Annotated in this window: 45 protein-coding genes, 1 tRNA gene and 1 pseudogene (1 of these 47 cut by a window edge); 26 read left to right on the top strand and 21 right to left on the bottom strand. The window is 65.1% G+C overall.

Annotation, left to right across the window (positions count from 1 at the left end; genetic code table 11):
- Positions 1–729 (top strand): methyl-accepting chemotaxis protein (locus tag JQ635_RS30055; protein ID WP_246583853.1); only part of this gene is annotated, 729 nt, incomplete at its 5' end.
- A gap of 385 nt (positions 730–1,114) precedes the next feature.
- On the top strand, positions 1,115–3,148 hold the full coding sequence (locus JQ635_RS30050) for a methyl-accepting chemotaxis protein (RefSeq protein ID WP_211413415.1): 2,034 nt from the start codon (positions 1,115–1,117) through the stop codon (positions 3,146–3,148).
- Between the two features lie 257 nt (positions 3,149–3,405).
- On the opposite strand, the gene JQ635_RS30045 is transcribed toward JQ635_RS30050, so the two are convergent.
- On the bottom strand, positions 3,406–3,762 hold the full coding sequence (locus tag JQ635_RS30045; RefSeq protein WP_211413414.1) for a DUF3175 domain-containing protein: 357 nt from the start codon (positions 3,760–3,762) through the stop codon (positions 3,406–3,408).
- A gap of 181 nt (positions 3,763–3,943) precedes the next feature.
- On the opposite strand from JQ635_RS30045, the gene JQ635_RS30040 reads away from it, so the two are divergent.
- The 3 genes from JQ635_RS30040 (at position 3,944) to JQ635_RS30030 (ending at position 7,957) form a co-directional block, all read left to right on the top strand.
- The gene (locus tag JQ635_RS30040) at positions 3,944–5,431 is read left to right on the top strand and encodes an MFS transporter (RefSeq protein ID WP_211413413.1); all 1,488 of its coding nucleotides are present in this window, start codon (positions 3,944–3,946) and stop codon (positions 5,429–5,431) included.
- A gap of 4 nt (positions 5,432–5,435) precedes the next feature.
- On the top strand, positions 5,436–6,254 hold the full coding sequence (gene otsB, locus JQ635_RS30035) for a trehalose-phosphatase (RefSeq protein WP_211413412.1): 819 nt from the start codon (positions 5,436–5,438) through the stop codon (positions 6,252–6,254).
- Between the two features lie 239 nt (positions 6,255–6,493).
- Complete coding sequence (locus JQ635_RS30030; RefSeq protein WP_211413411.1) at positions 6,494–7,957, top strand: trehalose-6-phosphate synthase; 1,464 nt, start codon at positions 6,494–6,496, stop codon at positions 7,955–7,957.
- 186 nt (positions 7,958–8,143) lie between these two features.
- On the opposite strand, the gene JQ635_RS30025 is transcribed toward JQ635_RS30030, so the two are convergent.
- Positions 8,144–8,488 (bottom strand): hypothetical protein, encoded by a 345-nt coding sequence (locus JQ635_RS30025; protein WP_211413423.1) that lies wholly within the window; start codon positions 8,486–8,488, stop codon positions 8,144–8,146.
- A gap of 196 nt (positions 8,489–8,684) precedes the next feature.
- On the opposite strand from JQ635_RS30025, the gene JQ635_RS30020 reads away from it, so the two are divergent.
- A tRNA-Ser gene (locus JQ635_RS30020) sits at positions 8,685–8,774 on the top strand.
- A gap of 6 nt (positions 8,775–8,780) precedes the next feature.
- On the opposite strand, the gene JQ635_RS30015 is transcribed toward JQ635_RS30020, so the two are convergent.
- On the bottom strand, positions 8,781–9,734 hold the full coding sequence (locus JQ635_RS30015; RefSeq protein WP_211413410.1) for a LysR family transcriptional regulator: 954 nt from the start codon (positions 9,732–9,734) through the stop codon (positions 8,781–8,783).
- 98 nt (positions 9,735–9,832) lie between these two features.
- On the opposite strand from JQ635_RS30015, the gene JQ635_RS30010 reads away from it, so the two are divergent.
- Positions 9,833–11,014: an MFS transporter gene (locus tag JQ635_RS30010; RefSeq protein ID WP_211413409.1), complete on the top strand. Its 1,182-nt coding sequence runs from the start codon at positions 9,833–9,835 to the stop codon at positions 11,012–11,014.
- A 10-nt stretch (positions 11,015–11,024) separates the two neighbouring features.
- The gene (locus tag JQ635_RS30005) at positions 11,025–12,059 is read left to right on the top strand and encodes an aldo/keto reductase (RefSeq protein WP_211413408.1); all 1,035 of its coding nucleotides are present in this window, start codon (positions 11,025–11,027) and stop codon (positions 12,057–12,059) included.
- 7 nt (positions 12,060–12,066) lie between these two features.
- Here the strand turns inward: JQ635_RS30005 and JQ635_RS30000 are convergent, their stop codons facing one another.
- Together JQ635_RS30000 and JQ635_RS29995 are read right to left on the bottom strand one after the other, a co-directional pair.
- Complete coding sequence (locus tag JQ635_RS30000) at positions 12,067–13,680, bottom strand: amidohydrolase family protein (protein ID WP_211413407.1); 1,614 nt, start codon at positions 13,678–13,680, stop codon at positions 12,067–12,069.
- On the bottom strand, positions 13,677–14,495 hold the full coding sequence (locus JQ635_RS29995) for a uracil-DNA glycosylase (protein WP_211413406.1): 819 nt from the start codon (positions 14,493–14,495) through the stop codon (positions 13,677–13,679). Before JQ635_RS29995 ends, JQ635_RS30000 begins: the two co-directional genes overlap by 4 nt.
- A 252-nt stretch (positions 14,496–14,747) precedes the next feature.
- Here JQ635_RS29995 and JQ635_RS29990 point away from each other — a divergent pair, with 252 nt between their 5' ends.
- Positions 14,748–16,322, top strand: coding sequence for an amidase family protein (locus tag JQ635_RS29990; RefSeq protein ID WP_211413405.1), 1,575 nt, complete (start codon positions 14,748–14,750; stop codon positions 16,320–16,322).
- A gap of 48 nt (positions 16,323–16,370) precedes the next feature.
- Here JQ635_RS29990 and JQ635_RS29985 read toward each other — a convergent pair whose 3' ends face one another.
- The gene (locus JQ635_RS29985) at positions 16,371–17,669 is read right to left on the bottom strand and encodes a TadE/TadG family type IV pilus assembly protein (RefSeq protein WP_211413404.1); all 1,299 of its coding nucleotides are present in this window, start codon (positions 17,667–17,669) and stop codon (positions 16,371–16,373) included.
- A gap of 396 nt (positions 17,670–18,065) precedes the next feature.
- Here JQ635_RS29985 and JQ635_RS29980 point away from each other — a divergent pair, with 396 nt between their 5' ends.
- The 4 genes from JQ635_RS29980 (at position 18,066) to recQ (ending at position 23,348) form a co-directional block, all read left to right on the top strand.
- Positions 18,066–19,367 carry an O-acetylhomoserine aminocarboxypropyltransferase/cysteine synthase family protein gene (locus JQ635_RS29980; protein ID WP_211413403.1) on the top strand — a complete coding sequence of 434 codons (1,302 nt, stop codon included), beginning with the start codon at positions 18,066–18,068 and terminating at the stop codon, positions 19,365–19,367.
- Positions 19,368–19,380: 13 nt separating this feature from the next.
- Entirely contained in the window at positions 19,381–20,382 is a 1,002-nt protein-coding gene (gene metA, locus JQ635_RS29975) for a homoserine O-succinyltransferase MetA (protein ID WP_211413402.1), read from the top strand.
- Positions 20,383–20,487: 105 nt separating this feature from the next.
- Complete coding sequence (locus tag JQ635_RS29970; protein WP_211413401.1) at positions 20,488–21,231, top strand: polysaccharide deacetylase family protein; 744 nt, start codon at positions 20,488–20,490, stop codon at positions 21,229–21,231.
- A 251-nt stretch (positions 21,232–21,482) separates the two neighbouring features.
- Positions 21,483–23,348, top strand: coding sequence for a DNA helicase RecQ (gene recQ, locus JQ635_RS29965; RefSeq protein ID WP_211413400.1), 1,866 nt, complete (start codon positions 21,483–21,485; stop codon positions 23,346–23,348).
- A gap of 225 nt (positions 23,349–23,573) precedes the next feature.
- On the opposite strand, the gene JQ635_RS29960 is transcribed toward recQ, so the two are convergent.
- On the bottom strand, positions 23,574–24,587 hold the full coding sequence (locus tag JQ635_RS29960; RefSeq protein ID WP_211413399.1) for a 1-aminocyclopropane-1-carboxylate deaminase: 1,014 nt from the start codon (positions 24,585–24,587) through the stop codon (positions 23,574–23,576).
- 161 nt (positions 24,588–24,748) lie between these two features.
- Here JQ635_RS29960 and JQ635_RS29955 point away from each other — a divergent pair, with 161 nt between their 5' ends.
- From JQ635_RS29955 to JQ635_RS29945, 3 genes are all read left to right on the top strand, one after another.
- Positions 24,749–25,213: an Lrp/AsnC family transcriptional regulator gene (locus JQ635_RS29955; protein WP_080140531.1), complete on the top strand. Its 465-nt coding sequence runs from the start codon at positions 24,749–24,751 to the stop codon at positions 25,211–25,213.
- A 41-nt stretch (positions 25,214–25,254) separates the two neighbouring features.
- Positions 25,255–26,400 carry a PLP-dependent cysteine synthase family protein gene (locus JQ635_RS29950; protein ID WP_211413398.1) on the top strand — a complete coding sequence of 382 codons (1,146 nt, stop codon included), beginning with the start codon at positions 25,255–25,257 and terminating at the stop codon, positions 26,398–26,400.
- 127 nt (positions 26,401–26,527) lie between these two features.
- A complete protein-coding gene (locus JQ635_RS29945) occupies positions 26,528–27,088 on the top strand; it encodes a carboxymuconolactone decarboxylase family protein (RefSeq protein ID WP_211413397.1) in 561 nt (186 codons plus the stop codon).
- Between the two features lie 6 nt (positions 27,089–27,094).
- On the opposite strand, the gene JQ635_RS29940 is transcribed toward JQ635_RS29945, so the two are convergent.
- Entirely contained in the window at positions 27,095–27,964 is an 870-nt protein-coding gene (locus tag JQ635_RS29940) for a hypothetical protein (protein WP_211413422.1), read from the bottom strand.
- A 213-nt stretch (positions 27,965–28,177) separates the two neighbouring features.
- Between JQ635_RS29940 and JQ635_RS29935 the strand changes: the two genes are divergently transcribed.
- Entirely contained in the window at positions 28,178–28,426 is a 249-nt protein-coding gene (locus JQ635_RS29935) for a hypothetical protein (protein ID WP_211413396.1), read from the top strand.
- 172 nt (positions 28,427–28,598) lie between these two features.
- Here the strand turns inward: JQ635_RS29935 and JQ635_RS29930 are convergent, their stop codons facing one another.
- Positions 28,599–29,534, bottom strand: coding sequence for an alpha/beta hydrolase (locus tag JQ635_RS29930; RefSeq protein WP_211413395.1), 936 nt, complete (start codon positions 29,532–29,534; stop codon positions 28,599–28,601).
- A 117-nt stretch (positions 29,535–29,651) separates the two neighbouring features.
- On the opposite strand from JQ635_RS29930, the gene JQ635_RS29925 reads away from it, so the two are divergent.
- A complete protein-coding gene (locus JQ635_RS29925) occupies positions 29,652–30,539 on the top strand; it encodes a branched-chain amino acid aminotransferase (protein WP_211413394.1) in 888 nt (295 codons plus the stop codon).
- Between the two features lie 167 nt (positions 30,540–30,706).
- Here JQ635_RS29925 and JQ635_RS29920 read toward each other — a convergent pair.
- Together JQ635_RS29920 and phaR are read right to left on the bottom strand one after the other, a co-directional pair.
- Positions 30,707–31,236: pseudogene (locus JQ635_RS29920) on the bottom strand (class I SAM-dependent methyltransferase).
- Positions 31,237–31,344: 108 nt separating this feature from the next.
- A complete protein-coding gene (gene phaR / locus JQ635_RS29915) occupies positions 31,345–31,935 on the bottom strand; it encodes a polyhydroxyalkanoate synthesis repressor PhaR (protein ID WP_211413393.1) in 591 nt (196 codons plus the stop codon).
- Positions 31,936–32,251: 316 nt separating this feature from the next.
- Between phaR and JQ635_RS29910 the strand changes: the two genes are divergently transcribed.
- The 3 genes from JQ635_RS29910 to yddG all read left to right on the top strand — a co-directional run bounded on the left by JQ635_RS29910 (position 32,252) and on the right by yddG (position 35,432).
- Positions 32,252–33,430: an acetyl-CoA C-acetyltransferase gene (locus JQ635_RS29910; protein WP_211413392.1), complete on the top strand. Its 1,179-nt coding sequence runs from the start codon at positions 32,252–32,254 to the stop codon at positions 33,428–33,430.
- 240 nt (positions 33,431–33,670) lie between these two features.
- A complete protein-coding gene (gene phbB, locus JQ635_RS29905; protein WP_211413391.1) occupies positions 33,671–34,396 on the top strand; it encodes an acetoacetyl-CoA reductase in 726 nt (241 codons plus the stop codon).
- A 166-nt stretch (positions 34,397–34,562) separates the two neighbouring features.
- Positions 34,563–35,432, top strand: a complete 870-nt coding sequence (yddG, locus tag JQ635_RS29900) for an aromatic amino acid exporter YddG (protein ID WP_211413390.1) — start codon at positions 34,563–34,565, stop codon at positions 35,430–35,432.
- 134 nt (positions 35,433–35,566) lie between these two features.
- On the opposite strand, the gene JQ635_RS29895 is transcribed toward yddG, so the two are convergent.
- The gene (locus tag JQ635_RS29895) at positions 35,567–35,989 is read right to left on the bottom strand and encodes a cupin domain-containing protein (RefSeq protein ID WP_211413389.1); all 423 of its coding nucleotides are present in this window, start codon (positions 35,987–35,989) and stop codon (positions 35,567–35,569) included.
- A 23-nt stretch (positions 35,990–36,012) separates the two neighbouring features.
- A complete protein-coding gene (gene gloB / locus JQ635_RS29890; protein WP_211413388.1) occupies positions 36,013–36,780 on the bottom strand; it encodes a hydroxyacylglutathione hydrolase in 768 nt (255 codons plus the stop codon).
- Between the two features lie 108 nt (positions 36,781–36,888).
- Here gloB and JQ635_RS29885 point away from each other — a divergent pair, with 108 nt between their 5' ends.
- On the top strand, positions 36,889–37,635 hold the full coding sequence (locus tag JQ635_RS29885) for a methyltransferase domain-containing protein (RefSeq protein ID WP_211404402.1): 747 nt from the start codon (positions 36,889–36,891) through the stop codon (positions 37,633–37,635).
- 64 nt (positions 37,636–37,699) lie between these two features.
- On the opposite strand, the gene JQ635_RS29880 is transcribed toward JQ635_RS29885, so the two are convergent.
- The 5 genes from JQ635_RS29880 to JQ635_RS29860 all read right to left on the bottom strand — a co-directional run bounded on the left by JQ635_RS29880 (position 37,700) and on the right by JQ635_RS29860 (position 44,859).
- Complete coding sequence (locus tag JQ635_RS29880) at positions 37,700–38,485, bottom strand: DUF4167 domain-containing protein (RefSeq protein ID WP_211413387.1); 786 nt, start codon at positions 38,483–38,485, stop codon at positions 37,700–37,702.
- Positions 38,486–38,947: 462 nt separating this feature from the next.
- A complete protein-coding gene (gene prmC, locus JQ635_RS29875; protein ID WP_211413386.1) occupies positions 38,948–39,838 on the bottom strand; it encodes a peptide chain release factor N(5)-glutamine methyltransferase in 891 nt (296 codons plus the stop codon).
- On the bottom strand, positions 39,835–40,920 hold the full coding sequence (prfA, locus tag JQ635_RS29870; RefSeq protein WP_211413385.1) for a peptide chain release factor 1: 1,086 nt from the start codon (positions 40,918–40,920) through the stop codon (positions 39,835–39,837). Before prfA ends, prmC begins: the two co-directional genes overlap by 4 nt.
- A 58-nt stretch (positions 40,921–40,978) precedes the next feature.
- The gene (gene ptsP, locus JQ635_RS29865) at positions 40,979–43,246 is read right to left on the bottom strand and encodes a phosphoenolpyruvate--protein phosphotransferase (protein ID WP_211413384.1); all 2,268 of its coding nucleotides are present in this window, start codon (positions 43,244–43,246) and stop codon (positions 40,979–40,981) included.
- 356 nt (positions 43,247–43,602) lie between these two features.
- Positions 43,603–44,859, bottom strand: coding sequence for an aspartate kinase (locus JQ635_RS29860; protein WP_211413383.1), 1,257 nt, complete (start codon positions 44,857–44,859; stop codon positions 43,603–43,605).
- 153 nt (positions 44,860–45,012) lie between these two features.
- Here JQ635_RS29860 and JQ635_RS29855 point away from each other — a divergent pair, with 153 nt between their 5' ends.
- From JQ635_RS29855 to JQ635_RS29840, 4 genes are all read left to right on the top strand, one after another.
- Complete coding sequence (locus JQ635_RS29855; RefSeq protein WP_211413382.1) at positions 45,013–45,480, top strand: PH domain-containing protein; 468 nt, start codon at positions 45,013–45,015, stop codon at positions 45,478–45,480.
- Between the two features lie 14 nt (positions 45,481–45,494).
- Positions 45,495–46,262, top strand: a complete 768-nt coding sequence (gene ubiG / locus JQ635_RS29850) for a bifunctional 2-polyprenyl-6-hydroxyphenol methylase/3-demethylubiquinol 3-O-methyltransferase UbiG (RefSeq protein ID WP_211413381.1) — start codon at positions 45,495–45,497, stop codon at positions 46,260–46,262.
- Between the two features lie 110 nt (positions 46,263–46,372).
- Positions 46,373–46,654 carry a GIY-YIG nuclease family protein gene (locus JQ635_RS29845; RefSeq protein ID WP_211413380.1) on the top strand — a complete coding sequence of 94 codons (282 nt, stop codon included), beginning with the start codon at positions 46,373–46,375 and terminating at the stop codon, positions 46,652–46,654.
- A 267-nt stretch (positions 46,655–46,921) separates the two neighbouring features.
- Complete coding sequence (locus JQ635_RS29840) at positions 46,922–47,821, top strand: EamA family transporter (RefSeq protein WP_211413379.1); 900 nt, start codon at positions 46,922–46,924, stop codon at positions 47,819–47,821.
- Here the strand turns inward: JQ635_RS29840 and JQ635_RS29835 are convergent.
- The 3 genes in view from JQ635_RS29835 to grxC are tightly spaced (each overlapping or abutting the next) and all read right to left on the bottom strand, a layout consistent with a single transcriptional unit that may run on beyond the window.
- Positions 47,818–48,297: a DUF1178 family protein gene (locus JQ635_RS29835; protein ID WP_211413378.1), complete on the bottom strand. Its 480-nt coding sequence runs from the start codon at positions 48,295–48,297 to the stop codon at positions 47,818–47,820. The two genes, JQ635_RS29840 and JQ635_RS29835, sit on opposite strands and share 4 nt — an antisense overlap.
- Positions 48,294–49,172 (bottom strand): carbon-nitrogen hydrolase family protein, encoded by an 879-nt coding sequence (locus JQ635_RS29830; protein ID WP_211413377.1) that lies wholly within the window; start codon positions 49,170–49,172, stop codon positions 48,294–48,296. The genes JQ635_RS29835 and JQ635_RS29830 overlap by 4 nt, the downstream gene beginning before the upstream one ends.
- Positions 49,169–49,312: the 3' portion of a glutaredoxin 3 gene (gene grxC, locus JQ635_RS29825; protein WP_211413421.1), read on the bottom strand. The gene runs 132 nt beyond the window's last position; 144 of the gene's 276 nt are visible here — the last part of the coding sequence; its start codon lies off the right edge, out of view — the gene reads right to left on this strand; the stop codon is at positions 49,169–49,171. The genes JQ635_RS29830 and grxC overlap by 4 nt, the downstream gene beginning before the upstream one ends.

Genomic DNA, 49,312 nt, shown 5'->3' with positions numbered 1-49,312 from the left:
GCCGAGACCACGCAGAGCCTGTCGAGCCAGGTCGCCGGCGTCTCCGAGCAGGCTTCCTCCAACATGCAGTCGGTCGCGACCGCGACGGAAGAATTGTCGGCCTCAGTCGAGGAGATCGGCCGCCAGGTCCGCGACTCCAGCCGCATCGCAGAAAATGCCGTGGTGCAGGCCAGGGAAACCGACGGCCGCATCGGAAAACTCTCGCATGCCGCCCAGCAGATCGGCGAAGTGGTCAAGCTGATCACGGCGATCGCCGAGCAGACCAATTTGCTGGCGCTGAACGCCACCATCGAGGCGGCACGTGCCGGTGATGCCGGCCGCGGCTTTGCGGTGGTTGCGAGCGAAGTGAAGTCGCTGGCAAGCCAGACGGCCAAGGCCACCGATGAGATCTCCTCGCACATCGCGGGGATGCAGGGTGCAACGGCCGAGTCGGTTGCCGCGATCAAGGAGATCGGCGCCACCATCGGCCAGATTTCGTCGATCTCGACCTCGATCGCCAGCGCCGTCGAGCAGCAGGGCGCGGCGACGCAGGAGATCGCGCGCAGCGTCCAGACCGTGGCGCAAGGCACCCAGACCGCGGCCACCGATATCGGCCAGGTCAACCGCGGCGCCGCCGAGACCGGCTCGGCCTCGGAAGAGGTGCTGAACTCGGCCAAGACGCTGTCCAGCGAAAGCACCCGCCTCCGCGCCGAGCTCGACCGCTTCATGGGGAATATCAGGGCGGCGTAGGCCCCGCCGTTGCATCACCCTCGGCTGTCGTCCCGGACCAGCGCGCCCTAAGCGCGCGCCGATCCGGGACCCATAACCACAGGAAGTAATTGGAACGGCCGGTGCTAACTCCGAGTCTTCGCCAAACCACTCCCTGTGGCTATGGGTCCCGGATCTTCGCTGCGCTCGTCCGGGACGACAGTGGAGTATGGCGCTGTACCTAAGTGACAACATTTATAGCCGCGCCAGAAAGCCCGCCTTAACATTCCCCGCGACACCTAACCGCTAGTTGCGACGCCACAAATTTACCGTGGCTTATCCTTTGCCCATTACCGTGCGTACGAGTCGGGGAGCGGGCTGCTTCCGGGCTGCGCCTGGTTTTCCGCGAATGGAATGGGGTGGGGGAATGCCCGTCAAGTCGAAGCCGAACACATCGAAGCTGCTCACCTTGCGCTTTCGCGCAAAAATCATCCTCGGCTTCGTGGCGGTGCTGGCCATCCTCGCCGTCAGCATGGCTTTCGCCTATTTCGGCTTCGAGCGGATCCAGGGCGCTGTGGCCTCCTACCGCACCAGCGTGTCGGAAGCGGACCTCGCCCGGACCGTCGACCGCGAGCTGATCGCCTATCAGGGACTGGCGCGGGCCTATACGCTGACCGGCGCGAACGATGACGAGACCGCGGCCAAGGCGGCGGAAGAGAATCTGAAGGGTGCGATCGCCAAGTCCATGGCGGCCACGACCGGCGCTGCGCGCCGCGAGCAGGTCGGCAAGCTCGAGGCCGAGTTCCAGCGCTTCACCAAGGTATTCGGTGAGATCATTTCCCTGACGCGCGAGAACAACAAGATCGCGGCCGACGAGCTCAACAGCGTCGGCAACAAGATCCGCTTCAAGTTCGACGACCTCGCCGATACCGCGGCGCTCGCCGGCCTCGCCTCGGTCCAGACCACGGCCAAGGACGTCACCTCACAATATCTCGCGGTCTCCACCTCGGTCAGCGCCTTCGTCGCCAAGCCCGAGCCGAAGACCGCCGACGGCGTCATCGCCCGCATCAAGTTCCTGGAGACCCTGCTGGTCTCGATCTACGCCAACGACCAGAAGATCACCGACCGCGTCACCGAGATCGGCAATCTGCTGAAGCAGTACCGCACTTCTTTCTCGAAGCTGACCGAGAACGTGAAGGTGATCGTCAAGTCGAACGGCGAGATGACCAAGACGGCCGCGTCCATTCTCAAGCTTTCGGGCGAGCTGCGCTCGGACCTCACCGCCGACCAGCAGCGCATCGAGGCCAGTGCCAATGCCACGATCGGGGAGACCGAGCGGCTGATGCTGATGCTGGCGCTTGGCGGCCTTGCCATCGGCGCTGTGCTGGCCCTGATGCTCGGCAACGGAATCTCGCGGCCGATGATCGCGATGTGCAAGGCGATGCGCGAGCTTGCCTCGGGCAATTTCGACGTCGTGCTGCCCGGCCTCGGCCGTAAGGACGAGATCGGCGAGATGGCCGGCGCGGTCGAGGAATTCAAGGTTCAGGCCATCGCCAAGGCCGAGCGCGATGCGGCCGCCAGCGAAGTCCAGAACCGCGAGCAGGCCGCCAGCCGCCGCGCCGAGTTGATCCGCTTTGCCGACGATTTCGAGAGCGCGGTCGGCGCCATCGTCTCCAATGTCTCGGCCTCGGCCGTGCAGCTGGAATCGGCGGCCTCGACCCTGACCCGCACCGCCGAGACCACGCAGAGCCTGTCGAGCCAGGTCGCCGGCGTCTCCGAGCAGGCTTCCTCCAACATGCAGTCGGTCGCAACCGCAACCGAAGAGCTCTCGGCCTCGGTCGAGGAGATCGGCCGCCAGGTCCGCGACTCCAGCCGCATCGCAGAAAATGCCGTGGTGCAGGCCAGGGAAACCGACGGCCGCATCGGAAAACTCTCGCATGCCGCCCAGCAGATCGGCGAAGTGGTCAAGCTGATCACGGCGATCGCCGAGCAGACCAATTTGCTGGCGCTGAACGCCACCATCGAGGCGGCACGTGCCGGTGATGCCGGCCGCGGCTTTGCGGTGGTTGCGAGCGAAGTGAAGTCGCTGGCAAGCCAGACCGCGAAGGCGACCGACGAGATCTCCTCGCACATCGCGGGGATGCAGGGTGCAACGGCCGAGTCGGTTGCCGCGATCAAGGAGATCGGCGCCACCATCGGCCAGATCTCGTCGATCTCGACCTCGATCGCGAGCGCTGTCGAGCAGCAGGGCGCGGCTACGCAGGAGATCGCCCGCAGCGTCCAGACGGTCGCCCAGGGCACCCAGACCGCGGCCACCGACATCGGCCAGGTCAACCGCGGCGCCGCCGAGACCGGCTCGGCCTCGGAAGAGGTGCTGAATTCGGCCAAGACACTGTCCAGCGAAAGCACCCGCCTGCGCGCCGAGCTCGACCGCTTCATGGGGAATATCAGGGCGGCGTAAATTCGCCGCGCCTGAAGTCATCGCTGCTACTCCACACTCAGCTTGTCGTCCCGGACAAGCGCGCTATGAGCGCGCGCCGATCCGGGACCCATAACCACCGAATGGCGTGTTGCACGAACTGGCAACTCCGAATCTTCGCAAAACGATTGCTGCGGAGTATGGGTCCCGGATCTGCGCTCCGCTCCTGACAGCGCTTCGCGCTGCCATGTGCTCCGCTTGTCCGGGACGACAACGGAGATGGGAGCGCAGCCTGAATCTCACTCTCTCCCGAACGCCCGCTTCAGCTCCACCTTCGCGCGCTCCAGCCGCGAGCGCTGGGTCTTCGGCAGCGTCTTGCCGGCGCGGTTGATGTAGAAGGTCAGCATCGACAGCGCCGAGCGGTACGCGCCGGTCTTGCGGCGTGAGCTGTGCTCCGCCGAGCGCTTGAGTGACGCCGCGATCTTCTTCGCGCTGGCCAGCTTGAACACGCCTTGCATGAGATCGAGCGCGTCACTCTCCTTCGTCACACGCTGTGACCAGCGCTTCGGCGTCGCGCGTTTCGCGCTTCCGCGCATGCTGGTTTTCCCGCGCGCCGCTGTCTTGCGCGAATGTGTCGTCTTTCTGGCATGAGCCATGCGTCAACTCCTTGCGGCTCCATCGCAAACGGACGGCAAGTGGGACTGTTCCTGCGGGAACCTGGCACCGCTGCAGACGTTGTCGCAGGTGGCAGGCGACATGCCGCACCCCGATGATCGGGTCGCCCCGTCCACGTCACGTGAACCGGGGCTGCGTCCTTTGGTCAGATCCAACAACCCGATGGAATTGCAGCAAACCCCAGCGCTGAATTATGGACCTGCCGTCCCTGCGGCGGTCGTTGCTGGCGGCATCGTCGAGACCAGCATTCCCTCGCGTCTCGATGCGCTGCCGTGGAGCGGCTTTCACACGCGTGTCGTGCTGGCGCTTGGCATCACCTGGATCCTGGATGGTCTCGAGGTCACGCTGGCCGGCGCACTCTCCGGCGCGCTGAAGCAGAGTCCTTCGCTGCACTTCTCCAATCTCGATCTCGGTATCGCCAATTCCGCCTATCTCGCCGGCGCCGTGCTCGGCGCGCTCGGCTTCGGCTGGCTCACCGACCGCATCGGCCGCAAGAAGCTGTTCTTCATCACGCTCGCACTCTATCTCTCGGCGACTGCCGCGACCGCGTTGTCCTGGGACATCGCAAGCTACGCGCTGTTTCGCTTCCTCACCGGCGCCGGCATCGGCGGCGAATACACCGCGATCAATTCGACCATTCAGGAGCTGGTGCCGGCACGCTATCGCGGCTGGACCGATCTCGTCATCAACGGCAGCTTCTGGATCGGCGCCGCGATGGGTGCGGTGGCTGCCATCGTGCTGCTCGATCCCGCATTGATGGGCCCGGATCTCGGTTGGCGGCTCGCCTATCTCATCGGCGCGGCCATCGGCCTCGTCGTGCTCTTCATGCGGATGTGGATTCCGGAAAGCCCGCGCTGGCTGATGATCCACGGGCGGCCCGACCAGGCCCATGCCATTGTCGACGACATCGAGCGCTCGGTGATCGGGCATGACCAGGATGCGAGCGGCCGACGCTTCACAAAGATCCGGCTGAAGATGCGCGATCACACGCCGATCCGCGAGGTCGTGCACACGCTGTTTTCCGCCTATCGCCAGCGCGCGCTGGTCGGCCTCGTGCTGATGAGCGCGCAGGCGTTCTTCTACAACGCCATCTTCTTCACCTTTGCGCTGGTGCTGACCGATTTCTACGGCATCAGCGCCGATCATGTCGGCTGGTACCTGCTTCCCTTTGCCGCCGGCAATTTCCTCGGCCCGCTGCTGCTCGGCCGCCTGTTCGACACGCTCGGACGGCGCACCATGATCATGTTCACCTATGGCATCTCCGGGCTGCTGCTGGCGCTCTCGGGCTATCTGTTCACGATCGGCGCGCTCAGTGCGCAAGGACAGACCATCGCCTGGATGGTGATCTTCTTCTTTGCTTCGCCCGCCGCGAGCGCGGCCTATCTCACCGTCAGCGAGACCTTTCCGCTCGAGGTGCGCGCGCTGGCGATCGCGGTGTTCTATGCGGTCGGCACCGGCATCGGCGGCGTGATCGGGCCGGCATTGTTCGGCGCGCTGATCGATACGGGATCGCGCACCAGCGTGTTCGCCGGCTATCTGCTGGGGGCATTCCTGATGATCGCGGCTGCGATCGTGGCGTGGCGCTATGCCGTCTCCGCGGAACGAAAATCGCTCGAACAAATCGCGCGGCCGCTCGCCTTTATGGAGTAGACTGATGAAATCGGAACTTGCGGACATGGCATTGGACAAGAAGCGCACCATGTTTGACGACGATGCGCCCGACGTGGTGCCGGTGCCGCATGCGCTCGTCCCGCATCTCGACGAGACCGCGATCCTGCTCGATATCGACGGCACGCTGCTCGACCTGATGCCGACGCCGCGCGAGGTGTGGGTGCCGCCCGGCCTGTCGGAGACGCTCAGCCGGCTGACAGAGCGCACCTCCGGAGCGCTGGCGCTGGTCAGCGGCCGCTCGCTCAACGACATCGACCTGATCTTCGCGCCCGACGTCTTCCGCGCCGTCGCAGGTCACGGCGCGGAGATGCGGCTGGCGGTGGACAGTGAAGCGGACGCCGTGCACGCGCCGCCGCTGGACAAGGAGCTGAAGCGGCGGCTCGCCGCGATCGCCAAGCTTTCGCCCGGCATTCTGCTCGAGGACAAGGGCTATTCGCTGGCACTGCATTACCGCCTCGCGCCGCATGCGGAAAAGGCGATCTACGAATCCGTCTCGCTGATCCGCGCCGACCTGCCCAGCGCGCCCATTGAAGTGCTGCCGGGCAAGTTCGTCTGCGAGATCAAGCATTCCGGATTCACGAAGGCGAGCGGTGTGCGCGAATTGATGAAACATGAACCTTTCAAGGGGCGCCGCCCGCTGTTCATCGGCGACGACGTCACGGATGAGACGGTGTTCGCGATCATGCCCGACATGGACGGGCTCGCCTTCTCGGTCGGCCGCCGCGCCATGGGCGTGAACGGTCACTTCGATGCGCCCGCTGATGTGCGCATGTTCCTCGCGCGCCTGCTCGATCCGAGGTGAAACGAAGGCAGCGCCACGTCACCGACACAATGCCATTGGCACGCGCACCATTGCGCGGCGCAACGCATGCTGCGTAACAACCGCAAATGCTGTCTTTGCAGTGAAATTTCCGGGTTCCGCAGGCGAAACCTGTCCCAACGCGCATGCCCGATTTTGGTTTCAATCCGAAGAAATCATGACAGGAACCATATTGATGAACGGCAGTTAAACGGGGTGGAATGAACAGGAGGGGACGACCTGTGAACTTAGTCGTCGTTTCAAATCGCGTCGCCCGCGGCAAGCCCAATGAGCCCATGACGGGCGGCTTGGCTGCGGCATTGCTTCCGGTTGTCGAGCATTCAGGGGCCATCTGGGTGGGATCGTCGGGCCGCGTGCGTGACGGCCATCAGAAGGAACCGTTTGCCGAGATCGAGGCGCTGGGTTCGGGCGCGATCGCAACGCTGGATCTGCCGGCGGCGCATTACGGTGGCTATTACGAAGGTTTTGCCAATTCGGCGCTGTGGCCGGCGCTACATTCGCGCAGCGATCTGATCCGCGTCTCGCGCGAGGATTATGTCAGCTATCGCGAGGTCAACGCCTTCATGGCGCGCGCCTTGATGCGTTTCCGCAAAGCCCGCACCGCGTTCTGGGTGCAGGATTATCATTTCCTCGCGCTCGGCGCGGAGCTGCGCGAACTCGGCGTCGATGATCCGATCGGCTTCTTCCTGCACACACCCTGGCCGGTGACTGCGGTGATGCAGGGCGTGCCCAATCATCGCGAGCTGATCACGGCGATGCTGGCCTATGATCTTCTGGGCTTCCAGACCGAGGAGGACCGACAGAATTTTCTCGGCTATGTCGGCGGCGAGCTCGGCCTCACCATCGAGGACGGCGTTGCGCTTTCGCAGCATGGTCGCACGCGCTGCGAAGTCTTCCCCATCGGCATCGATGCGGAAAAATTCGCAGCCTATGCCGCCAAGTCGGCATCGCATCCCGACGTGTCGCGACTGCGCCGCAGCCTCAATGGCGAGCGGCTCGCAATCGGCGTCGACCGGCTCGACTATTCCAAGGGCCTCGTCAACCGCATCAGCGCGTTCGACCGGCTCTGGACCGAGCAGCCGCAGTTTTCGCGCAGCATCTCGCTGCTTCAGATCGCCAATCCCTCGCGCGGCGGGATCGAGGCCTATGGCAATCTCCAGAACGAGGTCGCGCGCCTCGTCACCGACGTTAACGGCCGCCACGGCGAAGTCGACTGGACACCGATCCGCTATCTGAACAAGGGTTTCAGCCAGGCTGTGCTCGCGGGCCTCTATCGCACCGCGCAGATCGGCGTGGTGACGCCGCTGCATGACGGCATGAACCTCGTCGCCAAGGAATATGTCGCAGCCCAAAATCCGTCCGATCCCGGCGTGCTGGTGCTGTCGAAATTTGCGGGCGCTGCCAACGAGCTCGAAACGGCGCTGCAGGTCAATCCGCACGACATCGACGGCATGGCGCGCGCGATCGCGATCGCGGCCGCGATGCCGCTGACCGAGCGCAAGATGCGCTGGGACGTGATGATGAAGAAGCTGCGCGGCCACACCATCCAGCAATGGTCCACCGATTTCGTCAGTGAACTGGAAAAGTGCCGTACGCAGAAGGCCGCCGTCGCCCCGCTCGCAGCCCAGCCGCCGCAAGCGCTGCGCTGGCTGAAGTCGGCGATATCAGGCGTGCGGTTGATTTAATCTTCAAGCAGCTTGCTCGATCTCACCCTCTCCCCTTGCGGGAGAGGGTGGCTCGCCGCGTCCGCGGCGAGACGGGTGAGGGGTCTCTCTCCGCGAGCCCATCTCCCGTTTGAATGTGTGGTGAGATACCCCTCATCCGGCGCTTCGCGCCACCTTCTCCCGCAAGGGGAGAAGGAAGAGGAAACCTCAATAACAATACGACACGCCCTCCAGGATCGCGCACTGCCGCTTGTTCGGCGCGTTGGGATCGTCCAGCGGCACCATGCCCTTGCCCTGGCCGACGAAGACACCGGGCCCGACATGCACCGAGCTCTTGTTGCCGATGATGACGCTCTGGTGCGGCGTCGAACTCGAGCGCGTCCCGTCCGGCCAGAGGATGGCATCGCCCGACAGCACCCCGCGCCGCCCGTCGTCGCAGCTGACATCCACGCCTTGCCGGGTGCAGACCTGCTGTGCCAGCGCCGGCACGGCAAAGGCGGAGCTGAGGGCCGAAATCAGGCCCAGCGCGGCGATGGTCTTGCGGATGGTCATGGCGTCCCCGGTCATGTTTGGTGGCCTCAGGTGAATCGTCGCGCCAAACCCGCCTCCGGTTCAGCTAGCGGGCGGTTCCGCAGGGCCCGTCGATGCCAGATATTATTGTTTAAATACAACATCTTATGGAAAATTCACCCGATTTTCCCGCGATCCCTTGCAAAATCACCGGCGCCCCTTCAAGAGAGGGCGCTCCGGAGAGATGGCCGAGTGGCTTAAGGCGCACGCTTGGAAAGCGTGTGTGCGGGAAACCGTACCGTGGGTTCGAATCCCACTCTCTCCGCCATGAGCCTCACCCCACCAATTTCCACGTCCCATCCCCGGCGCGCTTCAGCGCGGGATCGTTCACCCTCACATGCTCCGCGAGAAAATCGATGAACGCGCGCACGCGCGCGGGGAGCGGCGCGGTGTGGCCGACATAGACGGCGTGGATGTCTTCGCGGTCGCCAGGATTGTAGTTTTGGAGAACCGGCACGAGGCGGCCTGCCTCGATGTCGGGGCCGATGTGGAAGAGGGCGAGGCGGGCTAGTCCCACGCCGCCGAGGCAGAGGCGCCGGGCGGCTTCGCCGTCGCTGGCGCGGGCGATCGGCGGCGGCACGGCTTCCTCGGTGTGATCGCCGCGTCGGAATGGCCAGCCGCCGCGGATGCGCGGAAAGGTCCAGCCGATGCCGCGGTGATCGGCGAGATCGGCCGGTGTCTTCGGTGTGCTGAAGCGGGCGAGATAATTCGGCGCGCCGACCACGACCATGCGACTGGTGCCGAGTTTGCGCGCGATTAGGCGCGACGTCTTCAGAGGTCCGACACGGATGGCGACGTCGGCACGCTCCTGCATCAGGTCGATCAGCGTATCGGTCAGCACGAGGTCGAGCGTGATTTCGGGATGCTGTTCGAGGAAGCGCGGGATCAGCGGCATCATGTGCAGCATGCCGAAGGGGATGTTGCTGTTGACCGTGAGGCGGCCGCGCGGCGCGGCGCCCGAGGCCGCCTCGCGCTCGGCTTCCTCCATCTCGCTGAGGATACGCACGGCGCGGTCGTAAAAGGCCTGGCCCTCCTCGGTCAGCGTGAGCTTGCGCGTGGTGCGGTTGATCAGCCGCGAGCCGAGCCGCGCCTCCAGCCGCGAGATCAGCTTGCTCACGCCCGACGGCGTCAGCCGCAGTTTTCGCGCGGCCGGGGTGAAGCCGGCGAGGTCGACGACGCGGACGAAGACCTCCATCTCGGCGGAGCGGTTGGTGTCGAAACGGGCCATGTTGAATTCACGTCACAAATGATTGGATTGTGGACATTCTAATGGTTTTGCCGCGGTGCAGCTATCTGCGTGGCTCGTCTCATCCATTGGAGCAACGCATGCCTCCCGCCGTCCTCGCGCTCACCGCCGGTGCCTTCGGTATCGGCACCACCGAATTCATCATCATGGGCCTCTTGCTCCAGGTCGCCGCCGACATGCATGTCTCCGTGCCGGTCGCGGGTCTGCTCATCTCCGGCTATGCGCTTGGCGTCTTCGTCGGCGCGCCGGTGCTGACCTTGGCCACGCGACGGCTGCCGCGCAAAACCGTGCTGCTGGCGCTGATGGCGATCTTCACGCTCGGCAATGCCGCCTGCGCGTTGGCGCCCACTTACGAATTGCTGATGGCGGCGCGCGTGCTGACCTCGCTTGCCCACGGCACGTTCTTCGGCGTCGGCTCGGTCGTGGCCACCAGCCTCGTCGCCGAGGACAAGCGCGCCTCGGCGATTGCGACCATGTTCATCGGCCTCACGGTCGCCACGCTGCTGGGCGTGCCCTTCGGCGCCTGGTTCGGCCTGATGCTCGGCTGGCGCGCGGCGTTCTGGGCGGTGACCGTCATCGGCGTGATTGCGTTCGCGGTGGTCGCGATGCTCGTGCCCGGACATGTCGGCAACGGCGACAAGCCGATCTCGCTCGCTGAAGAGGTCGCGGTGCTCGGCCGTCCGCAGGTGCTGCTCGGCCTTGCCATGACCGTGTTCGGCTTTGCCGGCCTGTTCGTCGTCTTCACCTATATCCAGCCGATCCTGACGCGCTTCACCGGCTTTCCGGAAACGGCCGTGTCGCCGATCCTGCTGGTGTTCGGCGTCGGGCTTGCGGTCGGCAATGTCGCGGGCGGCAAGCTCGCCGACCGTGGCCTCGCGCGCGCCCTGATCGGCACGCTCGCTGCGCTCGCCATCGTGCTGCTCGGCCTTGCCGCGGTGTTGTCGGTCAAGATCCCCGCGGTCGTGCTGATCCTGCTGCTGGGCATCGCCGCCTTCGCAACCGTCGCGCCGCTCCAGCTTCGCGTGCTGGAAGCCGCTGGCCCCAGCGGCCGCACGCTCGCCTCCAGCCTCAACATCGCCGCGTTCAATCTCGGCAACGCGCTGGGGGCATGGGCCGGCGGCGTCGCCATCGATCGCGGGCTCGGCCTTTCCGCACTGCCGCTGGTCGCAGCCGGCATCACCGCGATCGGTCTCGTGCTGGCGCTGTGGAGTCTTCAGCTCGATCGCACGGCGGCCGCAGTTGCGGCGTGCCCGGCGGAATAGGAGAGCGATCATGCAATACCGCAATCTCGGGGCATCCGGGCTCAAGGTCCCCGTCCTCAGCTTCGGCACCGGCACGTTCGGCGGCCAGGGCCCGCTGTTTTCCGCCTGGGGCCGCAGCGGCATCGATGAGGCCCGCAGGCTGGTCGACATCTGCCTCGATGCCGGCGTCAATTTGTTCGACAGCGCCGACGTCTATTCGAACGGCGCCTCCGAGGAGATCCTCGGTGCTGCGATCAAGGGCCGCCGCGACAAGGTGCTGATCTCGACCAAGATGAGCCTGCCGATGGGCGAGGGCCCGCTCGATGCGGGCTCGTCGCGGCAGCGGCTGCTGGCCTCGGTCGATGCGGCGCTGCGCCGGCTTGGCACTGACCACATCGACCTGCTTCAGCTCCACGCTTTCGACGCGTTCACGCCGATCGAGGAGGTGCTGTCGACACTCGATGCGCTCGTACGTGCCGGCAAGCTGCGCTATGTCGGCGTCTCGAATTTCGCTGGCTGGCAGCTGATGAAGTCGCTCGCTATTGCAGACCGGCATGGCTGGCCGCGCTATGTCGCGCACCAGGTCTATTACTCGCTGCTCGGCCGCGACTATGAATGGGAGCTGATGCCGCTTGCGCGCGACCAGGGCGTCGGCGCACTGGTCTGGAGCCCGCTGGGCTGGGGCCGACTCACGGGAAAGATCCGGCGCGGCCAGCCGCTGCCGGAAGCGAGCCGCCTGCACGCCACCGCACAGTTCGGCCCGCCCGTGGACGATGCGCGCCTTTACGCCGTCGTGGACGTATTGGACGCGATTGCTGCGGAGACCGGCCGCACCGTGCCGCAGGTCGCGATCGCCTGGTTGCTGTCGCGCCCCACGGTCTCCTCCGTGATCATCGGTGCCCGCGACGAGGTGCAGCTGCGCGACAATCTCGGCGCCGTCGGCTGGTCGCTGAGCGCGGATCAGATCAAGCGTCTCGACGAGGTCAGCGCGGTGATGCCCGCCTATCCCTACTACCCCTACCGCATCCAGGAGGGTTTTGCGCGGCTCAATCCGCCGCTGGTGTGAGGGATCGCTAATAGAAGGCGGCGATCGCAGCGCCTATTCCTTGCGGAAGGTTGGATTCGCTCTTCAGCGTGTCGATGAAGACGGGATCATCGGCCACCGTAAGGCCATCCAGCTTGATCGGATGCAGCGGCTCAGGGGCCGCTGCATCCGTGGCGAGCAGATCAGGGCCGGTTCGGACACCGGCATATTCCAGCCGCGGGCGCAGTTGGACATTGTTGCCGAACTGCTCGTCCAGTGCGAGACGCCATCCGGTGCGCGAGGCCGCTCCCCGAGCGATCGCATCGCTCATGGCGAGGCTGTGCGGCTGCAGTGTGCCGAGATTGCCGAGCGCGGCACGCAAGCGGGTCGTCGCCTCCGCCAGCGAGATCTTTTCGATGCCCGGGTCCTGGTCGGCCGAGGAGAAGTCGATGACTCGCGCGCTGCTGCCGACCTTGAGGGCCTCGCCGCTTCCGCCCGCCTTCTGCATGACCGTCTTCGTCCCATAACGCGGTCGCCCGCCGATGGTGACCAGAACGATATCCTGCTCACGCGACTTGATCAGGTGGCCGTAGGGATCGCCGGTGACGCCCTTCACGACCAGAAGATCGGCGAACTTGCCGCTGGCGATGGTCCCCAGCTTCGGGTCCCATTTCAGGATCGCGGCCGGATTGCGCGTCGCCATCGAGACGATGTCGTAGTCGCTGAAGCCAAGACTGAAATGCGCGGACACGACCTTCGCCGCCTTCAGCTCGCCGAGCAGGTTCTTGCTGCCTGATGGCGACCAGTCCGAGCCGAGCGCGATGGTGAGGCCGGCGGTGCGTGCTGCGACGACATCCGTCGTCTTGCCGTAGAGCAGCAGATTGCTCAGGGGCGACCAGACGACCTTGGCATGATTTTCGGCCATCGTTCCGAAGTCGGTTGCGTCCAGCGCCGTGCAATGAATGCCGGCCAGCGACGGTTCGAGCGCCCAGTCGCCTTGAGGATTGCGCAGGGCGAGGAAGTGGCTGTGCGCCTTGGTATCGATGCCTTCGCTCAGGTGCAGCAGGAAACACGACGACGATTTGAGCTCGTTGTCGAATTTCGCCCAATCCTCGGCGTCGATGTCGGGAATCTTGGAGTGGGCGCGTGGAAGATCCGGCGGGCTGCCGATCTCGGCGGCACGCAGCGCGCCCTTGTAATATTTGTGGATCGTGCCGCTCCAGTTCGACAGCGTGATTCCCTGGCTCGTCGTCGTTCCCGCGACCATGCATTTGGCTTCGACATAACGGACGAGGGCCGGCAGCAGCGAGCCGTCATCGGCGAGCGCGATCGCGCTCATCGGACCGGTCACGGACGTCTTGTAGGATTTGGCGTTCTGCCACTGGTCGCGATTGCCGTAGAGCTGCGGCACCTGCCAGAGCGGCAGGATGTTGTAGCTCAAATGATTGTGCAGCTCGATCAGTCCGGGATAGATGGTGCCCCCGGTCACCACCGGAGCGACGGTTTCGAAGCCCGTTGGCGCCGGCTGTCCCTTCGGAACGACCGCGGCGATGCGACTATCCTCGATGAAGATCGTCCCGCTCTTGATGACGTCGCCTTCGGCCGCCATCGTCACGATCCGTCCGCTCAGCGCCCAGCGCTTCGGGCCTGCGGCCGGGCTCATGGGATCACCCCATTGGGAATGGTGATCGTGATGTTGCGCCGCTTGGTGGCTGCGTCAGCGCCCTGGCGCACGGCCCATGGCGTATCTCCACGCATCCAGGCCGGCAGCCCCGCCGGGAAGTCCTTTGCAATGATGTCGACGAGCTCGGATGGCTTGAAGGCATCGCCATAGGGCGCGAGCGATGTCTGGACGTCTGGGTGTTCGACCTTGGGCGCGAGCGCCGCGAGCGCGGTATTCCATTTGGCCAGCATGATCTTGGTATTGGCGGCTTGCGTGGCGGCATCATGGGCGGAGCTTTCCGGCCAGGTCGGGTGCGTGATGTGCTGATAGGCGAGGCTCTTGTAAGCCGCGCCATCGGCAGTCTTCAGCCACGCTTTCCAGGCCTCGTCCGCGAGGCCGCCGAGCGCGACGACGGCCTCGATGTTGCCGGGCGCGAGCACGGCCTTGAACCATTTGTCGCGATAGTCGACGATGCCGGGCTCGTTCTTGTGCTTGGAGCCGCCGCTCTGTCCGTAAACGCTGTACAGGAAGGTGTTCACCATCACGTAGCTCTGCGTGATGCCGAGCTTGGCGAGGAAGCCTTGCGTCCGGCGGCCGGCGGTGCCGACCAGGATCCGGCGCACGATCGTTTCGTGCTGGGCGGGATCCTGACCGACGACGAGCACACGCGCCGATCCGTCGAGCCGGCCGCGATGAAAGATCGGCCCCCATTCAATGCGGAAATCGTGGGGGTCGTAGGCTTCAGGGCCGGGGTAGTTGGTGCACAAATCGCGAAAGGGTTGCTCGCCGTATCCGCCGTCGAACTCCGTGAGCATGGCAATGCTCCAATCTGTCGAGGTCAAAATAGCTGCGTCACCGAACCTGTCGATGCGGCAATCTTGGCGGTCATGTCATTAATCACTCAACCAGCATATGGGTCTAGCCAGATCGCCCAAAGGTTCACGATCGTCTGCCGCTTCGTCATGGGGCGTGACAGAGCGTCGCGACAACGCGCCATGCAGAAACGCACCTGTACACGGTCGTGTGATCTCCATAACCTCCGCGGCGCAATTTTTTGGAGATGCGACGTGGCGAAGAAGGCGGCGGCCAAGAAGAAAACGACTGCAAAGAAGGTAACGAAGACCTCGAACAAGACCGGCACCGCCCGAATGGGCGCCGTCGCGAAGACCGCGAAGAAGACAGTCAAGAAGGTGGCACCGCGCAAGCCAGCCGCGGCACGTCGCCCGAAGGGGCCGGCTTGGCAATGGTCTGCGGTCGAGACCGCGGCCGCGATCCGCGCCGGCGCAATCTCCGCTGTCGAGACCGTCGAGGCGCATCTGGACCGGATGCGCGCGGTCAATCCCAGGCTGAATGCGGTCGTCGTCGATCTCGGCGAGGAGGCGCTGAAGGCGGCGCATGCGGCGGACAAGCAGCGCGCCAGGGGCGGCGAACTCGGCCTCCTGCACGGCGTGCCCATCACCATCAAGGAGAACGTCGACTACGAGGGGCGGCCGAACTTCAACGGCGTGCCGGCGAACAAGGATCTCATCGCGCCGTCGGACTCACCTGTCGTCCGCAACCTGAAGAAGGCCGGCGCCATCGTCATCGGTCTCACCAACACGCCGGAATTCTCCTTCCGCGGCTTCACCGACAATCCCTTGCACGGGCTGACGCTGAACCCCTGGGATCCTGATATCACCTGCGGCGGTTCGTCCGGCGGAGCCGGCGCGGCGGTTGCCGCCGGCATCGGCACCATCGCCCATGGCAACGATATCGGCGGCTCGCTGCGCTGGCCGGCGCATTGCAACGGCGTTGCCACCATCAAGCCGACGCAGGGCCGCATCCCCGCCTTCAATGGCAGCGCAACGGCGGAGCGGCCGATGCTGGCGCATCTGATGTCGGCGCAGGGGCCGCTTGCCCGCCATGTCGCCGACGTTCGTCTTGCGCTGGAGGCGATGAGCCAGCGTGACCCGCGCGACCCCTGGTGGATGCCGGCGCCGCTGGTCGGGCCGAAGCCGAAGGGTCCCATCAAGGTCGCACTCGCAAAGATTCCGGAGGACATGGATGTTGATCCGTCCGTCGCCGCGGCGCTGCGCCAGGCCGCCGATCACCTCGAGCGCTCCGGCTACCGCGTCAGCGAGGTTGAGGTGCCCGACATCAACGGCGTCTGGCAGACCTGGTGCGACATCATCACCAACGAGACGGTGGTGATGCAGGAGGCCAGCATGCTGAAGGTCACGTCCGAGGACTTTCACAAGGCCTGGGGCGGCATGAAAGCCAAGGCCAATGTGCTCGATCTCAAGGCCTGGATGCAGGCGACGGCCGCGCGCAACGGCCACATCCGCGCCTGGCAGCTGTTCTTCGAGGAGTATCCGGTCGTGCTCGCACCGACCACGGTGAAGCCGACGCCGGGCCCGCGCGACGACACGGTCAGCGCCGAGCGGGTGCAGGAGATCTTCTGGGGCGAGATTCGCTTCATCTCCGCGATCAACGTGCTGGGCCTGCCCGGCGCTGTGGTGCCGGTCGCCGTCCACGAGGGCAAGCCGATCGGCGTGCAGCTCATTGCCGGGCGCTATCGCGAGGACCTCGCGCTCGATGCCGCAGCCGCGATCGAGAAGCGTGCCGGCGTGATCGCCCATCGCCTCTGGGAGACGATGGCTTGATGCCATGCGCAAGGGCTCCGCGTCACACGCGGAGCCTGCGTGGGCCGATCAGTTGGTTAGATGCGCGGAGGCGATCGCCTTCTGGAACAGCGCGTTCAACGCGTCGGTGATGCTCGAGTCGCTCGAGACCTCGTAGTAATAACCCGACGTCGCGCAGGCCTGCATCTTGGTCGCGATCGAGCTGCGCCATGGTGCGATGTAGGTGTTGTACCAGCTGTTGTTGGTGATCGCGAGGTAGGTGGTGTAGAGCACCGCGATCTTGACGCCGCGCGCCTTGATGGTGTCGCAGATCGTCGTCGTCAGCGGCTCCTGGCACCGGCCCGACGAGCTGATCACGGTCTGAGTGCAGCTCGAAGGGTAGTAGTAGTCGGCAACGCCATCCGCGACGAAGAACAGCCATTTCTGCGGCGAGGACGAGGAGCCGTCGCCGGGGGTCGGAATCGCGCCGTTCATCGACGACAGGATGCCGTCGAAATCCGTGCACATGTCGTTATTGTAGTTGGTGTAGGGAATCGTCATCAGGTCGACGGCGGACACCGCCGTCTTCACCGAAGAGAGGCTCGAGGTCAGCGCCGAGATCGTGGTCAGGCCGATCGAGGCGCAATCGCTGCCCATGGTGTAGACAGCCATCCGATACTGGTTGCTGACGAGCTGGCTCGCGGTCGCGGTGTCCGTCAGCGACTGCGTTGCGTCCCGCACCAGGTCGATCCGCATCTTGATCCCGAGCTTCTTCGCGATCGAATAATAGCTGTTGGTCTGCTTGGTCTTCTTCGAGCTCGACGTGTAGGTGTCGTGGCAGGCGAAGGCGCAGCTGTCGGACGTCGCGTTCTGTAATGCGGTCATGTCGGCCGTGGTAGCGCCGAGCCCCTGCGACGGCGAGTTGTCCAGCAGCACGTAGAAGTCGATGTAGGACGGCAACGAGGCCGCCGCGCTCGAGGTGGCCGAGAATTCCAGGGTCTTGTAGCCCAGGATTCCCATGAAATAGGTGGTCACCGATGCCGACGCCGTTCCGGTGGCGGTGCGGGTGGTGACGCTGTCGGTCACGGTGATGGTCACCGAGCCCGTCGCCAGGCCGTACGCGGACATCTGTCCGGTAAATGTGTTCAGGGCGTCGCTTTGCGCGGCCGATGCGCTCTTGGTGATCTCGCTCTTCGCGGTCGCGACCAGCACGGCGGTGTCGAGCGCGGCGATCAGCTTTGTTCTCGCTCGCGCGGCAAGTGAGTAGTCGACCGCGGCGCCGACGAAGGACAGCAGCGGTACCAGCGCCAGCGCGAAGATGACGGCGATGTTGCCGCGTCGGTCGGAGACGAAGCGCGAGAGCAGGTGACCTCTGTTGACGTTCGTCAAGCCGGCATGTCCCAAAGCAAGAAACGATGCGCCAGCGTAAAATCGGTGAACTTACGCAACGATTGACCGTGGCGTGAACGTTCGTGTCCACTGATTGCGGATCGTGTCGCCAGCGCTTTGAGAGACGTTGCGAAACGATTGGGGCGGGGGCTCGTGCCGCGCCGTCGCGGAACGGAAGCGGGCGGCACTTCCGGCAGGGCCGCCATATGCATCAATTCATTAATCCAATTTAACGCGAATTTGAGCCAATTCACCAATAACCGTTAGGGTTACTTCCTCGATCTCTAAGCGAATTATTGTCCGCTTTACCACCCGCCTCTAACAGAGGGACGGCGGACAACGCACGCGCCTCATACAGGCCAATAAGTGCGGCCCGCTCCATGCGGAGGTGGCACGATGCGCAACGAGACGATCGCTATTCACGCCGGCTACGAACCCGAAGCCACCACGCACGCGGTCGCCGTGCCGATCTACCAGACCGCGGCCTACGCTTTCGACAGCGCCGATCATGGCGCGGCCCTGTTCAATCTCGAGGCTGAAGGTTTCCGCTACAGCCGCATCGCCAATCCGACCAGCGCGGTGCTGGAGAAGCGCATCGCCCAGCTCGAAGGCGGTGTCGGCGCGCTCGCGGTTGCGACCGGCCAGGCCGCACTGCATTTCGCCTTCGTCAACGTCGCCGACCACGGCGGCAACATCGTCTCCGTGCCGCAGCTCTACGGCACCACGCACACGCTGCTCTCGCACATCCTGCCGCGTCAGGGCATCACCGGCCGCTTCGCCGAGAGCGACAAGCCCGAGGCGATCGAGAGGCTGATCGACGAGAACACCCGCGCGGTGTTCGCCGAGACGATCGGCAACCCCGCCGGCAATGTCTGCGACATCGAGGCGCTGGCGAAAATCGCGCATGCGCATGGCGTGCCGCTGATCGTCGACAACACGGTCGCAACGCCGATTCTGCTCACGCCGTTCGACTACGGCGCCGATATCGCCGTGCACTCGCTGACCAAGTTCCTTGGCGGCCATGGCACCACGCTCGGCGGTGCGATCGTCGATTCCGGTAACTTCCCTTGGGCGAAATACGCCGACCGCTTCCCCGCCTACAACAAGCCGGACGCCTCCTATCACGGCCTCGTCTATGCCGAGCGTTTCGGCCGGACCGCCTATATCGAGCGCGCGCGCAGTGTCTATCAGCGCACCATGGGCTCGGTGCTGTCGCCGTTCAATGCCTTCCTGCTGCTCCAGGGCATCGAGACCGTAGCGCTGCGCATGGAGCGCCATGTCGAGAACGCCCGCAAGGTCGCCGAGTTTCTGCGGACTGACCCGCGCGTTGCCTGGGTCAACTACACGGGCTTCCCCGACAGCCCCTACTACCCGCTCGTCCAAAAGTATCTCGACGGCAACGCCTCGTCGCTGTTCACCTTCGGCATCAAGGGCGGCATGGAAGCCGGCAAGTCCTTCTATGATGCGCTGAAGCTGATCACGCGCCTCGTCAATATCGGCGACGCCAAATCGCTCGCTTGCCATCCGGCCTCGACCACGCACCGTCAGATGTCGGCGGAGCAGCAGCGCGCCGCCGGCGTGCTGCCGGAGACGATCCGCCTGTCGATCGGCATCGAGCATTCCACTGACATCATCGAGGACATCGACCAGGCGCTGGAGAAAGCCTGTCCGTCGTCGCGTCTTCAGGCCGCGGAGTAGGCGGACGGCCCCGATGACGATCTTGATCGACAGGGATCAAGGCATATCGAGCCCGGCGCTGGTGCCGGCCGAGGGCGATCTGGCGCGCGATCACGCGGATGCCGAGCTCACCATCGGACTGATCAACAACATGCCGGATCCGGCGCTGAAGGCGACCGAGCGGCAGTTCATGAAGCTGCTGCAGGCTGCCGCGGGCCCGCGCCGCGTCCGTTTCCACTGCTTCTCGCTGCCCTCGGTCAAGCGCTCGCCGGAGGCGAAATGGCATGTCGAGAGCGAATATTCCGATCTTGCGGATCTCAAGCGCGGGCGGTTCGACGGGCTGATCGTGACCGGCGCGGAGCCGGTCGCGCCCGAGCTCTCCCAGGAACCGTATTGGCGCGACCTCACCGATCTGATCGACTGGGCCAAGGCCAACACGCGCTCGGCGATCTGGTCGTGCCTTGCCGCGCACGCGGCGGTGCTGCATCTCGACGGCATCGAACGGCGCCGCCTGCCGGCCAAATGTCACGGCATCTTCGACTGCGAAGCGGTGGCGGATGATTCCCTCACGCAAGCGGCACCTGCGCCGCTCAAGGTTTCGCATTCGCGCCTGAACGAGATCGCCGAGAGCGACCTCGCGCAGGCCGGCTACCAGGTGCTGACCCGTTCGGCCGACGCCGGGGTCGACGTCTTCGTCCGCCAATATGCCAGCCGCTTCGTGTTCTTCCAGGGGCATCCGGAATATGACGCGCTGTCGCTCCAGCGCGAATATCTGCGCGACGTCGGCCGCTACCTCGCGCGCGAGCGCGAGAATTACCCGCACGTGCCCGTGAGCTATTTTGACGCAGTCACCGAAGAGAAGCTGGCTCGCTTCGAGAAGCGGGCGAGGCAGGAGCGCCATCCGGCGCTGACCAACGACCTGCCGGCGCTTCATTTGCGCGCCGATATCGCCGCCGGTAGCGCGGCGGCGGCGCTGTTCCGCAATTGGCTGCAATATCTCGGCGCGGAAGCCGATGCCTCGGTCCTGGCGCGCTAGTCCTAGGGACGTTGGTTTCGCATTAGGATTACCAAAGCGTTAGGCTTGCCTCAGCCGGCGCACGAATGTTTCAGTAGAGAAATACGGAACACAGGAAACGCTGTCGTGTGGTCGGCATTCCAGGGACGCGTGAGCAATCGGCTGGCCCGGCACTTTCGCGCCGCGCCGCACCGGCTGCCTGCGCATGCGCCGATGGTGAGCTTCACCTTCGACGATGCTCCCGATAGCGCCGCAGGCGAGGGCGCCTCGCTGCTCGAAGCGCATGGCGGTCGCGGCACCTACTACATCGCCGGCAGCCTGATCGATCAACCGTCGGATCACTGGCACGGTCTGTCGAACGATGCGATCGTCCGGCTTCACCAGGCCGGTCACGAGATTGCCTGCCACACCTTCTCGCATCAGAGCTCGGCCAATCTCGACGAGGCCGCCATGGCCTGCGAGATCGAGCGGAACCGCAGCCATTTCCGCGCGATCGATTCCTCGATCACGCTGGAGAATTTCGCCTACCCCTATGGGATCGCCTCGGTCTGGCGCAAGCCGCAGCTGGCGAAGGCGTTCCGCTCGGCGCGCGGCATTCTTCCCGGCGTCAATCGTGACGTCATCGATCTCCAGTTCCTGCGCGCCTCTCCGCTGGTCGATTGCGAGATCGATCCGGCAGGCGTGGATCGCTATTTCAAAGAGGCGGCCGCAAGTGGCGGCTGGCTCATCTTCTACACCCACGACATCGCCAATGCGCCGAGCCCCTATGGCTGCACGCCGCATTTGATGCGCCACGCGCTGGAGGCGGCAGGCAAGCGCGACATGCCGATCGTGACGGTCGCAGAAGCGCTGCGGCGAATCGGGGCGTAGGGCTCTCTTCCTTCTCCCCTTGTGGGAGAAGGTGGCGCGAAGCGCCGGATGAGGGGTTGTTTCGGCATGATAATCTCTATCGTGTTCGCGGATAGAACCCCTCACCCGTCTCGCCGCTAGTGCGGCGAGCCACCCTCTCCCACAAGGGGAGAGGGGAAGAGTCGCGCCTCACCCGCAAACGGTCTTGCCACGGCCGCGCCAGCATGCGACTGGCCTTGTGACGAATCCCACGGCCGCGCTCCGATACACCCATGAACGCTCCATCGACCGCTCCGCTGCCCGCGCCGGCCAACGGCCGCGATGCGCTGTCGGTGCTGCATTCGGTGTTCGGCCTGCCGGGGTTCCGCGGCGCGCAGGGTGACATCATCCGGCACGTCACCGGCGGCGGCAATTGCCTCGTGCTGATGCCGACTGGCGGCGGCAAGTCGCTGTGTTACCAGCTTCCATCGCTGCTGCGCGAAGGCTGCGGCATCGTGGTCTCGCCGCTGATCGCGCTGATGCGCGACCAGGTCGCGGGCCTGCTGGAGGCGGGCGTCAACGCCGCTGCGCTCAACTCGTCGCTGTCGCCGCAGGAGGCCTCCGACGTCGAACGCCGCCTGATCGCAGGCGATCTCGATCTGCTCTATGTCGCGCCGGAACGGCTGGTCACGCCGCGCTGCCTGTCGCTGCTGGCGCAGGCGAAGGTGGCGCTGTTCGCGATCGACGAGGCACATTGCGTCTCGCAATGGGGGCACGACTTCCGCCCCGAATATGTCGGCCTCTCCATCATCGCCGAGCGCTTTCCCGACGTGCCGCGCATCGCGCTCACCGCCACCGCCGACGAGTTGACGCGCAAGGAGATCGTCGAACGGCTCCAGCTTGCCGGTTCCCCGCAATTCGTCTCCAGCTTCGACCGCCCCAACATCCGCTACGAGATCGTCGACAAGCGCAACGCGGTGTCGCAGCTCAAGGAGTTCATCCGCGAGCGTCATATGGGTGATGCCGGCGTGGTCTACTGCCTGTCGCGCAACCGGGTCGAGGAGGTCGCCGCCGCGCTCGACGACGCCGGCATTGCCGCGCTGCCCTATCATGCCGGTCTCGACAGCAGCGTGCGCTCGCGCAACCAGGACCGTTTCCTCAACGAGGACGGCATCGTCATCGTCGCGACCATCGCCTTCGGCATGGGCATCGACAAGCCCGACGTGCGTTTCGTCGCCCATCTCGACCTCCCCAAGAGCATCGAGGCGTATTACCAGGAGACAGGCCGCGCCGGCCGCGACGGCAAGCCGTCGGCGGCGTGGATGGCCTATGGCCTGTCCGATATCGTGCAGCAGCGCCGCATGATCGACGAGTCGGCCGGGTCCGACGATTTCAAGCGGGTCTCGATCGGGAAGCTCGACGCGCTGGTCGGTCTAGCCGAGACCGCGCATTGCCGGCGCAAGCGCCTGCTCGCCTATTTCGGCGAGGTCGTGACGGCCGAGACCTGCGGCAATTGCGACAATTGCCTGACGCCGCCAAAAATGCGCGACGGCAAGGTGCTGGCGCAGAAGCTGTTGTCCTGCGTCTATCGCACCGGGCAGCGTTTTGGCGCGATGCACCTGATCGACGTGCTGGTCGGGCGCCTGACCGAGAAGGTTACGCAGTTCGGCCACGACAAGCTGTCGGTGTTCGGCATCGGGCGCGAGCTCAACGAGAAGCAATGGCGCACGGTGCTGCGGCAGCTGGTGGCGATGGGCCATTTGCAGAGCGACAGCGAGGCCTATGGCGCGCTGAAGCTGACGGAGTCCGCGCGCGGCGTGCTGCGCGGAGAAACGGAAGTCTGGCTGCGCGAGGAGGCTCCCGGCACCCGCATCCGGTCAAGCCGCGCAAAATCCCGCCGCGGCGAACTCGCACCCGCGGCGAGCGCGCCACAGGGCGACGTCGATCCCGAATTGCGCGCGCGCCTGCGGTCCTGGCGTTCGGACGTCGCGCGAGAGCGCGGCGTGCCGGCCTATGTGGTGCTGCACGATGCCACCATCGACGGCATCGTGCGGGCCTGGCCGACGACGCTGGACGAGCTGCGCAACGTGCCTGGTATCGGCGACAAGAAGCTCGAGCATTACGGCGACGAGCTGCTGCAGATCGTCAGGACGCGGTAGGCACCAACCTCTCCGCTGTCATCCCGGACAAGCGTAGCTCTCGACAACGCGTAGCGTTGTCGAGAGCAGAGCGCAGATCCGGGATCCATAACCACAGGACAATGTGGTTATGGCAAGCTGGTAACTGCGTGTCTCCGCCAAACGCAATCCTGTGGTTATGGGTCCCGGGTCTGCGCTGACGCTTGCCCGGGACGACACCGTTGTGTGAGGCGCGAGCTGGGCCTCTCACCCATTCCGGAACGCGTAGCCGTAGCCGTTCAGCGCCGGTGCGCCGCCGAGATGGGCGTAGAGGATCTTCGCGCCCTTCTCGAAATGGCCCTTCTTGGTCAGGTCGATCAGGCCCTGCATCGATTTGCCCTCGTAGACAGGGTCGGTGATCATCGCCTCGAGCCGCGCGGTGAGGCGGATTGCCTCCTTGGTCTCCTCCGACGGCACGCCATAGGCGGGATAGGCGTAATCCTCGATCAGCACGACGTCATCCGCGACGATGTCCTTGCTGAGCTCGACGAGCTTGGCGGTGTTCTGTGCGATCGAGAGCACCTGCGCCTTGGTCTGCGCCGGCGTGAACGAGGCGTCGATGCCGATCACCTTTCGCGCACGGCCGTCCGCCGCAAAGCCAACCAGCATGCCAGCATGGGTCGAGCCGGTGACGGTGCAGACGATGATGTAGTCGAACTTGAAGCCGAGCTCGGCTTCCTGCTTGCGCACCTCCTCGGCAAAGCCGACATAGCCGAGCCCGCCATATTTGTGCACGGACGCGCCGGCGGGAATCGCGTAGGGCTTGCCGCCCGCCGCCTTCACTTCCTCGATCGCCTGCTCCCAGCTCTTGCGGATGCCGATGTCGAAACCGTCGTCGACGAGGCGGACGTCGGCGCCCATGATGCGCGAGAGCATGATGTTGCCGACGCGGTCATAGACGGCGTCCTCGTGCGGCACCCAGGCCTCCTGCACCAGGCGGCACTTCATGCCGATCTTGGCGGCCACCGCTGCGATCATGCGGGTGTGGTTGGACTGCACGCCGCCGATCGACACCAGCGTGTCGGCGTTGGAGGCGATTGCGTCGGGAATGATGTATTCGAGCTTGCGCAGCTTGTTGCCGCCATAGGCGAGGCCGGAATTGCAGTCCTCGCGCTTGGCATAGATCTCGACATTGCCGCCGAGATGTTTTGACAGCCGCTCCAGCTTCTCGATCGGCGTCGGTCCGAAGGTCAGCGGGTAGCGCGCGAATTTTTCCAGCATGGTCAGGTCATCCCGATTGGCGTTGATCTGGGATGTGGCTAGCATTGCCGTGGGAAAATGTGCTCTCAAATATTGCATTGATATTGCGCACCTTCTTGCGTCCGCTGCGCTAATAGATACTATTCCTTCCGAATTAGTCCATATTTTCGGAAGCTTCTTCCATGGCCGCCCGGCTCGATCGAACTGACCTTAAGATATTGAGATTGCTGCAAAATAACGGGCGGCTGAGCAATGCCGAGCTGGCCGAAACCGTCGCGATCAGCCCCGCCACCTGCCACCGTCGCACCCAGCGCCTGTTCGAGGACGGGTTCATCGCCACTGTGCGCGCGATGATCGCCCCGAAGAAGGTGGCCAAGGGCACGCTGGTGATGGTCGGCGTCGTGCTTGACCGCTCCACCCCGGAGAGCTTTGCCATCTTCGAGCAGGCGGTTGCAAAACTGAAATTCGTGCTCGACTGCCACCTCGTCGCCGGCGACTTCGATTACTTCCTCAAGATCCGGGTCGGCGACATGGAGGACTTCAACCGCATCCATGGCGAGCAGCTCATCGCGCTGCCCGGCGTGCGCCAGACCCGCACCTTCTTCGTGATGAAGGAGGTCGTCGACAACGCGCCGCTGGAGTTTTGAGCGCACTTGATGCGCGATCCGCATCATGAGAGATTCGGCCGATGCAGACATTCCCCTTCCGCCAGCACAATCCGGCCGGGCCGGCCTATCGGCGCGGCTGGGTCGACGAGGCCGTCGCCGCGATCGAGGCCGACCAGTGCCGCACCGCCGACACGCACCTGATCCGGCTGATCGTGCCGGCGCTGTCAGGCATCGACATCTATCTCAAGGATGAATCCACGCATCCGACGGGCAGCCTGAAGCATCGCCTGGCGCGCTCGCTGTTCCTCTATGCGCTCTGCAACGGCCACATCCGCGAAGGCACGCCCGTGGTCGAGGCCTCGTCGGGATCGACCGCGGTGTCGGAGGCCTATTTCGCGCAGATGATCGGCGTGCCTTTCTATGCCGTGATGCCGCGCACGACCTCGGCCGAGAAGATCGCGGCGATCGAGCATTATGGCGGCAACTGCCATCTGATCGACGACGGGCGCGCCCTCTATGCGGAGGCCGCCGCGCTCGCCGCCCGGCTGAACGGCCATTACATGGACCAGTTCACCTTCGCCGAGCGCGCCACCGACTGGCGCGGCAACAACAACATCGCCGAATCGATCTTCACGCAATTGGCGGGCGAGCCGCGGCCGATCCCGGACTGGATCGTGATGGGCGCCGGCACCGGCGGCACCTCGGCCACCATCGGGCGCTATCTGCGTTATCGCCAGTATCCGACGCGGCTGTGCGTTGCCGATGTCGAGTATTCCGCCTTCTTCGATTGCTTCCGCACGCAGGACCGTTCCCATGTCTGCGACCGCCCGTCGCTGATCGAGGGTGTCGGCCGTCCCCGCTGCGAGCCGTCCTTCGTGCCCGGCGTGGTCGACCGCATGATGAAGATCCCGGATGCGGCAACGATCGCGGCGATGAACGTGCTGTCGCGCCGGCTGCGCCGCGTGGTCGGCGGCTCCACCGGCACCAATTTCCTGGCGCTGTGCCGGCTTGCATCGGAGATGCGCAAGGCGAACGTGACGGGATCGCTGGTGACGCTGATCTGCGATTCCGGCGAGCGCTACCGGCAGACCTATTACGAGCCGGAATGGCTGAAAGCGCGCGGTCTCGATCCGGCGCCGGTCGAGGCGGCGCTGTCGTCGTTCCTTGAGACAGGTGCGCCACTGGCGCTTGATGTCGACGACGTCGTCAATCCGCAGAGCGCATAGGGCGCAAAAGCCCGTAGCGGACATCTTCGTGCGATTTACGAAATCGCACGGCCCGTCACGGCAACTTCACTTGCCTTGCGCGAGCGTGCAGGTGACGGTTGCCTCTTCTCAACGAGGAGATCCCGCCGTGCGCCTTCCCATTCTCGATCCGAAAGACCTGAGTGCTGAACAGAAGCCGCTCTATGACGACATGCAGGCCGGCATCAAGGACCACTTCAAGGGCTTCGTGAACATGCGCGACGACGGCGCGCTGCTCGGGCCCTGGAATCCCTGGATCCGCGAGCCGCGTTTCGGTGGGCCGGTGTGGGAGCTGGTCAAGGCGATCGCGTCGAACCCGCTGCTGCCGGCCGCCGTGCGCGAGGTCGCGATCCTCGTCACCGGCTCGCATTTCCGCTCCGGCTATGAGCTCTACGCCCATGTGCTGGTGGCCGAGCAGCGCGGGCTCACCGACGAGAAGCTCGCGACCATCGTCGCCGGCCAGCGGCCGGTGGACCTCACAAGGCAGGAGGCAGTCGCCTATGACATGGCCTCCGCCCTTGTGAGCGGCGGCGTGCTTCCGGAGCTGACTTATCGTGCGGCCGTGAAGGAATTCGGCGAGCACGGCGCGGCCGAGTTGTCCTATCTCGTCGGTGTCTACTGCATGGTCTCGGTCACGCTCAACACCTTCGACGTGCCGGTGCCGGAGTAGTAGCGCCTAATTGCGCACCGCGTAGAGCGGCGTGCGCAGCGTCAGCTGGTAGGCCGGCTTTGGCGTCCACGCGATCTGCGCGGTGATGCCGAACAGGCGGTTGTCGTTGTCGTCCATGCGGTCGAGGTCGAGCCGCAGGGTCGGCTGGGTGAAGGACGCCGCCAGCGTTCGGCCGGCGAACTGCGCGCCGCCGAAAGACTGTATGCCGAGGCGCCCGGTGAACTTCCAGTTGCTCGGCCATTGGTAGTAGCCGCCGGCATAGAGGATCGTGTTTGGCCGGATAGTGGCGAACGGGCTGGCGACGGTGGCGGTGGTATATTGCAGGCCGGCCAGCCAGCCCCGCGTCTCGTCCTCGTCGAGCGCGTAGTCGAATTCCAGGATGTTGTTGAAGGAATTCGTCATGCCCTGTTCGTTCGGCACCGACTGCGTCAGGGTCGATTGCAGCGTGATGGTCGGGATCTTGCCGCCATTCTGCTGGTAGAGATCGGCCTGCACGCCGATGTTCCAGCTGGTGATGTCGAAGGACGACCAGCCGCTGCCGATGTCCACGGTCGAGCCCGACACGCCGCCATAGAGCGAGACGCGGTCGCTGACGTCGACGGTCAGCGGCAGGTCGATGGCGATGGCTTTTGCCGCTGGCAAGCCGTTCGGCAGCGTCGTGCCCCGTCGTACCGCGAGGGACTGGAATGCAGCCGATAGCGAGGTGGTGCCGAAGCCGAGCCCGAGCGTGCCCGCCGGGATCGCCGCGTAGCTGGTGCGCAGGTCGAGATAGATGTTCGGCACAGCCGGCTTTGCCGGCTTGTCCTCCTCATCGTCGGCCGCGAAGGCGCCTGCCGGGATCGCCAGACAAAGCAGTCCCGTCGCGGCAGTGCGCAAAGCCGGACGACGGGATTGGCTGCGATGGGGCACGTGACGATCCGACGCGTGGCGATTTGATGGCAAAACCGTTGTTAGATGGAACGTGATCACGCGTGTGGTCAAGCGCTATCCGCAAGCGATGGACGGCATGGACGCGGGCGGTTACCCTGCCGTGATCGCACTGACACACCCGCCCGCCACAGTGCGGGCGGACAATGGAGGACGACAGCCATGAACACGTCACGCCGCATCCTGCTCACCGGTCTGGCGGGGCTCGCTGTTGCTCCGACCGCCGTTGCCGCCGCTGCACCCTCGGCCGAACCCGGCGACGTGACGGTCGCCGAAGAGCGCTTCGCGCGCACCATCGCAGCCGCGCATGCGCCCGATATCACCTGCGCGCGCCAGGCCGAACGCTACGCGGATGCGCACTGGCCGGAATATGTCGTGGCCGCGAGGGCCGTGCTCGGCGCGAGGGTCTAGTTACTTTCTTCCCTTCTCCCCTTGCGGGAGAAGGTGGCGCGAAGCGCCGGATGAGGGGTATGCCTCGGCGCGTTCAAACAAGAGTTGGATTCGCGGACAGAGACCCCTCACCCGTCTCGCCGCTACGCGGCGATCCACCCTCTCCCACAAGGGGAGAGGGTAAGGAAGCGTCTCACCTCTCCACCGCCCGCCGCACCTGCTCGCCGATCTGCGACAGCACGAGCTGCGCCTGTGGCAGGATCGCGCCCATGGCGTGGAAATTGTGGACCATGCCGTCATGGCAGACGTGCTCGACGGCAACGCCCGCGCTGAGCAGCTTGCGCGCATAGGCATTGCCCTCGTCGCGCATCGGGTCGAACTCGGCGGTGTGGATGATCGCGGTCGGCAGACCCGTGAGCCTGCTCGCGCGCAGCGGCGAGATGCGCGGATCGGCGGCATCGAAGCCCTCGGGCAGATAGTCGGCGAGATCGGCTTCGATCGTGGTGCGATCGATCAGATGGCCTTCGGCGAATTCCTCGCGCGACGGCGAGGTCTCCTCGAAATCCAGCACCGGGCAGATCAGGCATTGCGCTACGATGGAGAGGCCGGCGTTTTGCAGAGCCTCCTGGCACACGATCGCCGCCAATGTGGCGCCGGCGGAATCGCCTCCGACAACCAGCCGCTCGGCATCGATGCCGAGGGAGGGCGCCTCGCGCGCGACCCATTCGGTCGCGGCGATCGCATCGTCCACGGCAGCGGGAAACTTGTGCTCGGGCGCGAGCCGGTAGTCGACCGAGACCAGGCGGCATCCGGTCGCATGCGCCAGCGCCGCGGCGATGCGGTCATGCGTGGCGATGCTGCCGGCAACGAGGCCGCCACCATGGAAGAACACGAAGCCTGGCGCGGATTCGCCGGCAGAAGCGGGTGAATAGAGCCGGTAGGGGATTTCTCCGCCAGGGCCGGGCAGCATGCCGTCGGACGCGGTCACGTCAGGTGCCTCGGTGCGTGCGAATTGCATCAGCTTTGCCAGCGATTGCCGCCGTGCTTCGACGCTGGGCCGGCTCCGCGCTTGCGGCCCAGCCGCAGCCATCATGGTCAACAAACGCTTTGCGAGCGGGTCGAGCGGCATGCTGCTTCCTTCTCCCTTATGGGAAAAGGTAGCCTACCTCTTCTGCGCAGGGAATCATTTAGAAGTTCCGCCAATAGTGACGCTATAATACCGCATCACGCCCACGGGAGGCAGGTCATGGCCGAGATCAAGAAGGCAATCGAATATTCACCGAGCTGGACCTTCTTCGAGGGCAAATGGCATGACGGCAATGTGCCGATCATGGGGCCGCGCACGCATGCGGCCTGGCTCGGCTCGGTCGTGTTCGACGGCGCCCGTGCGTTCGAAGGCGTCGCGCCCGATCTCGATCGTCATTGCGCGCGCACCAATCAATCCGCGATCAGCTTTGGCCTGAAGCCGGTGGTCGATGCCGGCACCTGGCTCGCGCTCGCAAACGAAGGTATCGCGCGGTTCGCGGCGAATGCCGAGCTCTATATCCGCCCGATGTACTGGGCGCAGAGTGGGCTCGGCGGCGGCGTGCTGTTCGATCCTGACTCCACCAACTGGTGTCTGAGCATCTACGAGGCGCCGATACCGAAACCCGTCGGCAACGCGATCACGCTGTCGCCGTTCCGCAGGCCCACCGCCGAATGCGCGCCGGTCGAAGCCAAGGCGGCCTGCCTCTATCCGAACAATTCGCGCGCACTCGCCGAGGCGGCCTCGCGCGGCTTCCAGAACGCGCTGATGCTGGACATGCTCGGCAATGTCGCCGAGTTCGGCAATTCCAACGTGTTCATGGCCAAGGACGGTGTGGTGTTCACGCCGGTGCCGAACGGTACCTTCCTCAACGGCATCACGCGCCAGCGCGTCATCAGCCTGCTTCGCGGCGATGGCGTCACCGTGGTCGAGAAGACGCTGCGCTACGCCGACTTCCTCGCCGCCGACGAGATCTTTTCATCGGGCAATTTCGCCAAGGTCGCGCCGGTGATCCGCATCGACGAGCGCGAGCTGAAGCCGGGCCCGTTCTACACCAAGGCGCGCAAGCTCTATTGGGATTTCGCGCATGCGGTGAAGCTGGCGGCGTAGGCTCTCCGATGTCGTCCTGGCGAAAGCCAGGACCCATTACCCCATGGAGAAGTTTGGCGAAGATCAGTCGTTCGGTACTGCCACCGATCGCTACGGATAGACCTCGCGGTATGGGTCCTGGCCTTCGCCAGGACGACACCGAGGGTGGGGCATGCGCCACGCCCTATTTATGGGCCCCGCCTCCGAAACCGGCTGAACTGAAACGCCTGCGTCGAATCCCACGGTGTGTGGTGTATCTCGCGCCGCGTCTCGACCAGCTCGAACGCCGGCCCGAGTTCAGCCGCAAGGCTGGCGCTGTCGTGGCGCTGCACCGGTAAGCCGCCCTATCATCGGGATCGGTCAGGAAGTGAAACGCCGCGCGATCGTGCCAGACGTCGTAGGTCCTGGTCGGCCGCCACGTCGTGGCGTCGGCAACGATCCAGTCGACTGTCGAAGCGGCCTGGCCGATTCGCTTCTTCACCATGTCAAGCGCGTTGGCGGAGAGGTCCAGCACGGCAAGACGGCGGTATCCGTCCTGAAGCAGTGCATCGACCAGCCGCGACGCGCCGCCGCCGATATCGATGATGGCCGCATCATGATCGGAATTGGCGGCGCGAATCATCGCGAGCGAGATCGCCGGGTTGTCCTGATACCAGCTGACCTCGGTCTCGCCCTTGGTGGCGTAGACGTTCTCCCAGTGCGTGGTGCGGTCAGACAAGGCGGCTCCGGCCCTGGCCGGGGACGGCAGCGCGTCAGCGGCGCTGCCGGGATCAAGTGGCAATTCGCGCGCCCGCCGCTTGCGGACGCGCCGGTACGAACGAAGGAGCTATTCCTCCTTCTTGGACATCCGCTCGAGGCGCTCCTGCATTTCCTTCATCTGCTGGCGCAAATCGTCGATGTTGCTGTCCTTGGGCGCCTCGGCGTTCGTATCGGGCTCCGGCTCGGGGCTGGCCGCCGGGCGGGGCGCGGCGAACGGCTTGAACATCGAGAAGGTCTGCTGGAACAGCTCCATGTTGCGGCGGACCTGTTCCTCCAGCGGCGCAAACGGAGTGCCGGACAGCGTGTTGGCGATCTGCTTGCGAAACTTCTCCTGCTCCTGGGTCAGCGTCGCGATCGACTGCTCCAGATATTTCGGCACCACCATCTGCATGCTGTCGCCGTAGAAGCGAATCAGCTGACGCAGGAAGGTGGTCGGCAGCAGGTTCTGGCCGGCCTTGTTCTCCTGCTCGAAGATGATCTGGGCCAGCACGGAGCGGGTGATGTCGTCGCCGGTCTTGGCGTCGTAGACCAGGAAATCTTCGCCGTCCTTGACCATGGCGGCGAGGTCTTCCAGCGTCACGTAAGTACTCGTTCCGGTGTTATAGAGCCGGCGGTTCGCGTATTTCTTGATGGTGGTGGGTTGGTCTGATTTCGCCATGGGCTCTCACTTGCAAAAACGCTGAGAACGGGAACCCGGCGGGCTATGCCGCAGGGCGGGAAGAGTACGCAACGCAACAAAATAAGCATTTTCAAAGGGGTCACGCTACCGTTTTGTGCGCCACGGTTAATCGGGCAGCAAAAACGTGCTTGCGAAAGCGCCAAGAACGCTATTTTGAATGCGCTGCGGCATAGATTCGGCCCCCCGCCGATTGACATGCCTCAACGACGTTAACAGGATGGCTGACGAGACTGGCGAGCGTTTTTCCAGCCCCGCCTGCCCCTTCACAAGAACCTCAAGCCCCAGGAGATGCCCCATGTCAGACGATGTCGTCATCGTCAGCGCCGCCCGCACCCCGGTCGGAAGCTTCAACGGAGCCTTCGCGACCCTTCCTGCCCATGACCTCGGCGCTATCGCCATCAAGGCCGCGCTGGAGCGCGGTGGCATCGAGCCCGGCCGGGTCTCGGAAGTCATCATGGGTCAGATCCTGACCGCGGCCCAGGGTCAGAACCCGGCCCGCCAGGCCTCGATCGCCGCCGGCATTCCGGTGGAAAGCCCGGCCTGGGGCGTCAACCAGCTCTGCGGCTCGGGCCTGCGCACGGTCGCGCTCGGCTACCAGGCGCTGCTCAACGGCGATTCCGAGATCGTGGTCGCCGGCGGCCAGGAATCCATGAGCATGGCCCCGCACGCCCAGTATCTGCGCGGCGGCGTCAAGATGGGTGCCGTCGAGTTCGTCGACACCATGATCAAGGACGGCCTGTGGGATGCCTTCAACGGCTACCACATGGGCAACACCGCCGAGAACGTCGCGCGGCAGTGGCAGATCACCCGCGCCCAGCAGGACGAGTTCGCGGTCGCCTCGCAGCAGAAGGCCGAGGCCGCGCAGAAGGCCGGCAAGTTCAACGACGAGATCGTTCCCGTCACCATCAAGACCCGCAAGGGCGACGTGGTCGTCAGCGCCGACGAATATCCGCGCCATGGCGCCACGCTCGACGCGATGGCGAAGCTCAAGCCGGCCTTCGAGAAGGACGGCACGGTCACCGCGGGCTCGGCCTCGGGCATCAATGACGGCGCTGCCGCCGTGGTGCTGATGACGGCCAAGCAGGCCGCCAAGGAAGGCAAGAAGCCGATCGCGCGCATCGTGTCCTGGGCGCAGGCCGGCGTCGATCCGAAGATCATGGGCTCGGGCCCGATCCCGGCCTCGCGTCTCGCGCTGAAGAAGGCCGGCTGGAACGTCGGCGATCTCGATCTGATCGAGGCCAACGAGGCCTTTGCGGCGCAGGCCTGCGCCGTCAACAAGGACCTCGGCTGGGACACCTCGAAGGTCAACGTCAATGGCGGCGCGATCGCGATCGGCCATCCGGTCGGTGCCTCCGGCGCGCGCGTGCTGGTGACGCTGCTGCACGAGATGCAGAAGCGCGATTCGAAGAAGGGCCTCGCCACGCTGTGCATCGGCGGCGGCATGGGTATCGCGATGTGTCTGGCGCGCGACTGAAGGTCGCTGACGCGTGCGCCGCACACCTGATTGAGTGCGTTGCACGCGACTAAAAAGGCGGCGGTTGCAAATCAAATATTCTTCGCAACCTTGCAAGCCTCGACTAAAGAGAAACGCCCGGCTCACGCCGGGCGTTTTGTTCTTGATGTCCGTCAAACGACCCGCATAATCCGTAGCTAAAAACGATCACTCAAAAGCGTCCGAAGAGTCCAAGGAAGAGTCCAAGGGAAGGAATACGATATGGCACGTGTTGCACTGGTGACGGGTGGTACGCGGGGCATCGGAGCTGCGATCAGCAAGGCGCTGAAGGCGGCCGGCTACAAGGTCGCGGCAAGTTATGCCGGCAACGATGCAGCGGCGGAGAAGTTCAAGGCCGAGACTGGCATCGCCGTCTACAAATGGGACGTCAGCAATTTCGACGCCTGCGCTGAAGGCGTGAAGAAGGTCGAGGCCGAGGTCGGCCCGGTCGACGTGCTCGTCAACAATGCCGGCATCACCAAGGACGGCGCCTTCCACAAGATGAGCCTCGAGCAATGGAACGCCGTGATCGGCACCAATCTCGGTTCGCTGTTCAACATGTCGCGTCAGGTGATCGAAGGCATGCGCGGGCGCAAGTTCGGCCGCATCATCAACATCTCCTCGATCAACGGCCAGAAGGGCCAGTTCGGCCAGGTGAACTATTCCGCGGCCAAAGCCGGCGAGATCGGTTTCACCAAGGCTCTGGCAATCGAGAACGCCAAGGGCGGCGTCACCGTGAATGCGATCTGCCCGGGCTACATCAACACCGAGATGGTGCAGGCGGTGCCGAAGGACGTGCTGGAAAAGGCCATCCTGCCGCTGATCCCGATCGGCCGCCTCGGCGAGCCCGAGGAGATCGCTCGCGCGGTCGTGTTCCTTGCCGCGGATGAGGCCGGCGCCATCACCGGCTCGACGCTGTCGGTCAACGGCGGCCAGTACATGGTGTGATGCGATCGCATCACGTTCGATCTTAAGGCCAACGTCTCGTGATGCTCGGGCTTGTCCCGGGCATCACGACCTGTCATTCCGGGGCGCCGCGACAGCGGCGAACCCGGAATCTCGAGGTTCCGGGTCTGGCGCCAGGCGCCATCCCGGAACGACGAGACCTTCTGCAATGACTCCCCGCACTGCCACGCTGATCGGATTGACCGCGATCCTGATGTGGTCGCTGCTGTCGGTGATGACGGTCGCGACCGGAAAGATCCCGGCGTTCCAGCTCGCCGCGATGACGTTTGCGATCGGCGGTCTCGTCGGCCTGCTCACCTGGATCGGCCGCGGCGATGCCGCCAAAAGCCTGCGCCAGCCGCTGGTGGTGTGGGCCGTCGGCGTCGGCGGATTGTTCGGCTATCACGCGCTGTATTTCCTCGCGCTGCGCTTCGCGCCGCCGGCCGAGGCCGGTCTCCTGAATTATCTCTGGCCTCTCCTGATCGTGCTGTTCTCGTCGTTCCTCCCGGGCGAGCGACTTGCCGCGCATCACATCATCGGTGCCGTGCTCGGCCTCATCGGCACGGTGCTGCTGTTCGCCGGCAACACCAGCGGTTTTGCGCCGGGCGCGGTGCCGGGACTGATCGCGGCCTTCATCGCCGCCTTCGTCTGGGCGACCTATTCAGTGCTGTCGCGCCGCTTGAAAGCGGTGCCGACCGATGCAGTTGCGGGCTTCTGTCTCGCCACATCAGTGCTCGCCGCACTGATGCACGGCGCGCTTGAAACCACCGTCTTGCCCGAGACTACGGTGCAGTGGCTTTCGGTCATCGCGCTCGGAATCGGTCCGGTCGGCGCCGCGTTCTACGCCTGGGACATCGGCATGAAGCGCGGCGATATCCGCGTGCTCGGCGCCGCCTCCTACGCGACGCCGCTGCTCTCGACGGGCTTCCTCATCGCCGCCGGCTTTGCAAAAGCCAGCGCCAACATCGCCATTGCTGCGGTCCTGATCGCCGGCGGCGGCCTGATCGCGGCGAAGGACATGGTGCTGAGGAAGCGGTGATTGTCATTCCGGGGCGCGCGGAGAGCGAACCCGGAATCCATTTATCCGCGTCAACGGTGGCGAGATTTCTCAGATGCGCAATTGCGCATCATAGTTCGCCGCTTGCGCGGCGCCCCGGAATGACGGTGGGGGAGCTACGGCTCCCAGCCCTTCGGCGCCAGCTCGAACTTTGCGAACTCGAACGCCGGCGCCACCGTGCAGCCGACCAGTGTCCACTCGCCCGTGGTCTCCGCCATCTGCCAGGCATTGGCCGGCACGATTCCCTGGGGCCGCTCACCGCCGACGAGATCCGTGCCGAGCCGCACCTCGTGCTGCGAGCAGCCGTCATGGGCGATGCGCAGCATCAAGGGGCTGCCGGCGTAGTAGTGCCAGGTCTCGACTGCATCGATGCGGTGCCAGTGCGAGCGCTCGCCGCGCGCGAGCAGGAAGTAGATGAGGGTCGAGCGCGAACGGCCATTGGCGTCCGTGGTCTGGTCGCGGAATGTCTCGCGATAGTGCCCGCCTTCAGGATGCGGGCGGAGTTCGAGGCGTGCAATGATCTCGGCTGCGGTCGGCATCGATTCCCGTCAGGACTTGTTCTTCAGGATTTGTTCTTGCGCTCACGGAGCTCGCCGAACACGGTGGCGGCATCTGCCCCCTTCATGTGGAGCCTGGCCGCAACCGAGGGCTCGTCGGCGCGCAGGAACACGTTCGCCCGCTTCTCATCGCCAAGCAATGAAGGGATGGTCGGCTTGTTCTCGGCCCGGAGCCTCGTGACCTCCGCCGCGCGCGCCTGCAGCGCCGCATTGTCGGGGTCGACGGTGAGGGCGAACTTGACGTTGGACGCCGTGTATTCGTGGCCGCAATAGAGCTTGAAGTCGTCGGGCAGGGCCCGCAGCTTCAACAGCGAATCCCACATCATCGGATAGGTGCCCTCGAACACGCGGCCGCAGCCGATCGAGAACAGCGTGTCGGCGGCGAACACCGTCTTCTCATTGTCGAACACGTAGGAGATGTGGTCGAGCGTGTGGCCGGGCGTCTCCACGACGCGCGCCAGCAGATTGCCGATCTTGATGACGTCGGCATTGGCAACGCGCAAATCGACGTTCGCTATCTTTGTCGTCTTGTCATGCGGCGCGACGACGCGGCAATTGTATTTCTGCTTGAGTTCGGCGACCCCGCCGACATGATCGCCATGGTGATGGGTGATCAGGATGTCGGTGAGCTGCCAGCCCTCGCGGTCCAGCGCCTTCAGGATCGGGCCGGCCTCGGGCGCGTCGATCGACGCCGTCGCCTTGGTTTCCAGATCGTGGATCAGATAACCGAAATTGTCGTTTAAACAGGTGAAAGTACGAATTTCGGCGGCCATGACCTCTCCATCGCGCTCAGCCCCGCCAGACAAATATGGCGTTAAGGTTGCCCAGGCAATGCAATATTCCGCGCGCAGGCGTGCCCTCGCGCATGTTACATTGCCGTCATGACCATCGACGTCGTCGACCTCCGCGAGTTCTATTCCCGTCGCCTCGGGATTGTGGCGCGGCAGATGATCAATCGCGGCATCCGGCAGCGCTGGCCGGGCGCCGAGGGCCAGCGTGTGCTCGGCATCGGCTATCCGACGCCCTATCTGGGGTTGTTCCGGGAAGATGCCGAGCGCTGCCTCGCCTTCATGCCGGCGGCCCAGGGTGTGCTGAAATGGCCGACCGGACGGCCGGCGCTGGCCTCGCTGGTCGATGAATTCTCGCTGCCGCTTCCCGACGCCGCGGTCGACCGCATCCTGCTGGTTCATGCGCTGGAGATGTCGGACGATCCGGCCGCGCTGCTGCGCGAGGTGTGGCGGGTGCTGTCGGGCTCGGGCCGTGTCATCGCGGTGATCCCGAATCGGCGCGGCGTATGGACCCGCACCGACAGCACGCCGTTCGGTCACGGGCGGCCGTATTCGCGCTCGCAGATCACGGACCTGTTGCGCCAGACTTGGTTCACGCCGACCGCGTGGGGCGAGGCGCTGTTCATGCCGCCCTATGCCGGCGGCTGGGTGCTGAAATCGGCGCAGATGTGGGAGCGAGCCGGCGCCGCGCTGTCGCTGCCCTTTGCCGGCGTGCACATCGTCGAGGCCACCAAGCAGGTTTATCGCGCGATCCCCGCCAAGCGCGAGCGGGCGCGGCTGATTCCCTCGCTGGCCAAGCCCGTGCTGGTGCCGTCCTCGACGACGGTGACGCGCAGCTGAAACAAATCGTCCCGGCGAGGCCGGGACGATCTAGGTCAGAAAATCAGAGTAAATCAGAAGAGGCTTACTCGCCCGAGGCGACCTCGTCGCTCGACGCGGCGGGGGCCGCTTCACGCTCGGGACGCGGCCCATGCGGCCGGCGCCGCCGGCGCGGATAGCGCTCGCCGCCACCACCACCGCCACCGCCCTCGAAGCCGCCCTGGGCGCCATTCACCTGCGGCTGTGCGCCGGTGATGAAGGAGGGCAGGCGGTCGACGCTGCCGGCATCGGCGATGACAGGCTGCGGCTGGTTCGCAGGTTGCGGCTGCGCCTGATATTGCGGCTGCGGACGGTGGTCGCGTTCGCGATGCTCGCGCGGTTGCTGATTGTCGCGCTGATAGGGCTGCTGGTTGTCGCGCTGCTGGTGATCACGCTGGTGATGATCGCGCTGGCTGTCGCGGTCGCGCATGAAGGGCTGCTGCTGCGGCGGCTGCGGAACGAAGCCCGGCTCCTGGCCGAACGCCGAGAAATTCTCGCCGTCGTCCTCGCTGTCGTCGCCGCTGGTGTTGCTGATCGGCTCGTCGCCGCGCGGCTGCTGGTTCTGGCGGAACTGCTCCTGGGCGGCCGCGATCAGGCGGAAATAATGCTCGGCGTGCTGGTAGTAGTTCTCGGCCGCAACGGGGTCGCCGGAGGAGCGCGCATCGCGCGCGAGCTGGAGATACTTTTCAGCGATATGCGAGGCCGTGCCGCGGATCTTGATGTCGGGCCCGTTGGACTCGTAGACCCGGGTCATCGGGTTCTGGCCGCGCCGGTTGTTGTTGTTATTGTTGTTGCGGTTGCGCATCCGCTGCTTGTTCTGACCGTTTCTCATGTCCTGCCTTTAATTCCAGCCCTAAAGGTTGCACGCATTACTGATTGCTGAGACTGACCTGGTGACAGCGGTTCACATCGCTCGTACGCACCGCGCACGAGAGCGGGTTGAACCCTGCCAATGTTCGTCGACCGTCGCGTTCAACAAAGACGCGTTCCCCACCCGCCAGCATCCATTGCCAGCGAACCCATTCATATCGCCTGCCGAAACAAGCCCAGCTTTCTTGCGTAAGTCTTCAAGCGCAATATCAGGCTTTCGTTCACGTTGCGGTCGGAGAGCAGCGCAGCTCACTGGCCATCGCGCTCAACAGGACCTGCGGCTTGGAACCTTTAAATCAGTAAAGCTCTCGCCCGAGAGCCCGGCTTTCGCCCGTAAGTCTACGGGGCCGGCACCGATGTGTTGATCGGAACGTAGTCGTTCCCACGGGATATTCCAAGAGCTTTTTACAGACCAATCCGGCTTTTATGGGGGCATTTTTCGGGCCGAAACGGCCCGCGGGATGCCCGCCAAATCGGCCTTGGGTGGCCTGTCCACCACTAACGCGGCAGCGGCCATCAAGGTTTCAATATTTCGGGCCTGGCCCTGTCCGGCCTCGACGATCAGCGCGCCGCCGGGGGTGAGGCGCTCGGCCGCCTGCGGTATCAGGGCGCGGTAGGCGTCATATCCGTCATTGCCGCCGTCGAGCGCCAGATGCGGATCGTGCTCGCGCACCTCGATGCTCAATTTCGGAATTTCGGCCGAGGGAATATAGGGCGGGTTCGACACGATGAGATCGAACGGACCCGAGAGCGCGGCCAGATAGGAGCAGGCGACGAAGCCAGAGCGGTTGCCAAGGCCGAGGGCTGCGGCATTGCCCCGCGCGGTGCCGAGCGCGGTGAGGCTGAGATCGGTGCCGACACCGAAGGCGTCGGGAATCTCGTGCAGCAGCGCCAGCAGGATCGCGCCTGAGCCGGTGCCGATATCGGCGATGCGAGGCTGGTGGATCTTCTGCTCGCGAAAAAGCTCGAGCGCGCGCTCGACCACGGTCTCGGTGTCGGGACGCGGGACCAGCGTCGCCTCCGAGAGGCGAAACGGCAGGCCCCAGAATTCGCGCGTGCCGAGGATGCGCGCCACCGGTTCGCCCGCGATCCGGCGCTCCGCATATTGGGTGAGCTGCAACGCCTCGGCGCTGGTGAGGGGGCGGGCGGCCTGCGCAATGAGGCCGGTGAGATCGAGGCCAAGGGCTGCACCGATCAGGATGCGGGCGTCGAGCTCGGCTTCGTCGAGCTGTGCGGATCGCAGCTGCGCCGCCAGCGTGCGACGCGCGCTCTCGATCGATTGTCCAGTGAAGGCGTTGCTCACGCGGCGCGTCACGCCGCCGCGCCTTGCGCGGCGAGCTGCGCAGCCTGGTGCTCCGTGGTCAGTGCGTCGGTCAATTCGCCCAGCGCTTCGCCGGCGATCACCTGCGGCAGCTTGTAGAGCGTCAGGTTGATGCGGTGGTCGGTGACGCGCCCTTGCGGGAAGTTGTAGGTGCGGATGCGCTCGCTGCGATCGCCGGAGCCGACCTTCTCCTTGCGCTCGGCCGAGCGCGCGGCGTCGACGCGCTGGCGCTCGGCGTCGTAGATGCGCGAGCGCAGGATGTTCATGGCCGAGGCGCGGTTCTTGTGCTGCGAGCGGCTGTCCTGCATCATCACCACGATGCCGGTCGGGATGTGCGTGATGCGGATCGCCGATTCGGTCTTGTTGACGTGCTGGCCGCCCGCGCCTTGCGCGCGCATGGTCTCGATGCGCAGGTCGTCGTTCTTGATGTCGACGTCGACATCCTCGACCTCGGGGAGCACCGCGACGGTGGCGGCCGAAGTGTGGATGCGCCCTTGCGTCTCGGTGTCGGGCACGCGCTGCACGCGGTGCACGCCGGATTCGAATTTCAGCTTCGAGAACGCGCCGCGGCCCTGCACCTCCGCGATGATTTCCTTGTAGCCGCCGACCGTGCCTTCGCTCGCCGAGATCACCTCGACCTTCCAGCCCTGCAAGCTGGCGAAGCGCTCGTACATCCGGAACAGGTCGCCGGCGAACAGCGAGGCTTCGTCGCCGCCGGTGCCGGCGCGGATTTCCAGCACCACGTTGCGGTCGTCCATGGCGTCCTTGGGCAGGAGCGCGACGCGGATCTTCTGGACCAGCTCCTCGATCCTCGGCGTCAGCTCGTCGCGCTCGGCTTCCGCCATGCCGCGCATCTCGGCATCGGTCGCGGGATCGGCGATCAGCGCCTCGGTATCGGCGAGCTCCTTCACGGCGGAGCGATAAGTCTTCACCGCCTCGATCAGCGGGGTGATCTCGGCCAGCTCGCGCGTGATCTGCACGTAGCGCTCGGAGGCGAGCTGTCCGAGCGATTCGGCCTCGAGCGAGGCGTGATGCGCGAGCAGGACGTCCAGTTTGGCTTCGGGGAGTGACGACATCGGTTCAGTCTCAAGTGCGGAAGGAGGTGAGGGCGGCGGGGAGCGGGCGACAGGTCCGCTACAACGCAAGGCCCTCAGCCTCGGCAAATTCCGTCAGCTTCTGCCGGATCGAGACGCTGCCCGCAGGCGCATCCAGCAGAGGGTTGAGCATCGCTTCGGCCTTCTTGGCATCGAGATCGAGCACCATCGCCTTGACCGGGCCGAGCGCGGTCGCCGAGAGCGAGAGCGAGCGATAGCCCAGCGCGATCAGCGCCAGCGCGCCGATCGGCTTGGAGGCCATTTCGCCGCAGAGCGACAGCGACTTCTGCGCCGCGTTGGACTTCCGCGCGATCTCGCGCAGCACGCGCAGGATCGGCGCCGACATGGTGTCGAAGCGCTCGGAGACCTTGGCATTGCCGCGGTCGACCGCGAACAGGAACTGGAACAGATCGTTGGAGCCGACCGAGATGAAGTCGACCTTCTTCAGGAGCTCGTCGAGCTGGTAGAGCAGCGCCGGCACCTCGACCATGGTGCCGATGTCGATTCGTTCAGGCAGCGTGTGGCCGTGCTGGCGTAAGTATGTCAGCTCACGCTCGACCAGCGCCTTCGCCGAATCGAATTCGGCGACCTCCGAGATCATCGGGAACATGATGCGCAGCGCGCGGCCGCCGCCGGCGCGCAGCAGCGCGCGGATCTGGCCGCGCAGCAGGCCCGGACGGTCCAGCCCGAGCCGGATCGCGCGCCAGCCGAGCGCGGGATTTTCCTCGATCACCGCTTCCATGTAGGGCAGCGCCTTGTCGCCGCCGATGTCGAGGGTGCGGAAGGTGACGGGCTTGGGGCCCGCGGCATCCAGCACGGTGCGATAGAGCGCGAGCTGGTCGCTGGTGCGCGGCAGGCTCTGGCCGACCATGAACTGCAGCTCGGTGCGGAACAGGCCGATGCCGGCGCTGCCGGTATCCTCGATATGCGGCAGGTCGATCGCAAGACCCGCGTTGATCATCAGCTCGACCTTCTGGCCGTCCCTGGTGACGCAGGGAAGGTCGCGCAGCGCCAGATACTGCGCCTGGCGGCGGGCGCGGAAGCGCACGCGCTCGGCGAAGGCGGCCTCGATCTCCTGTGATGGACGCACATAGATCGAGCCGGACGTGCCGTCGACGATGATGGCGTCGCCGGGATCGGCAATACCGGGCGCGTTCGGCACCTCGCCGACCGCGGGAATGCCGAGCGCGCGCGCCACGATCGAGACGTGGGAATTGGCGGTGCCTTCCTCCAGCACGATGCCGCGCAGGCGCTTGCGGTCGTAGTCGAGCAGCGCCGCCGGACCCATCGCGCGGGCGATGACGATGGCGTTGTCGGGCAATTGCTCGCGCGACGGCGCATGGTCCTGGCCGACCAGCTGCCGCATCAGGCGGTAGCCGAGATCCTCGAGGTCGTGCAGGCGGTCGCGCAGATAGGGATCGGTCGAGCGCAGCATGCGCGCGCGGGTGTCGGACTGCACGCGCTCGACCGCGGCTTCCGCGGTGAGGCCGGTGGCGACCGCCTCGTGCAGCTTGTGCGACCAGCCCTGGTCGTTGGCGAACATGCGGTAGGCTTCCAGCACCTCGCGATGCTCGCCGCCCTCGGCGACGTCGCCGCGCTCCAGCATGCGGTCGAGATCGGCGCGCAGTTTTGCCAGCGCGGTGTCCAGCCGCTTGATTTCCTTCGGCAGGTCCTCGGCGATGTAGTCCTTGATGACGACGCGGGGCTCGTGCAGCACGACATGGCCGAGCGCGATGCCTTCCGACAGGATCGCGCCGACCTTCTGCGCCGAATGGCGCGCGGCCGGCTCGAGGCCGGGCTGCGCCAGCGCGGACAGCTCGCCGGAGGCGATCAGCTCGGCCAGCACCATGGCGGTGGTCTGGAGCGCCTCGAGCTCCTCCTCGACATAGTTGCGCTTGGCGCGGTTCTGCACCACCAGCACGCCGAGCGTGTTGCCGGCGCGCAGGATCGGCACGCCGAGGAAGGAGTGGTAGATTTCTTCGCCGGTCTCGGGGCGGAACGAGAAGGCCGGATGGCTCTGCGCGTCGCTCAGATTGAGCGGCGTCGCCTCGCTGGCGACGAGGCCGACGAGGCCCTCATGGGCGCTGAGCACGGTATGGTGCACAGCCTCGCGGTTGAGACCTTCGGTGGCGTAGAGCTCGAGCGTGTTGTCGACGCGCAGCACGTAGACCGAGCACACCTCGGCCACCATGTTGGCGGCGATCAGCACCACGATCTTGTCCAGCCGCTCCTGGGCTGAGACCTGCTCCGCCATGGTTTCGCGGAGCCGTCTCAACAAGACGCGGGGACCTCCCGACGCGCTCCGCATGTAGCCTCAATCTCCTCCGTCTGCCCGGCCCGGCGGTATCGGCCGGCGGCTGGCCCAAAACTCCAGAAAAACAACCAATTTGTTTGTCCGGCGCAGGCGCAAACTCTCGCTTGCACCGAATCAGCGCCGCCTGAACTGGGACACAGTTTGCGGCAGCCCACCCTCTTCGCCGTATAGCGAACTGGGGCTTGTTTTGCCAAGCAAAACGCCTGCCAAACGCGAAGGTGTGTACACCTTCGCGTTTGCTGCGACCGCTAAGAGAAAATTAGCCCAGGCATGGTCCGGAAAAGTGCGAAGCGGTTTTCCGGAAAGACCATGCTCAAACGACAATCTGAAGCGCGACGACGGGTCGCGCTTTAGGCCTGATCGAGGCCGTAGAGCGTATGCAGGGTACGCACCGCCAGCTCGGTATAGGCGGTGTCGATCAAGACCGAGAATTTGATCTCGGAGGTTGTAATGGCCCGGATGTTGATATTCCGCCCCGCGAGGGCCGAGAACGCCTGGGCGGCGACGCCGGCGTGGCTGCGCATGCCGCTGCCGATCACCGAGATTTTGGCGACGTCGGTAGCGGTATCAAGCCGGGCATAGCCGATCTTGGCCTTGGCGGCGGTAATCGTGTCCTTGGCGCGGGTGTAGTCGGCGGCCGGGACCGTGAAGGTGAGGTCGGTGGTCTTGCCGTCCTCGGAGACGTTCTGCACGATCATGTCGACGTTGATGTTGGCTTCCGCCAGCGGGCCGAAGATCGAGGCCGCAACGCCGGGCTTGTCCTCGATCTGGCGCACCGAGATCTGGGCCTCGTCCTTCGAAAAGGCGATACCGGTAACGACGTGGTTTTCCATGATCTCCTCCTCGCCGCAGATCAGCGTGCCGGGCGGCTGGTTGGCATGCGGGTCGATATCCTCGGGCTTGTCGAAGCTCGATCGGACGAAGATCGGCATGTTGTGGACCATGCCGAGTTCCACCGAGCGGACCTGGAGCACTTTTGCGCCCTGCGAGGCCAGTTCCAGCATGTCCTCGAATGCGATCTTATCAAGCCTTTTGGCTTTCGGCACGATTCGCGGGTCGGTGGTGTAGACGCCATCGACGTCGGTGTAGATGTCGCAGCGGTCTGCCTTGACGGCTGCGGCGACCGCCACGGCCGAGGTGTCGGAGCCGCCGCGGCCGAGCGTGGTGATGCGGCCCGTCTCGGGGTTGATGCCCTGGAAGCCGGCGATGACGGCGACTTCCTTGCGCTCCTGGAAGCGCTTGATGATCTCGCTGCCGGCGATGTCCTCGATCCGGGCCGAGGCATGGGCGTCGCTGGTCTTGATCGGGATCTGCCAGCCCTGCCAGGAGCGGGCCTGGATGCCCATGCTCTGCAGCACGATGGCAAGCAGGCCGGATGTGACCTGCTCGCCTGAGGCGACGACGGCGTCGTATTCGCGCGCGTCGTGCATCGGCGAGGCCTCGGTGCACCAGGCCACCAGCTCGTTGGTCTTGCCCGACATCGCCGAGACGACCACGGCCACTTCGTGGCCGGCGTCGACCTCACGCTTCACATGGCGTGCGACGTTGCGGATGCGTTCGATGTTGGCGACGGACGTGCCGCCGAATTTCATCACGAGGCGGCTCATGACGACGCGTGCATTCCCTCATAAGGATCAGTATGGTGACCCGCACCGGACGGGTGCCTGCGGACACCGACCGCGCGTATACAGAGCGGCGGGGCCGGGGGCAAGCGGGTTCCTGCGGGGGCAGGGTGCGGGGGTAGTGGGTTAACCGAGATCATGGCGCGCTATATCGACGAGATCCTGCAGCCGGGCGAGCGGGTGCTGTATTCGACCAACGCGCACTGGATCTTCCATTTGCCGGCCATCCTGGCCTGGATCGTGGCCCTGGCCCTGTTCGTTCTGTCGCGGCAGGCCACCGTCGAAGGGCTCGTCCTGCTCTGTCTCGTCGCCTCCGGCCTGGTCGCTCTGGCGGCGCTCTACTGGACCGTGAAGGGGTGGTTCCATCGCTTCACCACCGAGACCGACGTCACCAATTTGCGGGTCGTGCACAAGACCGGGTTTATCAAGCGCCGTACCTTCGAGATGGCGCTGGACAAGGTCGAGAGCGTCGACGTCAACCAGACGATTCTTGGACGAATTCTCAACTATGGCGACGTGACCATCAATGGCGTCGGCGAGGGGCGCGAAACTATCGCGACCATCGCCTCGCCGCTCGCCTTCCGTAGTTCGATCACCACGCGGTAGGACCGCGCGTAACCATGAGCATGCAGCAAAATACTTCCCTCTCCGCCCAGCCGGGCTCGACCGTCGACGCCGCCGAGATCGCGAAATTCTCAAAGCTCTCGGCGGAGTGGTGGGACCCCAAGGGCAAGATGGCGCCGCTGCACCGGATCAACCCGCTGCGGCTCGGCTATATCCGCGACGCCGCCTGCCGCAAGTTCGAGCGCAACGTTCGCAGCCTCAACTGCCTCGGGTCCTTGCGCGTGCTCGACATCGGCTGCGGCGCCGGCCTGCTCTGCGAGCCGCTGTCGCGGCTCGGCGCGCAGGTCATCGGTGTCGATCCCTCGCAGAGCAACATCGCCGCCGCCAAGCTCCATGCCGACAAGAGCCACCTTGCGATCGACTATCGCTGCACCACGGTGGAGGAGATCGACCCGCGCGAGCGCTTCGACATCGTGCTGGCGATGGAGGTGGTCGAGCACGTCGTCGACGTCGGCATGTTCCTGAAGCGCTGTGCGTCGATGCTGAAGCCGAACGGCCTGATGGTGGTCTCGACGCTGAACCGGAACTGGAAGAGTTTTGCGCTCGCCATCGTCGGCGCCGAATACGTCCTGCGCTGGCTGCCGCGCGGCACGCACGAATGGAACAAGTTCGTCACCCCCGACGAGCTCACCAAGTATCTGCTCGACAACCGCCTCGTCATCACCGAGCAGACCGGCGTCGTCTACTCACCCTTCGCCGACAAATGGGCCCTCTCGTCGGACATGGACGTGAACTACATGGTGGTGGCGGAAGGGATGGTGTGAACTGCCGTGGGTGAGGTGCGAGCTGTTACTGCGAGAACGGTGTCGTCCCTGCGAACGCAGGGACCCATAACCACAGGCCCCTGTGGCTAGCAAAGATAGGCGCCCCGAGCATGTACTACGTCTACATCCTCGCCAGCCGCCATCACGGAACGCTCTATATCGGCGTCACCAACTCACTCCAGAAGCGTCTGGAGCAGCACCGCGCCGGCAAGGGTTCGGAGTTTGTCAAGCGATACGGGGTGTATCGGCTCGTCTACACCGAGTCCTTCGAGCGGGCGGAAGACGCAATTACCCGCGAAAAGCAACTCAAGCGCTGGAAGCGCGACTGGAAGATCGAACTGATCGAGCGCGACAATCCGGAGTGGCGCGATCTTAACGATCTGTTGGTTTGATACGAAAGGTCCGCGCCAAGCCCCCACTGTCGTCCCTGCGTAGGCAGGGACCCATACCGCGGCATCCATCGGTGGACGGTGTTGGACGCACGGGTTGGCAGCCTCCGCAAAACTGCTCCCTGGGGTTATGGGTCCCTGCGTACGCAGGGACGACAGCGGAGTTTGTAGCGAAAGCATCGCACCCATGACTTCCGCGTGATTGACCTGCTTCGCCGCCAGCGGCAGGTTGGCTGGAATCGCTAGCCCTTGCTCTCCCACCCACTCCCCATGCTCACTGTCGCCAGCCTCTGGATTCCCTTCACCGTCATCGCTGCGCTCGGCCAGGTCGTGCGCAATGCGATGCAGCGGTCGCTGACGAAGCCGCTCGGGACCTGGGGCGCGACCAATATCCGCTTCCTGTTCGGCTTCCCGTTCTCGCTGCTGTTCCTCGGCTTGGTGCTGGTTGCGACCGGCGATCATATCGGCATGCCGCCGGCCGTGTTCTGGCCGTGGCTGCTGCTTGGGGCGCTCAGCCAGATCGTTGCGACCGGCCTGATGCTGCTCGCGATGAACGACCGCTCCTTCGTGGTGACGACGGCCTACCTCAAGACCGAGGCGATCCAGACCGCGATCTTCGGCTTCGTCTTCCTCGGCGATCATCTGACCTGGTTGAAGGTGCTGGCGATCGTGATCGCGACCGTCGGTGTCGTCATCACCGCGCTGCGCCCCGGCGGCGAGAAGAGTTTTGCGGAATTGAAGCCGACCATCACGGGGCTCGTCGCCGCGGCGGCGTTCGCGCTTTCCGCGGTCGGTTTTCGCGGCGCCATCATCACCGTGCCGAGCGTGTCGTTCGTGACAGCCTCGTCGCTCACGCTGGTGCTCGGCCTGTTCGTGCAGACGCTGGTGCTGACGATCTACCTGCTCTGGCGCGCGCCAGACGTGTTGCGGGGAATCCTCGGACTATGGCGGCCGTCGATGCTCGCGGGATTCACGGGCGCCTTCGCCTCGCAGTTCTGGTTTTTGGCCTTCGCTCTGACGGCGGCCGCCAATGTCCGCACGCTCGCGCTGATCGAGGTGCTGTTCGCGCAAGGGGTAGCCTACTACTCGTTCAAGCAGCCAATCGCGCCGCGCGAGATTTTTGGTATCGCGCTGATCGTGATCGGTGTGGCGGTGCTGGTGGGGGCCTAATTCCGGTCTTCCGGCAGCGTCGGCAGCGGCGAGACCTCGATGCCTTCGTCGATCAGCGACTTCGCCTCTTCCGGCGAGGCCTCGCCGTAGATCGGGCGGTGCTCCTTGTCGCCGTAATGCATCGCGCGGGCTTCGTTCGGAAAACGCTCGCCGACATTGTCGGCGTTCTTGACGATGTGGTCGCGCAGCTCCTTGAGCTTGGCGCGCAGCTCGCGCTCCTGCGCCATCAGCAGCGAGGTCGGTCCTGACGGCGCAGCCTCGGGCGTGATCGCAGTCGTGGGCTCCGGCGGCGTCGCGCGCCCGCGGCCCTTCTTGCCGACGATGCGCGGGGCCATGATCGCCTTGTCGACCTTGGCCGAGCCGCAGATCGGGCAGGTCACGAGCTTGCGCTTCACCTGCGAATCGTAGGCCGACGAGCTCTGGAACCAGCTCTCGAAGGCGTGGTTGCGGTCGCAGTGAAGTGCGTAGCGGATCATGCCGATCCCCGTACGAGGTGCAGATGGTCCGGCCCGGCCTTGGGGTCGGCGACGCCGAAGCGGCGGCCGTGCTGGAGCGATGGGATTGCGCGGCGCGCGGTCTCGACCTTGGCCGGGTCGATCTTGGCCATGATGATGCCGGGCTCGACATCGCCCTCGGCGAGGATTTCGCCCCAGGGATCGATGATCAGCGAGTGACCATAGGTCTCGCGCTTGTTCTCGTGGGTGCCTGCCTGCGCCGCGGCGAAGATGAAGCAACCGGTCTCGATCGCGCGGGCGCGCAGCAGCACGTGCCAATGCGCTTCACCGGTCTTGCGGGTGAAGGCGGAGGGCACCGTGATGAAATACGCCCCGCTCTCGGCGAGCGCGCGGTAGAGCGCCGGGAAGCGCACGTCGTAGCAGATCGTTAAGCCCACCCGGCCCCAGGGCAGGTCGGAGATCACGGCGGTCTCGCCCGGCTGGTAATTGGCGGATTCGCGATAGCTCTCGCCGTCCGGCAGCTCGATGTCGAACATGTGGATCTTGTCGTAGCTCGCGAGCACGTTGCCCTCGGGCCCGATCAGGAAGGAGCGGTTGACCGCCTTCTCCGGCGAGAAACGCAGCGCCAGCGAGCCGACATGGATGTGGATCTTCAACTCCGCCGCCAGCGCGCGGTAGGCCTTCAGCGAGGTGTCGTCCTCTTCGCTCTGCAGATGCTCGAACAGCGCCTTGCGGTTCAGCTGCAACATGTTGCTGACTTCGGGCGTCTGCACGTAGTCGGCGCCATTGGCGGCAGCCTGCCGGATCAGCCTGGTGGCCTGCGCGAGGCTCGGCTCCGGCATCAGGCCGGTGCGCATCTGCACCATCGCGGCGGTGAAGGTCCTGTTGTCGCTCATGATGCCGCCTTGATGTTTTCGAGCATGCCGTCGAGCCTGCCTTCGCGGTCGAGCGCGTAGAGGTCATCGCAGCCGCCGACATGGGTGCCGCCGATCCAGATCTGAGGGAAGGTCGAGCCCTCGCCGGCGCGGTCGTACAT

Source organism: Bradyrhizobium iriomotense (genome assembly GCF_018130765.1).
Taxonomy (GTDB): domain Bacteria; phylum Pseudomonadota; class Alphaproteobacteria; order Rhizobiales; family Xanthobacteraceae; genus Bradyrhizobium; species Bradyrhizobium iriomotense_A.
The sequence above is the reverse complement of the archived record's forward strand: the minus strand, read 5'-3'. Positions and strand labels throughout refer to the sequence as shown.

Bases quoted from the DNA above. Each gene is read 5' to 3' on its own strand.
- JQ635_RS30050 (WP_211413415.1), top strand. From the start codon at position 1,115: ATGCCCGTCAAGTCGAAGCCGAACACATCGAAGCTGCTCACCTTGCGC.
- JQ635_RS30045 (WP_211413414.1), bottom strand. From the start codon at position 3,762: ATGGCTCATGCCAGAAAGACGACACATTCGCGCAAGACAGCGGCGCGC.
- JQ635_RS30040 (WP_211413413.1), top strand. From the start codon at position 3,944: ATGGAATTGCAGCAAACCCCAGCGCTGAATTATGGACCTGCCGTCCCT.
- otsB (WP_211413412.1), top strand. From the start codon at position 5,436: ATGAAATCGGAACTTGCGGACATGGCATTGGACAAGAAGCGCACCATG.
- JQ635_RS30025 (WP_211413423.1), bottom strand. From the start codon at position 8,488: ATGACCATCCGCAAGACCATCGCCGCGCTGGGCCTGATTTCGGCCCTC.
- JQ635_RS30015 (WP_211413410.1), bottom strand. From the start codon at position 9,734: ATGGCCCGTTTCGACACCAACCGCTCCGCCGAGATGGAGGTCTTCGTC.
- JQ635_RS30010 (WP_211413409.1), top strand. From the start codon at position 9,833: ATGCCTCCCGCCGTCCTCGCGCTCACCGCCGGTGCCTTCGGTATCGGC.
- JQ635_RS30005 (WP_211413408.1), top strand. From the start codon at position 11,025: ATGCAATACCGCAATCTCGGGGCATCCGGGCTCAAGGTCCCCGTCCTC.
- JQ635_RS30000 (WP_211413407.1), bottom strand. From the start codon at position 13,680: ATGAGCCCGGCCGCAGGCCCGAAGCGCTGGGCGCTGAGCGGACGGATC.
- JQ635_RS29995 (WP_211413406.1), bottom strand. From the start codon at position 14,495: ATGCTCACGGAGTTCGACGGCGGATACGGCGAGCAACCCTTTCGCGAT.
- JQ635_RS29980 (WP_211413403.1), top strand. From the start codon at position 18,066: ATGCGCAACGAGACGATCGCTATTCACGCCGGCTACGAACCCGAAGCC.
- metA (WP_211413402.1), top strand. From the start codon at position 19,381: ATGACGATCTTGATCGACAGGGATCAAGGCATATCGAGCCCGGCGCTG.
- recQ (WP_211413400.1), top strand. From the start codon at position 21,483: ATGAACGCTCCATCGACCGCTCCGCTGCCCGCGCCGGCCAACGGCCGC.
- JQ635_RS29960 (WP_211413399.1), bottom strand. From the start codon at position 24,587: ATGCTGGAAAAATTCGCGCGCTACCCGCTGACCTTCGGACCGACGCCG.
- JQ635_RS29955 (WP_080140531.1), top strand. From the start codon at position 24,749: ATGGCCGCCCGGCTCGATCGAACTGACCTTAAGATATTGAGATTGCTG.
- JQ635_RS29950 (WP_211413398.1), top strand. From the start codon at position 25,255: ATGCAGACATTCCCCTTCCGCCAGCACAATCCGGCCGGGCCGGCCTAT.
- JQ635_RS29935 (WP_211413396.1), top strand. From the start codon at position 28,178: ATGAACACGTCACGCCGCATCCTGCTCACCGGTCTGGCGGGGCTCGCT.
- JQ635_RS29930 (WP_211413395.1), bottom strand. From the start codon at position 29,534: ATGCCGCTCGACCCGCTCGCAAAGCGTTTGTTGACCATGATGGCTGCG.
- JQ635_RS29925 (WP_211413394.1), top strand. From the start codon at position 29,652: ATGGCCGAGATCAAGAAGGCAATCGAATATTCACCGAGCTGGACCTTC.
- phaR (WP_211413393.1), bottom strand. From the start codon at position 31,935: ATGGCGAAATCAGACCAACCCACCACCATCAAGAAATACGCGAACCGC.
- JQ635_RS29910 (WP_211413392.1), top strand. From the start codon at position 32,252: ATGTCAGACGATGTCGTCATCGTCAGCGCCGCCCGCACCCCGGTCGGA.
- phbB (WP_211413391.1), top strand. From the start codon at position 33,671: ATGGCACGTGTTGCACTGGTGACGGGTGGTACGCGGGGCATCGGAGCT.
- yddG (WP_211413390.1), top strand. From the start codon at position 34,563: ATGACTCCCCGCACTGCCACGCTGATCGGATTGACCGCGATCCTGATG.
- JQ635_RS29895 (WP_211413389.1), bottom strand. From the start codon at position 35,989: ATGCCGACCGCAGCCGAGATCATTGCACGCCTCGAACTCCGCCCGCAT.
- gloB (WP_211413388.1), bottom strand. From the start codon at position 36,780: ATGGCCGCCGAAATTCGTACTTTCACCTGTTTAAACGACAATTTCGGT.
- JQ635_RS29885 (WP_211404402.1), top strand. From the start codon at position 36,889: ATGACCATCGACGTCGTCGACCTCCGCGAGTTCTATTCCCGTCGCCTC.
- JQ635_RS29880 (WP_211413387.1), bottom strand. From the start codon at position 38,485: ATGAGAAACGGTCAGAACAAGCAGCGGATGCGCAACCGCAACAACAAT.
- prfA (WP_211413385.1), bottom strand. From the start codon at position 40,920: ATGTCGTCACTCCCCGAAGCCAAACTGGACGTCCTGCTCGCGCATCAC.
- ptsP (WP_211413384.1), bottom strand. From the start codon at position 43,246: ATGCGGAGCGCGTCGGGAGGTCCCCGCGTCTTGTTGAGACGGCTCCGC.
- JQ635_RS29860 (WP_211413383.1), bottom strand. From the start codon at position 44,859: ATGAGCCGCCTCGTGATGAAATTCGGCGGCACGTCCGTCGCCAACATC.
- JQ635_RS29855 (WP_211413382.1), top strand. From the start codon at position 45,013: ATGGCGCGCTATATCGACGAGATCCTGCAGCCGGGCGAGCGGGTGCTG.
- ubiG (WP_211413381.1), top strand. From the start codon at position 45,495: ATGAGCATGCAGCAAAATACTTCCCTCTCCGCCCAGCCGGGCTCGACC.
- JQ635_RS29845 (WP_211413380.1), top strand. From the start codon at position 46,373: ATGTACTACGTCTACATCCTCGCCAGCCGCCATCACGGAACGCTCTAT.
- JQ635_RS29840 (WP_211413379.1), top strand. From the start codon at position 46,922: ATGCTCACTGTCGCCAGCCTCTGGATTCCCTTCACCGTCATCGCTGCG.
- JQ635_RS29835 (WP_211413378.1), bottom strand. From the start codon at position 48,297: ATGATCCGCTACGCACTTCACTGCGACCGCAACCACGCCTTCGAGAGC.
- JQ635_RS29830 (WP_211413377.1), bottom strand. From the start codon at position 49,172: ATGAGCGACAACAGGACCTTCACCGCCGCGATGGTGCAGATGCGCACC.